Source organism: Mesobacillus selenatarsenatis SF-1, assembly GCF_000813125.1.
In the GTDB taxonomy this organism is placed as follows: Bacteria; Bacillota; Bacilli; order Bacillales; family Cytobacillaceae; genus Mesobacillus; species Mesobacillus selenatarsenatis.
Genome location: NZ_BASE01000019.1, coordinates 57,672 through 115,342, shown reverse-complemented (window position 1 = coordinate 115,342; position 57,671 = coordinate 57,672). Strand labels below are relative to the sequence as shown.

52 protein-coding genes and 1 pseudogene (2 of these 53 cut by a window edge) are annotated in these 57,671 nt (G+C 38.2%); 44 read left to right on the top strand and 9 right to left on the bottom strand.

The window, feature by feature from the left end; translation table 11 throughout:
- The 6 genes from TY49_RS05000 to TY49_RS04975 form a co-directional block, all read left to right on the top strand.
- Positions 1-143: the final stretch of an acyl-CoA thioesterase gene (locus TY49_RS05000; protein WP_041964794.1), read on the top strand. The gene continues 286 nt to the left of window position 1, outside the view; 143 of the gene's 429 nt are visible here — the last part of the coding sequence; its start codon lies off the left edge, out of view; it ends in the stop codon at positions 141-143.
- Between the two features lie 96 nt (positions 144-239).
- On the top strand, positions 240-893 hold the full coding sequence (locus tag TY49_RS04995) for an NAD(P)H-dependent oxidoreductase (RefSeq protein ID WP_041964793.1): 654 nt from the start codon (positions 240-242) through the stop codon (positions 891-893).
- A gap of 69 nt (positions 894-962) precedes the next feature.
- Complete coding sequence (locus TY49_RS04990) at positions 963-1,742, top strand: nitroreductase family protein (protein ID WP_041964792.1); 780 nt, start codon at positions 963-965, stop codon at positions 1,740-1,742.
- Positions 1,743-1,856: 114 nt separating this feature from the next.
- Positions 1,857-2,339, top strand: coding sequence for an AraC family transcriptional regulator (locus tag TY49_RS04985; RefSeq protein ID WP_041964791.1), 483 nt, complete (start codon positions 1,857-1,859; stop codon positions 2,337-2,339).
- Between the two features lie 149 nt (positions 2,340-2,488).
- Positions 2,489-2,971, top strand: a complete 483-nt coding sequence (locus tag TY49_RS04980) for an NUDIX hydrolase (protein ID WP_041964790.1) — start codon at positions 2,489-2,491, stop codon at positions 2,969-2,971.
- A 178-nt stretch (positions 2,972-3,149) separates the two neighbouring features.
- The gene (locus TY49_RS04975) at positions 3,150-3,707 is read left to right on the top strand and encodes a thioredoxin family protein (RefSeq protein ID WP_041964789.1); all 558 of its coding nucleotides are present in this window, start codon (positions 3,150-3,152) and stop codon (positions 3,705-3,707) included.
- Positions 3,708-4,106: 399 nt separating this feature from the next.
- Here TY49_RS04975 and TY49_RS04965 read toward each other — a convergent pair.
- Positions 4,107-5,382: pseudogene (locus TY49_RS04965) on the bottom strand (MFS transporter).
- Between the two features lie 442 nt (positions 5,383-5,824).
- Between TY49_RS04965 and TY49_RS04960 the strand changes: the two are divergent.
- On the top strand, positions 5,825-6,463 hold the full coding sequence (locus tag TY49_RS04960; RefSeq protein ID WP_198135585.1) for an SGNH/GDSL hydrolase family protein: 639 nt from the start codon (positions 5,825-5,827) through the stop codon (positions 6,461-6,463).
- 542 nt (positions 6,464-7,005) lie between these two features.
- Entirely contained in the window at positions 7,006-10,221 is a 3,216-nt protein-coding gene (locus TY49_RS04955) for a M36 family metallopeptidase (protein ID WP_041964786.1), read from the top strand.
- A gap of 335 nt (positions 10,222-10,556) precedes the next feature.
- Here TY49_RS04955 and TY49_RS04950 read toward each other — a convergent pair whose 3' ends face one another.
- A complete protein-coding gene (locus TY49_RS04950; RefSeq protein WP_052442091.1) occupies positions 10,557-11,378 on the bottom strand; it encodes an STAS domain-containing protein in 822 nt (273 codons plus the stop codon).
- A 410-nt stretch (positions 11,379-11,788) separates the two neighbouring features.
- On the opposite strand from TY49_RS04950, the gene TY49_RS04945 reads away from it, so the two are divergent.
- Positions 11,789-12,619, top strand: a complete 831-nt coding sequence (locus TY49_RS04945; RefSeq protein WP_041964785.1) for an MBL fold metallo-hydrolase — start codon at positions 11,789-11,791, stop codon at positions 12,617-12,619.
- 161 nt (positions 12,620-12,780) lie between these two features.
- Here TY49_RS04945 and TY49_RS04940 read toward each other — a convergent pair whose 3' ends face one another.
- The gene (locus TY49_RS04940) at positions 12,781-13,293 is read right to left on the bottom strand and encodes a GNAT family N-acetyltransferase (RefSeq protein WP_041964784.1); all 513 of its coding nucleotides are present in this window, start codon (positions 13,291-13,293) and stop codon (positions 12,781-12,783) included.
- A 527-nt stretch (positions 13,294-13,820) separates the two neighbouring features.
- On the opposite strand from TY49_RS04940, the gene TY49_RS23840 reads away from it, so the two are divergent.
- Genes TY49_RS23840 through TY49_RS04925 form a run of 3 tightly spaced genes read left to right on the top strand, consistent with a single transcriptional unit; the run spans position 13,821 to position 16,437 of the window.
- Positions 13,821-15,113 (top strand): hypothetical protein, encoded by a 1,293-nt coding sequence (locus TY49_RS23840; protein ID WP_052442090.1) that lies wholly within the window; start codon positions 13,821-13,823, stop codon positions 15,111-15,113.
- A gap of 9 nt (positions 15,114-15,122) precedes the next feature.
- Positions 15,123-15,914 carry a YfjC family protein gene (locus tag TY49_RS04930; protein WP_041964783.1) on the top strand — a complete coding sequence of 264 codons (792 nt, stop codon included), beginning with the start codon at positions 15,123-15,125 and terminating at the stop codon, positions 15,912-15,914.
- A complete protein-coding gene (locus TY49_RS04925; RefSeq protein WP_041964782.1) occupies positions 15,904-16,437 on the top strand; it encodes a DUF5381 family protein in 534 nt (177 codons plus the stop codon). The genes TY49_RS04930 and TY49_RS04925 overlap by 11 nt, the downstream gene beginning before the upstream one ends.
- Before the next feature lie 279 nt (positions 16,438-16,716).
- On the opposite strand, the gene TY49_RS04920 is transcribed toward TY49_RS04925, so the two are convergent.
- Positions 16,717-17,337 carry an NAD(P)-dependent oxidoreductase gene (locus TY49_RS04920; protein ID WP_041964781.1) on the bottom strand — a complete coding sequence of 207 codons (621 nt, stop codon included), beginning with the start codon at positions 17,335-17,337 and terminating at the stop codon, positions 16,717-16,719.
- A gap of 697 nt (positions 17,338-18,034) precedes the next feature.
- Here TY49_RS04920 and TY49_RS04915 point away from each other — a divergent pair.
- From TY49_RS04915 to TY49_RS04875, 9 genes are all read left to right on the top strand, one after another.
- Positions 18,035-19,210, top strand: a complete 1,176-nt coding sequence (locus TY49_RS04915; RefSeq protein ID WP_041964780.1) for a molybdopterin-dependent oxidoreductase — start codon at positions 18,035-18,037, stop codon at positions 19,208-19,210.
- Between the two features lie 343 nt (positions 19,211-19,553).
- Positions 19,554-20,537, top strand: a complete 984-nt coding sequence (locus TY49_RS04910) for a LacI family DNA-binding transcriptional regulator (RefSeq protein WP_084135381.1) — start codon at positions 19,554-19,556, stop codon at positions 20,535-20,537.
- 118 nt (positions 20,538-20,655) lie between these two features.
- Positions 20,656-22,107, top strand: a complete 1,452-nt coding sequence (locus TY49_RS04905; RefSeq protein WP_041964779.1) for a sucrose-specific PTS transporter subunit IIBC — start codon at positions 20,656-20,658, stop codon at positions 22,105-22,107.
- Between the two features lie 141 nt (positions 22,108-22,248).
- Positions 22,249-23,769 carry a glycoside hydrolase family 32 protein gene (locus tag TY49_RS04900; protein ID WP_041964778.1) on the top strand — a complete coding sequence of 507 codons (1,521 nt, stop codon included), beginning with the start codon at positions 22,249-22,251 and terminating at the stop codon, positions 23,767-23,769.
- Positions 23,744-24,724, top strand: a complete 981-nt coding sequence (locus tag TY49_RS04895; protein ID WP_041964777.1) for a carbohydrate kinase family protein — start codon at positions 23,744-23,746, stop codon at positions 24,722-24,724. The genes TY49_RS04900 and TY49_RS04895 overlap by 26 nt, the downstream gene beginning before the upstream one ends.
- Positions 24,725-24,993: 269 nt before the next feature.
- Entirely contained in the window at positions 24,994-25,470 is a 477-nt protein-coding gene (locus tag TY49_RS04890; RefSeq protein ID WP_041964776.1) for a CarD family transcriptional regulator, read from the top strand.
- A 943-nt stretch (positions 25,471-26,413) separates the two neighbouring features.
- Positions 26,414-26,614 (top strand): cold-shock protein, encoded by a 201-nt coding sequence (locus TY49_RS04885; RefSeq protein WP_026694123.1) that lies wholly within the window; start codon positions 26,414-26,416, stop codon positions 26,612-26,614.
- Positions 26,615-26,849: 235 nt separating this feature from the next.
- Positions 26,850-27,173, top strand: coding sequence for a ribonuclease E inhibitor RraB (locus tag TY49_RS04880; protein ID WP_232310375.1), 324 nt, complete (start codon positions 26,850-26,852; stop codon positions 27,171-27,173).
- Between the two features lie 15 nt (positions 27,174-27,188).
- Positions 27,189-27,896, top strand: coding sequence for a M48 family metallopeptidase (locus TY49_RS04875; protein ID WP_041964774.1), 708 nt, complete (start codon positions 27,189-27,191; stop codon positions 27,894-27,896).
- 317 nt (positions 27,897-28,213) lie between these two features.
- Here TY49_RS04875 and TY49_RS04870 read toward each other — a convergent pair whose 3' ends face one another.
- Positions 28,214-28,702, bottom strand: coding sequence for a helix-turn-helix domain-containing protein (locus TY49_RS04870; protein WP_041964773.1), 489 nt, complete (start codon positions 28,700-28,702; stop codon positions 28,214-28,216).
- A gap of 146 nt (positions 28,703-28,848) precedes the next feature.
- Here TY49_RS04870 and TY49_RS04865 point away from each other — a divergent pair, with 146 nt between their 5' ends.
- The 6 genes from TY49_RS04865 (at position 28,849) to TY49_RS04840 (ending at position 37,656) form a co-directional block, all read left to right on the top strand.
- The gene (locus TY49_RS04865; protein WP_041964805.1) at positions 28,849-30,147 is read left to right on the top strand and encodes an MFS transporter; all 1,299 of its coding nucleotides are present in this window, start codon (positions 28,849-28,851) and stop codon (positions 30,145-30,147) included.
- A 35-nt stretch (positions 30,148-30,182) separates the two neighbouring features.
- Positions 30,183-31,157: an ornithine cyclodeaminase family protein gene (locus tag TY49_RS04860; protein ID WP_041964772.1), complete on the top strand. Its 975-nt coding sequence runs from the start codon at positions 30,183-30,185 to the stop codon at positions 31,155-31,157.
- 406 nt (positions 31,158-31,563) lie between these two features.
- Positions 31,564-32,331: a hypothetical protein gene (locus TY49_RS04855; RefSeq protein ID WP_041964771.1), complete on the top strand. Its 768-nt coding sequence runs from the start codon at positions 31,564-31,566 to the stop codon at positions 32,329-32,331.
- A gap of 12 nt (positions 32,332-32,343) precedes the next feature.
- Complete coding sequence (locus TY49_RS04850; protein ID WP_041964770.1) at positions 32,344-34,800, top strand: DEAD/DEAH box helicase; 2,457 nt, start codon at positions 32,344-32,346, stop codon at positions 34,798-34,800.
- Between the two features lie 184 nt (positions 34,801-34,984).
- Positions 34,985-35,290 (top strand): nucleotide pyrophosphohydrolase, encoded by a 306-nt coding sequence (locus TY49_RS04845; RefSeq protein ID WP_041964769.1) that lies wholly within the window; start codon positions 34,985-34,987, stop codon positions 35,288-35,290.
- 665 nt (positions 35,291-35,955) lie between these two features.
- On the top strand, positions 35,956-37,656 hold the full coding sequence (locus TY49_RS04840; protein ID WP_041964768.1) for an ATP-binding protein: 1,701 nt from the start codon (positions 35,956-35,958) through the stop codon (positions 37,654-37,656).
- Positions 37,657-37,938: 282 nt separating this feature from the next.
- Here TY49_RS04840 and TY49_RS04835 read toward each other — a convergent pair whose 3' ends face one another.
- Positions 37,939-39,582, bottom strand: a complete 1,644-nt coding sequence (locus TY49_RS04835; protein WP_041964767.1) for a DUF2075 domain-containing protein — start codon at positions 39,580-39,582, stop codon at positions 37,939-37,941.
- A gap of 173 nt (positions 39,583-39,755) precedes the next feature.
- On the opposite strand from TY49_RS04835, the gene TY49_RS04830 reads away from it, so the two are divergent.
- The 8 genes from TY49_RS04830 (at position 39,756) to TY49_RS04800 (ending at position 47,310) form a co-directional block, all read left to right on the top strand.
- Positions 39,756-40,841 carry a hypothetical protein gene (locus TY49_RS04830; protein WP_041964766.1) on the top strand — a complete coding sequence of 362 codons (1,086 nt, stop codon included), beginning with the start codon at positions 39,756-39,758 and terminating at the stop codon, positions 40,839-40,841.
- A gap of 131 nt (positions 40,842-40,972) precedes the next feature.
- The gene (locus tag TY49_RS25375) at positions 40,973-41,095 is read left to right on the top strand and encodes a hypothetical protein (RefSeq protein WP_269745709.1); all 123 of its coding nucleotides are present in this window, start codon (positions 40,973-40,975) and stop codon (positions 41,093-41,095) included.
- Positions 41,096-42,058: 963 nt separating this feature from the next.
- Positions 42,059-42,877, top strand: a complete 819-nt coding sequence (locus TY49_RS04825) for a hypothetical protein (RefSeq protein ID WP_041964765.1) — start codon at positions 42,059-42,061, stop codon at positions 42,875-42,877.
- A gap of 233 nt (positions 42,878-43,110) precedes the next feature.
- Positions 43,111-43,629 (top strand): hypothetical protein, encoded by a 519-nt coding sequence (locus tag TY49_RS04820; RefSeq protein WP_041964764.1) that lies wholly within the window; start codon positions 43,111-43,113, stop codon positions 43,627-43,629.
- An 18-nt stretch (positions 43,630-43,647) separates the two neighbouring features.
- Positions 43,648-44,478, top strand: a complete 831-nt coding sequence (locus TY49_RS04815) for an SEC-C metal-binding domain-containing protein (protein ID WP_041964763.1) — start codon at positions 43,648-43,650, stop codon at positions 44,476-44,478.
- Positions 44,479-44,994: 516 nt separating this feature from the next.
- Positions 44,995-45,627 (top strand): NAD(P)/FAD-dependent oxidoreductase, encoded by a 633-nt coding sequence (locus TY49_RS04810; protein ID WP_084135378.1) that lies wholly within the window; start codon positions 44,995-44,997, stop codon positions 45,625-45,627.
- A 232-nt stretch (positions 45,628-45,859) separates the two neighbouring features.
- Positions 45,860-46,462, top strand: a complete 603-nt coding sequence (locus TY49_RS04805; RefSeq protein WP_041964762.1) for a YcxB family protein — start codon at positions 45,860-45,862, stop codon at positions 46,460-46,462.
- A gap of 53 nt (positions 46,463-46,515) precedes the next feature.
- On the top strand, positions 46,516-47,310 hold the full coding sequence (locus TY49_RS04800; protein ID WP_041964761.1) for a hypothetical protein: 795 nt from the start codon (positions 46,516-46,518) through the stop codon (positions 47,308-47,310).
- Positions 47,311-47,535: 225 nt separating this feature from the next.
- On the opposite strand, the gene TY49_RS04795 is transcribed toward TY49_RS04800, so the two are convergent.
- Entirely contained in the window at positions 47,536-48,216 is a 681-nt protein-coding gene (locus TY49_RS04795) for an EcsC family protein (RefSeq protein ID WP_232310374.1), read from the bottom strand.
- Between the two features lie 512 nt (positions 48,217-48,728).
- On the opposite strand from TY49_RS04795, the gene TY49_RS04785 reads away from it, so the two are divergent.
- The 3 genes from TY49_RS04785 to TY49_RS04780 all read left to right on the top strand — a co-directional run bounded on the left by TY49_RS04785 (position 48,729) and on the right by TY49_RS04780 (position 50,599).
- The gene (locus tag TY49_RS04785; RefSeq protein ID WP_041964759.1) at positions 48,729-49,517 is read left to right on the top strand and encodes a hypothetical protein; all 789 of its coding nucleotides are present in this window, start codon (positions 48,729-48,731) and stop codon (positions 49,515-49,517) included.
- A gap of 259 nt (positions 49,518-49,776) precedes the next feature.
- A complete protein-coding gene (locus tag TY49_RS25185) occupies positions 49,777-50,082 on the top strand; it encodes a hypothetical protein (protein ID WP_232310373.1) in 306 nt (101 codons plus the stop codon).
- Positions 50,048-50,599 (top strand): hypothetical protein, encoded by a 552-nt coding sequence (locus TY49_RS04780; protein WP_232310372.1) that lies wholly within the window; start codon positions 50,048-50,050, stop codon positions 50,597-50,599. The genes TY49_RS25185 and TY49_RS04780 overlap by 35 nt, the downstream gene beginning before the upstream one ends.
- Here TY49_RS04780 and TY49_RS24555 read toward each other — a convergent pair.
- The gene (locus TY49_RS24555; RefSeq protein ID WP_156972606.1) at positions 50,578-50,742 is read right to left on the bottom strand and encodes a hypothetical protein; all 165 of its coding nucleotides are present in this window, start codon (positions 50,740-50,742) and stop codon (positions 50,578-50,580) included. The two genes, TY49_RS04780 and TY49_RS24555, sit on opposite strands and share 22 nt — an antisense overlap.
- 298 nt (positions 50,743-51,040) lie before the next feature.
- Complete coding sequence (locus TY49_RS04775; RefSeq protein WP_041964758.1) at positions 51,041-51,922, bottom strand: helix-turn-helix domain-containing protein; 882 nt, start codon at positions 51,920-51,922, stop codon at positions 51,041-51,043.
- A 174-nt stretch (positions 51,923-52,096) separates the two neighbouring features.
- Here TY49_RS04775 and TY49_RS24550 point away from each other — a divergent pair, with 174 nt between their 5' ends.
- From TY49_RS24550 to TY49_RS04750, 6 genes are all read left to right on the top strand, one after another.
- The gene (locus TY49_RS24550) at positions 52,097-52,237 is read left to right on the top strand and encodes a hypothetical protein (RefSeq protein ID WP_156972605.1); all 141 of its coding nucleotides are present in this window, start codon (positions 52,097-52,099) and stop codon (positions 52,235-52,237) included.
- A 54-nt stretch (positions 52,238-52,291) separates the two neighbouring features.
- Positions 52,292-52,780: a hypothetical protein gene (locus TY49_RS04770; RefSeq protein ID WP_041964757.1), complete on the top strand. Its 489-nt coding sequence runs from the start codon at positions 52,292-52,294 to the stop codon at positions 52,778-52,780.
- Complete coding sequence (locus tag TY49_RS04765; protein WP_041964756.1) at positions 52,777-53,877, top strand: hypothetical protein; 1,101 nt, start codon at positions 52,777-52,779, stop codon at positions 53,875-53,877. Before TY49_RS04770 ends, TY49_RS04765 begins: the two co-directional genes overlap by 4 nt.
- Positions 53,867-54,847 carry a radical SAM protein gene (locus TY49_RS04760; RefSeq protein WP_041964755.1) on the top strand — a complete coding sequence of 327 codons (981 nt, stop codon included), beginning with the start codon at positions 53,867-53,869 and terminating at the stop codon, positions 54,845-54,847. Before TY49_RS04765 ends, TY49_RS04760 begins: the two co-directional genes overlap by 11 nt.
- Positions 54,848-54,942: 95 nt before the next feature.
- On the top strand, positions 54,943-56,793 hold the full coding sequence (locus TY49_RS04755) for a hypothetical protein (RefSeq protein WP_041964754.1): 1,851 nt from the start codon (positions 54,943-54,945) through the stop codon (positions 56,791-56,793).
- Positions 56,790-57,671: the 5' portion of an MFS transporter gene (locus tag TY49_RS04750; RefSeq protein WP_041964753.1), read on the top strand. 339 nt of this gene lie beyond the right edge of the window; 882 of the gene's 1,221 nt are visible here — the first part of the coding sequence; its start codon is at positions 56,790-56,792; the stop codon falls past the right edge of the window. The genes TY49_RS04755 and TY49_RS04750 overlap by 4 nt, the downstream gene beginning before the upstream one ends.

Sequence of the window (57,671 nt, the reverse complement as noted above, 5' to 3'; positions counted from 1 at the left end):
AAGGAATCTATCAAAAAGGAAAGCTTGCTGCAGTGGCAGATACCGTCATCGTGCAAATGGACGACCACACGAGAAAATCTTCACCACTTTCATCTGAAACAAAAGAGCAATTAAAGCAATATTTGGTTGAAATAGAAAAATAGAAACAAAGATCGAAACGCGGGTACGGACGGAACCGTCCCGTTGTATAGAGGGTTTCCTTTATAAACAAAAGAGAAAATAAGTAAGGGGATTAGAAAATGAATGTTCTCATCGTATTTGCCCATCCGGACGGACAATCTTTGAATGGGGCACTAAAAGATGTAACGGTTGAAATCCTGGAACAGAATGGCCATAAGGTAGAAGTATCTGACCTATATGAAAAGAAGTTTAAAGCAATTGCAGATAAAGACGATTTCCTTGTGCTTAAAAATCCGAATCGTTTAAATTATATTTCTGAACAATACCATGCACTGAAAAATAATACCTTTGCAGCTGACATTGTCGAAGAGCAAAGATTAGTAACCCGGGCGGATTTAATCATTTTTCAATATCCGATGTGGTGGACGGATGCCCCTGCGATATTGAAAGGATGGTTTGATCGAGTTTTCTCGTACAGCTTTGCCTACGGTCCAGGCCGTTATGAAGAAGGGAACTTGAAAGGGAAAATGGCCATTGTATCTGTGACTCATGGCGCAGAGAATCTGTCGGAGTATGGAGAAAATGGAATAAAAGGCAAAGTCGAAGAGCGTTTGTTCAATATTCAGCACGAGAAGCTTTACTTTTGTGGGATGACCGTCTTAGAACCTTTCCTGTTCCCGGCCGGTGCAGATGAGGAGACGAGACTGAAGCATATCCAAGATTGGAAGGAACGGCTGGCGGGCTTAAAGGACGAAATATTGGTAGATATTTAATTCCTGATGAATAGGTGTGTAATCGAAAGTCATCTCTTTGTCTATAACCGATAATTAGGAGTGATTCTTTTGGAATTGAATGATGTAATCCACGGACACCGATCGATTCGAGAATATGAAGATAGGGAAGTTAGTCAAGATCTGCTCGACAAAATTTTAGAGGCGGGTATTCGTGCTTCATCAAGCGGCAATATGCAGACGTATTCGATCATCGTCACGAAAGACAAAGAGCTTAAGAATAAATTATACAATGCCCATATGGAGCAATCGATGGTTGTTGATGCGCCGATCCTTTTAACATTTTGTGCTGATTTTAATAGAATGAGAAAATGGCTTGAACTCAACGATGCACCTGTTCATTTTGATAATTATATGAGCTTTATGATCGGGGCCATTGATGCAGCTTTGGCATCACAAAACTGCGCTTTAGCAGCTGAAAATGAGGGACTTGGCATTTGCTATATGGGCTCTACGCTTGCGAATTGCGATCAAATTGGAGAACTGCTGAACTTACCGCCAAATGTCGTCCCCGTGGTTGGCTATTCATTAGGGTATCCAGCAGAAAACCCTGCCCCACGTGACCGGCTGCCCAAACATGGACTAGTTCACTACGACCAGTATAATGATTATTCAGATGAAGATATTCTGGAAATCTACAAAGATCGAAACGAAAAAGGATGGAACCGCTACATGGCCGTCCCAAAACTGAAAGAAATGACAGAACAATTAGGATTAAAAAATCTTGCTCAAATTTATACGAAAGCCAAGTATACAAAGGAATCGCATCAGGAATTTTCACAAACAGTGCTGAAGTATCTAGAGAGACAGAACTTTATGAATAATGAATGAGGGAATTATGTTGCCCAGGACTAATAAGGAAAAGTCATTTTCGGGGACAGCAAAACCATTGCTGGTTTGTTGAAATGTTTAGCGACCTAATCTTTCCAAACGAGGGATAGAAAAATGAATATCTTAATAAAGAACTTACCTGAAAAAGAAATAGCGTATATCAGACGGATGGGGAGTTACTTTGAGCCCCAAGAACACTGGGGAAAGCTTATCCATTGGGCGACTAGCAATGGACTATACCCTCCCCAACAGTCATTTATCGGTATATCATTAGATAATCCGGATCAAGTTGAAAGCAAGGATTGCCGTCACGATGCCTGCGTTTCATTACCTGACGGATTTGAAAAAGAAAACCATAATGATATGAAATTCAGGAAGTTGGAAGGTGGGCAATACGCTTTGTATTCCTTTTATGAAAAACCTGAAAAGCTGAATTTTGCTTATCAATACATGTTTGGCGAATGGCTGCCAAATAGCGATTATGCACCCGATTACCAAAGATATAACCTGGAATTCAATATGAATAACCCTTCCGAAGATCCTGAAGGGAAATGTAGAGTTGATTTATTGATACCCGTTAAAAAGAGGAAATCTTAGGGCAAAGTGTCACCAATCAACGGTGACATTTTTGTTATTTTACTGAAGTGCAGATTAGTGAAAGACTTTAAAGAATAGTGTTTTTGAGCATCTCTTTAATGTTAAAAGTAAGGCGGCATTATATTTAGAAGCTAAAGGGTGGAGCTAAAATGATGATCAAATTCTCAATAGATAATGATAGAAGCTTTCATTTGAGATCTGCTGCCATTATCAAACATAATGGAAAGGTCTTATTTCAAAGGCCAGTTAATAGTGAAAAGTGGTTTTTACCAGGAGGAAGGGTTGAGCATTTTGAATCGACGGAGGAGACATTAAAAAGAGAGTTAATGGAAGAGTTTAGCTTACAAGTAGACCATATGAAACTTTGCTGGGTAGTGGAGTATTTTTTAGAGGCAGAGGATAAAAAAATTCAGGAATTAGGTATGCATTACTTTGTGGAAATTCCTGAACAACATAGATTAGTTAACTATAAAGATGAGTTCAAAGGAGAAGAAGACGGATATACTCACAAATGGATTGAAATCGATGAACTTGATAAGTACAAAATAGTACCCGAATTCGTTGTTCCTCAGTTACAAAAGTTGGGGGACTGCAGCAATATTGAACATACAGTTTTAACGGTAGTAAGGTAGTTCCGTTTAGAACTTTATTATAATTATACTGGTGGGCTGATCCATGGATGGACAATACTCTCGCCAATAGACGTTTATCATTAGATAATCCGGATCAAGGTGAAAGCACGGGTTACCGTCAGGATGCCAGGGTTACATTACCAGACAAATTTTACATAAAAGTGAGTGAGGAATTTAAATGAAAACAGATCAACAGTATTATGAAGAGGGAAAATCCATTCAAACTTATATGAATGAAATGGGCATGTTAAAAGAGGAAAGTTTTGCTGTTTATGAACAATTTCAACTCCCGGCAGATGGCTTTGCTGAAGAGTTAAAACAATATCAACTTCATTTCCTAACGATTACCGAAGATTGGTGTGGAGATGCCATGATGATTAATCCCGTTATTCGCAAATTAGCGGAAGCTGCAGATATTGAAATGCGCGTCGCATTACGAGATGCTGATACAGATTTAATTGATCGCCACTTAACAAACGGTGGACGTGCAATTCCAATGATTTTAATCTTTAATAATCAAGGACATCTACTTGGAAAGTGGGGACCGCGTTCACCCAAAGCTCAGCAAATCGTCGATGAAGTTCGTGCTGCCTTGCCGCCAAAAGAGGATCCTTCCTTTGCAGAGAAACAAAAAGTAGCCTTTGGTTCTTTAAGGAAAAGGTATACAGAGGAACCGGCTCTTTGGTCAGATGTTTATGATAGTTTTAAAGAGACGATATTAGATATTTTAAAGTGAATAAAGGGTCAGGATAGTGAAACAACGAAATGTATCTTTATGAAAATCCACTAAACCTAAGTAAAGGTGACTTTTATGATAACGAAAAATAAATACCTATTACCCTGCTTTGTTTTGTTTATTATTTGCTTAATAACTTGGCAGGTAACAGGGGCTTTGGCGGAAAAAACAAGTGATATGGACATGGTCACTTCATTTGCGATATTTAGCTTTCTAGGAACAGTCCTTTTTCTTCTGCTTACTTTAGTTCTATTGTTGATAACAATTGTATCTAAGTATAAAAATAATAAACAAAATCTGTAAAAAAACTGATTATTGCTCTAATGAAAGAATGGCGTTTTAAAGCTGGCATGGACATGTCCAGGTGGCCATGCCCTTAAAATTCAGCCCATCCTTATTTTAGACGGAGGATTCTGGTTCTGCCGATTCAGGCTGACGTATTTCCTTAATAGTACTCACTCCAAACAAGCCGATTAGAGAAAAGATGACTGGAATGATGAAGCCATAAGAATAGCCTTCAGTCATACTGCCTGAAACAGACTGAAAATGATCCAATACTTTTCCGAAAATTCCTGGCAGTAAAACAGCACTGAGAAATCCACCGGTATTCGCAAAACCGGATACAAGGCCAGATTCCTTAATAGGAAAGGATTGGCGAACGACAGCAAAAGTTAAGGCACTTGCTCCAAATCCAAAGCCGATGATAAAGAAGAGCAAAATGAGCATGAAAAGTGGAGGATTCCCTTTAAATAAAAGGAAAGCAGACCAGCTTGTTAAAATAATGAAATGAACAATTACATAAGGACGCTTAATTGTTCCAAGCCGACTTGCAATCCAACTGGTCAGCGGAGCCCCTATTAGTGCCCCTATAAGACCAACCATTACAAGTTGACTGGCATCTGAGCGAGTCAGATCATACATATTCATCCCATAGGGCACTGCCCATGAACTAATAAAGCCCACATAGCCGCCAACAACTCCAAAATGACAGAAGAATAAAGCCCAGGCTTGCCGATTCAAAACGATTCTTTTCAGTATCAACGAAATGTTTTCACGTTGAGTTTCATCTTTTACAGTTACCGATTCATTGTGAAAGAGTTGTCTTGGTTTCTTTACAAGAACAATATATAGAAGAATTCCGGATAAACACAAAGCGATGCCCGCAGAAAAAAATGCTGCCCTCCAGCCAAGTAAGTCAATCCACGCCGAGAAAGGAACGGTCGCGAGAAGGAATCCAAGACTCCCCGTCATTCCCGCGAGACCAATTAATCTAACGAACTCCTGTACTTTAAACCATTGGCTTAATATCAATACCAAATTGACCCAAATAGTCGCATCTCCAATTCCCGTAAGTATTCTGGCAAAAAAACAAGACAAACTCATGGGTCCCAAGACTATAAATGATGGTGCCTAACCCAGTAACAATTGCACCTAAAATGAGGAAAAAATTGGGCCCGAACCGATCAGCCAAAATCCCCATTGGAATTTGCAAACTAGTATAAACAAAGAATTGCATACTCGTTAGTAATCCAATCGTTGTTGCTGTTACATGAAAATCCTTCATCACCTGCTCTGTAATCAATCCCGGAGCTGTTCGCTGGCTCGACATTAATAAGTAAGTTAACAATACGGAAACAAATACAACCCACCGAAACTTGCTATTTTGTTTGTCCAATAATTTCTACTCCCGTTAGCTTTTACACTATATATATGGATCTCCAGCACGGGTAATGATAACTTACTGAAGCAACGAGCTTCTTCACGTTCTCTTTTTATCTGCAATGGCGACTTTAACTAATAAGAAGGCCAAGTATACGATAGAATCGCATCAGGAATTTTCATAAACATTGCTGGAATGCTTAGAGATACAAAACTTTAATAATAATGAATAAGGGGAAGGTCATGATGCCGATGATTGAAAGGGAGTAGTTATGGGGACAGGAGAACCATTCCTGTGTCCTTAAAAATCCAGTGAAAGGATCGTTAAAAAAAATATGAGATTATTATACTTTTTCGGCAGTATCATCATTGTTCCTTTTTTGCCATTTTTATATTTTCAAGGAAAGAGGGTTAGAGCAAGTACACCCCGGTTACCAGAAGCGGAAGGAAATAAAGGCATGGTGAAGCTTGAAGGTGATCAAGAGTTTCGAGTTATTTTTCTCGGGGAGAGTTCAATTGCCGGTGTGGGGGTCAATCATCATGAGGAAGGGTTCGCAGGTGTGTTCGCAAAAGAATTAGCAGAAAAAACGAAAGCGACGATCCATTGGGAAGTGTATGCAAAAAGCGGCTATACCCTAAAAAAGATTAGAGAAAGCATTGTTCCGGTGATTCCTGACAACAAAGTGGATTTGATAGTAATAGGCCTTGGGGCCAATGATGCCTTTACACTAAATAACCCATGGTCCTGGCAAAAGCAATCAGAGTACCTAGTTACAGATTTGAGATCGAAATTTGAGGATGTGCCCATCGTGTTTGCCAATATGCCGCCGATCAAAGACTTTCCGGCATTTCCATTTCTAATCAGAGTGTTCATCGGAAATTTGGTGGATATATTGGGAAATGAACTGTTGACTACTGCCTCAAAGTTCAATGGAGTCCATTACAATGATAAAAAAATCCGGCTAAGAGATTGGCGAACAAGAATGAACCTGAATGCAGAGGATTTTTTCAGTGATGGGGTTCATCCCTCAAAGCTGACATACGGCTTATGGGCTAGTGAACTTTCTTCTTTTGCATGGGAGAAGTTGAGGGATTGAGTAACCGTTCGGATCACCCAGGAAAAGTAAGTGTTATTTAGGTTAGGGCCTGGGACGGTTGAAGTGTACAGAAGCAAAGGGTACGTCCCTTAGAGTGTAAGTTTTAATTAAACACCATCATATACGAAAGCCAACTATACGAAGGAATCGCACATCCGTTTTTAAAAAAAGTACTGAAATACTTAGAGAGACAAAACTTTATGAAAAATTAATAAGGATAGGGTAAGGGAAGGTTATAGTGCCCAATGTTAATAGGGAAACGTAACTTATTGGGGCGGCAGAACCACGTCTGTGTCTTGCTTTAAGGGGTGCACATCACATTCCTCGGGCTCTTTGTCTCTCATTAATACATCTTAACTTTCATTTTCAAAGCTCACGGGAACCGCCGCACCGCTCCCATCCACAAGTCCTATCCTCCATAGTGTCTTAGTAGTATTTTAATGACCTATAGGATGTATTTTGCCCTTGCGGCAGAGGTAAAACGAATGAGGCTAACGTATTCTTTCCTTGAATCAAGATTTTTCGAGGAGGGTTTTGCGTAGATGAAAAAGCGAAAGCTCGTGACGGCTGTATGTTCGACGCTGCTGGCTGGCCAGGTTTTGTTAACAAGCGGAATAAATGCTGATCAGGTAAAAGGCCCGGTGACCGCAGAGGGAATCCATGAGGATCATGAGTCCCATCTGTATGATGTCCGAAATGTGGTAAACAGTGTTCTGCCGACCCAGAAACAGCTTGATGCGGCTAACACACTAGTACAATCAGTGGGGGCAGGCACGAAGATTAAGTGGGACACCCATTTTGGCACCCCATCGACCATCATCAAGGATCAGGGTTATTTATCAGCTCCTTCTAATGAAAGCGCTGAGAATATTGCGCGCAACTGGTTGAAGCAAAATGCGGAGCTATTTGGACTTCAGTCCTCAGACATTGACTCATTTATTGTAAGCAAAAATTTTGAAATGCCGGGAACAGGGCTTCGTCCAGTCACTCTTCAGCAAACCTTTGATGGCATTGAGTCAGCTTACGGAGGACGAGTGATCATCGCGGTAAACAAAGATGGCCAGATCCTGTCAGCAGCAGGAAATCTAAGCCGTGCAACAGGTTTAATTGCAGATTTTCAGCTTTCAGAAGCAGATGCCTTAAACAAGGCTGTTGAGCTAGAATTGCCAGACGTAAGCTTTGTTCCCAAGCTATTAAGTAAGGAAAAAGGCTGGTCAGTTTTTGCCGGAGGAGATGTACTGCCGTCTGAGCAGCGTGTAAAGAAAGCAACTTTTATTACGAAGGACGGTGTCCGGCCAGCTTACCGAGTACTTTTTATCAAGGAGCTGAACGAGGGCTTTGAGATGGTGATCGATGCAGCGAATGGCAAGCTTTTATACCAGCGTTCCCTCGTTGACACTCTATTAGAAACAGAGGGGCTCATTTTTGAGAACTACCCTGGTGCACCGGCTGGCGGAACTCAAGTTGTGAAGTCGTTTAAAGGGGATCCAAAGGCGTCACCAAAAGGCTGGCTCATTCCTGGCACAAGCTTGGGATTGACGACATTTGGAAACAACGCCAACTCGTATGCGAACTGGAGCAATTTTTTAGTCCCGGCCGATCAGGCTGTTCGTCCGCTTGCGTTAGACGGCGATTTTAGCTACTTATTTAAAAACGCGTGGCAAAAAACAAACGGGCAAACGACACCGCCATCCTATGCAGAGGATTTAAACAGTGCTGCGACGAACTTGTTCTATCATCATAATCTATTCCACGACTATTTCTACAACCTTGGATGGACAGAAGCAGCCGGGAACCTTCAGCTTTCAAACTACGGAAAAGGCGGATTGGACGGCGATGCCATCTTAGGTCTTGTCCAGGCAGGAGCACTGTCAGGCGGTGCGCCAACGTATACAGGACGAGATAACGCCTACATGCTGACGCTGCCTGACGGGATTCCTGCGTGGAGTGGAATGTTCCTTTGGGAACCGATACCAGGCGCATTTGAAGGACAATATGCAGATGGTGATTTTGATGCTGGGATTATTTATCATGAATATGCCCATGCATTGACGAATCGTTTCGTAGCAGGCGGAGAAGCACTCGGCAGCCATCAGTCGGGTTCGATGGGCGAAGGCTGGGGAGACTTCTTTGGAATGCACTATCTGGCGAAAAAAGGCCTTCAGGAAAAGCCAGTTGTGGGAGCCTATGTGACAGGGAATGTTGAACGAGGCATCCGCAGTTATTCACTTGATGAAGCGCCTTACAACTATGGAGATGTTGGCTATGATGTTGGAGGGCCAGAGGTTCACTCTGACGGCGACATTTGGGCAGCTATTTTATGGCATGTAAGAGATGCATTAATTGATCAACTTGGAAAAACGGAAGCAGAATCAGTCATCGAGCATCTTGTCATGGATGCCATGCCAATCTCCGTTCCGAACCCATCGATGGAAGACATGAGAACGGCGATACTTGCCGCCGATTTTGAACGCTTCGATGGAAAGCACTATGATGCTTTATGGACTGCATTCGCACAGCGCGGGTTAGGAGCAAATGCATTATCCAAAGGCGGAGACGATACAGACCCGGTTCCAGGATTCAACCATCCAGTTGGACAGCGAAATGGCCAGCTGATTGGAAAAGTGGTTAACGCTGCTACAAATAAACCGATCCAGGATGCACGAATCATCATTGGTGAATTCGAAGCAAGAACAAGTCCACTTGCCGTATCGGGCCAAAAGGGCGACTTCGGGGCATATATTGTAGAAGGAACTTATGACATTACGATCCAGGCAAAAGGTTTTGGATCAAGGACCATTCGTGATGTTGCCATCAAGGCAGGGGAGAAGAACCGCTTGACGTTTACCATTGGACCAAACGTTGCATCATCCTTTAACGGAGCATCGATTTCCAGCGTATCCGGATCATCGGACAGCAACCCGGTTAAGTTTGCGATTGACGACACAGAAGCAAGTGTGTTCGCCTCAAATACGCAAGAAAATGGCTTCCTTGGCGCGGACTTCATCGTAGACCTTGCAGGAGATGAACCAGTGGAAATTTCCCATGTTCAAGTAAGTGCCATGAAGGACATTTCCGGTTCACGATTTGCCACACTGAAAAACTTCAGTCTGCAAACGTCAATGGACGGAGAAAACTTCACGACTGTCTGGAAAGGGAAATTTGAAGCCGGGAAGCCAAGGCCAACGATAGCTGACCTTCATTACCAGGGAATCGATCTTCCGCAAACTGTAGAAGCAAAATATCTAAAATTTATCGCGCATGATGCACAAGACAATACAAAAGGCTTTGTTCAAGTGGCTGAGGTTCAAGCCTTCTCTGAGCAAAAATCAAAGATTGAACCGTTAGAACTAGAACCAGAAGAACCGTTTGTTGCGGAAGGTACCGTGCAGGCAGGGAATGCAGGAACAGGAATCGGAAGCCTGGCAGGTGTGCCAGCGACACTAGCCGTCACAGAGAACGAGTTCGTGACGACGCAAAATCCAGAGCCGGCATCCCAGGGTGTAGATGGATATGTTGTTACCCTTCCAGAGCAATATGGCGATGGGATTCATAACTTCACACTAAAAGGAAGCAATGACGGATCGTATGACTACGATGTCTACTTCTATAATAAGAACTTTGAACTGATTGGGAGTGTCGCGACTTCTGGGGCGAACGAAGCAGGAGTCATCCCGGGCGGCACACGCTATGTATATGTTGGATTATATTCAGGAGCAAATGTACCGTTAACCTTTACAGCGACAAGTCCTTATTAGTCTTACAAAAGATAAAGTGGTCTAAGGCATAATGTCTCTATGTGGAAAAGAGGATAGACTTTTGTCTATCCTCTTTTAATATGATTGAGAAGGCTTTGCGACAAGGGGACGGTTCTCACGTCGCAGAAATTGAAATGAACTTACAGTTGACGGAATACTTACCTTCTAACTTTATAATTTTCCTGCAAACATCGTAATCTCACAATTAAATCAGGGAGTAGGGATATCTTTAAGAAGTTAAAATATGTAAATGTATGAGACAGCAGAACCGTCCCTGTGTCTCTTATAATGTCAAAATAAAAGAAAAAGACCAACGAATGGTCTTTTTCCTGCAATTAAAGGTAATCTTTTAATGTCTCTTTAAGAGTCCCTCTTGTTTGTGTATCTTTTTCAAAAAGAATACCTCCATGGACCATTTTTCTTACAAGGTCCGGTCGGAGTCCGGTTAGAATAGCTTTGCAGCCCATCATGGCCACTCCAGTCAGGATCTTTTGGAAGTAGTCAATAACATCCTTATCCATCATGGCTACACCGGATAGGTCGATAACTAAATTTTGGAACCTTGTGTTAGCTATTTCGTTTAAAACTTTCTCTTCAATTATCACAATTCTAAAGGAGTCAATTGTGCCAATTAGAGGTAAAACAGAAACGGTCTCACTTACTGGAATAATTGGGACAGACAAATGTTCGACCATTTCTCTTTGCTTGTGGAGCATTTGATCTTTATATTTTGAGTAACTGAGAAAGAAACTGTTAAGGAATTGGTCTATTTGTTCGTTTATGAATTCTTCCATTTCATAAAAATCCTTTTTTCCATCAGTTAGGTTCTTGTCTTCATCAATTTTACCAATAATCTGCCACAAAGTTCTTCTGATTGCTTGAATCCATTCTAATTTTAAAGACAGAGTTAGAGAATGTCCTGCCCAGGCAATTCCCTCCTCTTCTGCAAAAGCGATTAGATCCTTATCATTTTGATTAATTATGAAGAAAATTAATTTCCTGGCATTTCTTAAAAGGTCAATGTTTCCTTTTTCTAAAATCTCAGTGATTTTCCCCGAAACATTAACTGCTTGAGAGAGTAAAGTCTCATCAAATATTCCACCATTATCTTTAAAGTAGTTTTTGATTTCTTCTCTTAAATCATTGATGTTATTCAATTTTTTTACCCCCGAATTAATAACTTTACAACTGATATTACATACCTTATTAGACATTTTTATAAACCTATTTACCTAAAATTCACGAAAAAATTTTTTGAATTCTCAAAAGTTAGGAATAATGAACTAAATGACGTTCTGCTACAAGGGGATGGTCCGACGTCTTTGGAGACTTAGGGACGGTTCTCTTGTCCCATTCGGGAGTCGAAATAAAGTCTGTGGAAGCTTATAAGTGCTAGCTTAATAAAGGGAGGTTAGTTAATGCCTCTTTTAAATTTGGATAGAGCAAAATCCGATAAAGAAAAAAATCTCAGCCAAAAGTTGTAGATAGGTTACACCATTCTTCCGAAGAGATCGCTTAATGGCTTTCTTATAATAAAGATAAGAAAAATCATAGGAAGGTGTTCAAAATGAACCATTATATATGTAATACTTGCGGTGTCCAATATTCCAATTCTGCTCATGCTCCTGAAACCTGCTTGATTTGCGCTGACGAAAGACAGTACATCCATCCGGATGGACAGTCGTGGACAACGCTTCAACAGCTCGCAGATTCAGGGAAATATAAAAATACCATTATCAAAGAAGAAGAAGGACTGTACAGCCTTACTACTACTCCTTCGTTTGCTATTGGGCAGACAGCTTATTTAGTTCGGAATGATGGGTTCAACTTGTTATGGGACTGCATCACCTACCTGGACGAAAAAACAGAAAAGGATATTTATTCTCTAGGAGGAATTGATGCCATCGCATTATCCCATCCGCATTATTATTCGACACAGGTGGAATGGGCTGAACGATTCGGAGCAAGCATTTATATCCACGAAGCTGATCGCCAGTGGGTCACTAGGCCGAGTGACAGGATCATATTCTGGTCTGGTGATTCTCTGGAGCTTGATGCGGGTATAACATTGTATCGTTTGGGTGGTCATTTTAGTGGGGGAAGTGTATTACACTGGGAAAATGATGTGAGCAAGCAAGGGGTCCTTCTTACTGGTGATATTATTCAAATAGTGGCCGATCGACAATGGGTAAGTTTCATGTATAGTTATCCTAACCTTATTCCATTGCCAGCTAACAAGGTTCAGGAGATGGCAGCTAAAGTCAGCGTTCTAAAGTTTGACAGAATATATAATGCATTTCATCGTGTCATCATGGAAGATGCCCATCAGTCTGTTCAAAATTCCGCTAAGAGGTATATTGAGGCTTTGGAGGGGAAGTTAGTTAGTATAAACAATTAAATAATTATCTGAAAATAACGCCTGGTTGGTAAAACCAGGTGTTTAACTTTTAAAAGACTATTCTCCGAACGGAGCATGGGGACGTACCTGATGCTTCTGTTAAGTAACTCAATTCATTTCCAATGAGCCAAAAAAGAGCAAAGGGTACCTCCCCAAATCTATTATTTTGTTTCATTTATAGCATAGAGCTTAAGCTCCTCATCGTCTTTAGGAAGAGTCACGTATCCTTCAAAAGACATACCAAGCTTTTCAAGGAGTTTGGAGGAGGAAGCATTGTCTTTGGTTGTAATGGCAACGATCCGATTCAAATCTAATTTACGGGCATATTCCAATGTTCCTTTTGCTGATTCAAAGGCATATCCTCTTGATTGGTATTCGGCAAGAAAGGCATATCCAATATCGACATCCTCTAGCCCATCCCTTTTAATCAAGCCGCATAAACCAACCGGCAGTTGACTCTCTTTTAGTTCAACCACAAAAAGCCCGAACCCAAACCGTTCGTACATCTTTATTGGCCCGGTTAAAATATAATTTTTAGCATCCTCAAGCGACCGAATGCCTTTATCTCCAATATATTTTAGCCATCCTGGTTCATTCAGTAATTTAAAAATAAACTCTTGGTCACTGACTTCTAGCCAGCGGACTTTCAAACGTTCCGTTTCAAATACAAGCAAAAGCCACACCTCATTTCAACAAAATAGTTCAGTGTAGCACCATCTTATCATTATAGAAAGTTTTCGAGTAGATTTTTAGATAAGGGGGCAATTCTAGAGTTTCATTCGATTTATTCGGCAGCAATACGGTCAGAAATTAACGGGTAAGTGTTTTTGTTGAAAAATTCCCACTTCCAGAAAGCTGCTGGAATGATGGTGGCAACTTTGCAGAAGAAGGGGGATAGACAAAATTACGCTATCTTCTTTAATTGACCAATCTAAACGTTAGTTACGATGTTAAGCTTGCCGTTTTTCTTAATTATTTTGGTTCCCGAATGCGACGTGAGAATCGTCCCTGATCTCTTTGTGTCACAAGTTAAACTGGTTTAAAACATAACGGGAATGGGTGATAAGACCTGAATGACAGCCGGAAAAACACACCTTTACACCTATTTATAGGAAAATGTAGTTATTTAATTAAGATTATTTCTCATTTATAATTAGTGTAAAGTGGAAAAGTTCACCAAATTTTCAGAGGAGTGATTAATTTGTATTCTAAAATTGTTTTTAATCCCAAACAGGTAAACTCCTCCCTACAGGGTTTGAGTCAAAATATTTCCAGGCTGATCAGTGTTGAGAGTGGTATTTCCAGTGTGAAATCCAGTATGGATCCAAGAATTATAAATAGAAGAGGAATAGGCGGAAGTTTGTCCAGGGCAACAGCGTCCATAGATCGCATTGAACAAAAGATGGTTCAGCTGAAAACCTACACCGCCAATACAATAAACCAATATTCAGTAGCGGAAAAGCGTGTAAATGGCCAGGCAGAGGAAGTCAAAGAAGCATTTGCATTAGCTCTTGATAAAATGATAAACGATCGGTATGCGAGCGGACTATATGACAAATACCATTCTATAGCCGGGCATCTGGAACATATATTACATGGAGCCCAATATTCGGCAGGAGCAGGCTTGATGCATCTGCTCGGATTCAGGTTCACCGATGTTGATGATGTCTTTAAGAAGTTCCATGTAGCAGAGTACATAAAGGCGGGGAAATTTAATATCCCACTCGCAAGCACGATTCAGCGAATCGAAAACTCACGCCCGCTGAACTTCATGGCGAGGATGATGGTGAACCCATTATATTTAGTCTATAATCGGAAAAAGCCGTTAGCGGATCTGCTATATAAAAAGATGGCGAGTTATTATCCTAAGGATATGGTGAATCTAAGCAATAGCGTTTCTACATTAAAGCAAGTGCTCAGAGATTCAAGCACTTTTAAAAGCGGATTCGAGGCTGTAAAAAGCCAGGCAGGCAGTATCCTGAAAAACAGCGGTAAGCTTATCAGAGCCAATGCCCTTCTGGCAACAGTTATTACAGCAGGTGTGGAGTCAGTAGGAGCAGGCATTAAAATCACCGAAAACTATGGCATGTACAGTGGAGAAAAATTAAAAGAGGAAAATGCTAAGGTGGTAGGAAGGGCTGTTGTCAAGACCGGTACAGTAACAGCTGGTTCAGTTGGTGGAGCGGTAATTGGCGGTATTATTGGAAGCTTGGGCGGTCCTTTAGGTACAGTAGCGGGCGCCACTGTTGGGGGTTATCTCGGCAGTATGCTTGGAGATAAAGTGGCCTCAATGACCTCTGCCTGGACCGACAAACAATCAGTGCGGTTTAAGGACACTATTCACAAAGGTACAGAGGCAGTTGCTTCAGGCGTAAGGAATGTCAAGGAGGGCTTCAACAATGCGAAAGAAGCCATTAGTGATGTAAAATCACATGCAGCAAACCTATTGGATAGTTCGAAATCCTTTTTCGGAAAACTATCATTTGGAAATTAGGAGGAGAGTATGGATAAAATTTCGCTTTCGATTGAGGAATTAATCTATTGCTTTTACAGCGAAGGTTTTTTTGAACAGGGAAACGCATTGAAGCAAGTTTACTTCGGTGATCTGGATGATGAAAAAATGGATCTCTTGCTGCAAATCTCAACCCGTTCATTGTTGTCTAAAAGCTTAGTAAGCTATAAAAATCATAAATTTACACTTGTGGAAGAACTGGCTGACATAATTGCCACCCTCAATTACTCAGATCAATCAATAAAGGTTTCCAGGCATGATGGGGAGGGGGGAGAAAAAGCTGTATCCTACCATTTGACAGGAAACGGTTTTATCCAGCATTCTCTCTTTTATGATGAGCAAATCCATGTGTTCTCTATTGTTACGCTTAATGAAGTAAGCGAGCTGGTTTCAGATTTTTATTATATACAAAATGATAGGGAAACAGGAACAAATGGTTTTTCATTGAGCCAGCAAGAATTTGAAGTCATGATCGATTCGTTGGAGGACAATTCTGCGCTATTTGAGCTCCCAAAATACGAAGGAACAAAGAATAATTTCTACGAATCATTGAAAGAGTCAAACGGATTATTGAATACAATGCTGTTTTTCGAATTCAATGAAGTAAAAGAGCCAGAAGCCACAAATCTTGTCTTGTTTACGAATAATCAGGCAAACAACTGGATGATTGAAAAAAGGGAAGAGGGCTTTTATGTAAAACCGTGCAACCGGGAAATGGTCAAAACTCTCATTGAGAACAGTATCGAGGTTAAAGTAAAGGAAACGGTGAGTGATGGAAAATAAAATCGAGCATAACACGGAAGAACATAATATTATCGTTTCAGACGATAAAGTAGAGGTCGTTTATACAAACGTCGGGGCTGGTTGTATGATTACTGGCATAGGCCTGATGACGCTTGCTTCACTATTAATTTTCTTTATCGTTCCAGACGTAAGTTTTGTAAAAGGATTTTTCGGAGTCCTCATCGGTGTGTTTGGATTGCTGGTTTTTGGTTCGATGCTCATCAGGATGCTGTCCATGCTGTTATCCGGCAGAGCTGTCATAACCGTACAGGATGGCTATTTAAAAGGCAGGAAAAAAAGTGTCCGGATCAGCGATATCAAGGATATCAAGTGGGGTGGCAACGGTTTTAAATACATTGCAATCACGACCATGAATAACAAAAAAGTCAAACTCTCTACTTATAATCTAGTCAACGAACAAAAAGTCCATAAGGTCCTTGATACATACGTTGTCCCAAACGGCACCCCTGAATTAAAGGAGAACTGGGCGAAAAGGTATGGCGGTCAGGGATATAAAGGGTGAAACTTAAAATAACGCCTGGGAGCAAGGGGACGGACCTTTTGCTCCTCTTTTTGTAATTGTTTTTGGAAGCAAAAGGTACGTCCCTATGCTTCTGTCTATGAATTAGCAAACCAAATCGCAAACTATTTAGCAATAAAGAAGGAGCTAGATCTGAAAAATCCTAGCTCCTTTCTTTTGTATTCTTTGTGTTAAAGTAAAGTCCCCTTTAGTTTACGCACAATTTTTCTCAAAACCATAAATTTCACCTTGGACAGCAAGCAATAATGTAAGAGAATATTATTAGTAGGCGATTCCTACACGTGTATGGAAATAATCGCTACTTTCTATCTGACGATAAGTAAATTCTGCTGTATCCGGAACTGATATTTTCATACCACCTTCTGGCAAAAAATTACGTTCAATTCGATATTGACCTTCTCTTTCTCCATCTGGCAAATATGTAGGACATACAATCGTCCAATCGAGTGTTGATTGTTTCAGCATATCGTAAACTTTATGATGTTCTTCTGCTGCACGGGTTGATTTACGTTTTGAATCACTTGACTGATAACGAATTACGGTTGGCGTAGTTCTACTTTGTAAGATCCCTGCGGTTCCTATCTTGATAATTCGTTGTATACCTTCATTTTCCATTGCATTGATAACTAGTGGCATACTTTCTGAAAGAGTGGTTGTGCCATCAGTATTTAGTGCACTAATAACTACATCAATCCCATGCATTGCACGTACTATATCATTGTTATTTAAAACATTCCCTTGAATAATGGTTAAATTTCCACTATTTATTTGAATCTTCTCTGGAGTGCGAACTAATACAGTAACATGATGTCTATCCTGAAGGGCATAAGTTAGTATTTGACTTCCAACTCGTCCAGTTGCACCTAAAATTAAAATATTCAAAAGTATAATCCTCCTTTTTACGAATCCCAATATTAAAATACACTATAAATGCTATTATTTCGTCTCTTACAGCACTCTTCCATTAACCCCTGCTTCGTTCAATAAGGAATTCAACAAAAAAGTGCATCAATCCTTCCTGAATCAACGCACCGTATAAGTGATTTCTTTACCAAATAGCAAACTCTAAATGGGTCTAATTCTTTTTTTGTTTTATCATAAGAATAACACTGTAAATAGCACACTGATAAGGAGCATGAAAATGGGATTTTTGTGTTCCCTTTTTCGCGTTTTGCATTGCAAAAGAGACTGAATTATGTCCATTGGCAGGGAAGGCCTTTATTTTGTTTTTCATCATTCTTGAATTGTCCATATGTCTTCCATCGGTACATTCCAGCCCATTGAAATTAGAATATATTAAAGTTAGTAGTCTATAATTATAGATTATTGGAATATGAATCATGTGAGATGTTGGTGTGATTTATCTTTATGCCCGTCCTGTTTGAATGGTATTTTAAATGGTCTTGTTGTTCAAAGACTTAAGCAGGTATAAACAAAATACTCATAATAATATTGGTTCCACACAAGGAAACCGTCCCTGTGCCTCTTGTTCAGTTCCAAGGAGGGGCAATCGGTCTAGAAAGTATTGAAGACGCTTCAGGTTCAGGCTTCTGAATAAGCGAGAGGTGGGTACAGCGAAATGTGGAAAAGATTAAAAAGACTTCACCATCTGAATGGATATGCTACCTTATTTTTATTCATAAGCGGGATTTTGCTTTTCATTCCTTCTTTAAGGGGGCCGTTGGCTTCATACCGTGTCATGTTGAAGGATGCCCATATTTGGGTCGGTTTTGCAACTGTTGCATTCCTTCTGCTTTATTTCCGCTATTTTGCTTTCCATTACAAAGTCATAGAAAAACAACAAGGGAAGAAACGGAATCTTGCGATGGTTATTGGATTGATCATCGGCTGGATTATTAGCGGTACGGTTCTAACTTTTCAAAGGAATCTTCCAGAAGAACTCGTTCAAGCTTCATTGATCGTACATGATGTATTCACCTGGATTGGTCTGCCGGTTCTCCTTTTCCACTCTGTGACTAGGTCAGGCTGGTTTCGGAAAAGATCAGTTCAACTGCCAGAAAAAAAGAAAGAACTATATGCCTTCAGCCGCAGAGGGTTTTTCAAATACGGCATTGTCTCTTTGCTTGCGATCTTTTTGGGTCCATCCATTTTTAAATGGCTGAAACAAGTGACGGATGATGGGGGATCGACACTAAAGGAAGTGGCGCTGAACAGCACAAATGAGCTTTCGCCCCTGCCAATACCCGCTACGCAATCCTCCCCTCCCATTGGTGGAGGGTATGAAGGCAAATTCCGTGTTTATACAGTAACGGAGACACCGGTTTTTAACAATGAAAATTGGAATTTTACGATTGATGGACTGGTTGATGAACCAGTGTCGTTGTCATGGGAAGAATTCGTCAAATTGAAGAGGACAGTCCAGGTCAGTGATTTTCACTGCGTTACGGGATGGTCCGTGCTTCATGTCACGTATGAAGGCATCCTGCTGAAAGATCTCATGAAGAAGGTAAAGCTGAAAGAGAACGCCTCCCATCTAAAATTTTACTCGGACGACGGTGTCTATACGGACTCATTATCCCTTGAGCAGGCAGCCTTGGATGATGTCATGGTCGCTGTGCTCATGGATGGAGAGCTGATCCCGTCAGACTATGGTGGTCCCGTCCGGCTGATTGTTCCCAAAATGTATGCCTATAAATCCGTGAAATGGCTTGTCAGAATCGAAGCCATTGATCATGTTCACGAAGGCTACTGGCAAGTTAGGGGATATGATACCGATGCATGGGTAAGAACTTAAGAGACGACTTGAGCTAATCTTGTCCAGAAAGATGGAGCGTGTACAAAAAAAGAAAGCAAACAGGGAGCAAGGGGGACGGACCTTTTGCTTCCTTTTTTTTGTTCAGAGTACCGTCTCTGTGTCTCTGTGGAGTTTGACAAGCCCTTTTGCATTTAGAGGGACTTGGGCAAACTAGCATTTCTTAAATTGCGCAACCCAAATGAGATGCGAGGGACAGAAATGCAGGGGCACCGTTCCCGTGTTCTGGGGGTTATTATGTAAATCAGAAGAAGCGTCCCCGTGTTATAATGAAAAAAACATTGTCTGGACAAGTGGTGCCGGGCTTTTTGGAGTGAATGTAAGTATGACGACGATTGCGGATATTGCTCGTTTGGCAGGTGTGGCGAAGAGTACGGTTTCCCGATATTTGAATGGGGGATCTGTCGGCGAGCAGACGATGAGGAAGATTGAGCGAGTGATTGGGGAGACGGGTTATTCTCCGAATACTTTTGCTCAGAGTCTAAAGGCGAAGAAGACGAATATCATTGGTACGGTCGTTCCTCGTCTTGATTCTTATGCTACTTCAAAGACATTGATTGGGATTGATGAGAAGCTGCGGGAACTGAATTATCAAATGTTCGTATCCAATACAAGCCAGGATTTGGACCGGGAAATTGAGAGTCTGTACAGTTTGGCGAAGCAAAAAGTTGCGGGAATCATTTTGCTCGCGACAAAGGTGACCGAGCGGCACCTGGAAACGATTCAGGAAATCGGCATTCCTGTTCTGCTTGTCGGGCAGCAGCATGAACAAATCTACAGCCTGATTCACGATGATTTTGAGGCGGGGAAGGCAATTGGCAGGTTCATGGCAAAAAAAGGGCATAAGCAGATCGCTTATCTAGGTGTCTCGGAAGAAGATATTGCGGTAGGGGTCAAAAGGAAGCAAGGCTTTGCCGGGGCGATAAAAGAAGCTGAAGAGGTTAAGGTCCGTTATTACGAGACGAGCTTTAAAATCGGTGACGCGTTAGAAAAAGTTCCTTCTATTTTAGAGGAATTTCGTCCTACTGCAATTGTTTGTGCCACCGATAATATAGCGATCGGCGCCTTGAAAGCTGCCTATTCGAAGGGGCTGAAGATTCCAGAGGATCTCTCGATAACTGGATTTGGCGGGTATGAGATCACTGAGATGCTGAATCCTGGACTGACCACGGTGCAATTCTTTTACAAGGAAGCCGGGGGAATGGCTGCAGATAAAATCGTCCAACTCGTGAATGAAGAGGAAATTCAGATGTTGAGTGTTTCCGATTTTAAAATAATTGAGCGAGAAAGCGTTGACATTTTGAGTTAGCTTGCTATAATAAAATTAAATTAATGGAACCGGTTCCGCGAATGAACCGGTTTTAAATTACCGTAGTTTGGAACCGGTTCCAAACGGACCGGTAAGACCAAATAAGGGAGGATTTACAATGAACTACCATGAAGTAGCCAAAGAAATACTGACTGCCCTCGGTGGAAAAGAAAATGTGTCAGCAGCAGCGCATTGTGCAACCCGCTTGCGCCTGGTATTAAATGATGAGTCCATCGTGGATCAGAAAAAACTCGATGAAATGGAAGCGGTTAAAGGAACCTTTTCGACTGGGGGCCAATTTCAGGTCATCCTCGGTTCCGGGATTGTGAATAAGGTATATAAAGAACTGACGGAGCTGACTGGATTATCGGAAATGTCCACTAAGGATGTGAAGGATGCGAGTGCGAAGAAACTCAATCCAATCCAGCGTTTTGTGAAGATGTTATCAGATATTTTCGTGCCAATCATCCCGGCGATCGTGGCCGGCGGTTTGCTGATGGGAATCAATAATCTACTGACAGCAAAGGATTTATTCATCTCAGGAATGTCGCTTATTGAGGCTTATCCGGAAATGGCTGACTTGGCGGCCCTGATCAATACATTTGCAAATGCTGCATTCGTGTTCCTGCCCGTTTTGATTGGTTTCTCGGCAGCACAGCGCTTTGGGGGAAATGCTTATCTTGGAGCGGCACTTGGAATGCTTATGGTCCATCCAGATCTATTGAATGGCTGGGGCTATGGTGGCGCACTGGTCAATGGCGAGATTCCGGTGTGGAAGTTTTTTGGATTTGAGATTGAAAAAATTGGCTATCAAGGGACCGTTCTTCCTGTATTAGTTGCTTCTTTTATCCTGGCAAAAACAGAGAATTTTTTACGAAGAGTGGTACCATCTGCTCTGGATAATCTTCTAACACCATTATTGACAATTTTTATCACGGGCATTTTAACATTCACGGCGGTTGGACCGATTACCCGTGCAGCGGGGAATCTGCTTTCTGACGGCATGATCTGGCTGTATGATACGACGGGCTTCATCGGCGGTGCACTATTTGGCCTCGCTTATGCGCCAATCGTTATTACGGGTATGCACCATAGCTTCATTGCGGTGGAGACACAATTATTGGCCGATATGGCTAAAACGGGCGGTTCTTTCATATTTGTCATCGCTGCTATGTCCAATGTGGCGCAGGGAGCAGCGACTTTGGGAGTTTTAACCGTTACACGTGATAAAAAGCTTAAAGGAACAGCTTCTGCAGCAGGAATCTCTGCTTTACTCGGAATTACGGAACCTGCGATGTTCGGTATTAACCTGAAGCTAAGATATCCATTTATCGGGGCGATAACTGGAGCAGCGATCGGGTCGGCATTTGTCACCTTTTTCAAGGTAAAAGCGGTCGCTCTTGGTGCAGCTGGTTTGCCAGGGGTCATTTCCATCAGCCCAGCTTCCATCCTTCCATATATCATTGGCATGGGGATTGCGTTTGCAGTGGCATTCGTGGTCACGATCGTGCTTGCCAAAAGGGATGCAAAGAAGATGACTAACAGTGGGGCGAAAGACGCCGCAGCATAAAAAATGTAATCAAAGCTATTCGAATAACGTTTTAACATAAAAGGATGACCAACGGTGATTTGAAACGCTACAGTATAAAAAACTGATGAGGGGGAATCGGATGATTCTCCTTTATCGTTTTCATTCAGGAGGAAGAACATCATGGAATGGACGAGAGAAAGCAGATATACCAAGATGGAAGATGTAAGCCAGGAAGATCTGGAAATATTGAAAAATAAAGTGGATGCAAGTCCGTGGCGTCAAAGCTACCATATCCAGCCGGAAACGGGGCTATTAAATGACCCTAATGGATTTTCTTATTTTAATGGGGAATATCATTTATTTTATCAATGGTTTCCGCTCGGTCCCGTACATGGCTTGAAATATTGGTATCATACAAAGTCTGAAGACCTTGTCCATTGGGAGAATGTCGGAGTTGGCATCACGCCTGGAGACTATTTTGACAGCCATGGAGCTTATTCCGGCAGTGCAATCGAACATGACGACAAGCTGTATTTAATGTATACAGGGAATACTCGCGATGAAAACTGGGTCCGTCATCCTTATCAGTGCCTGGCCGTGATGGGCAAGGATGGCTCGATTCTTAAAGCCAGCCCAGCCATTGACGAAGTTCCCGAAGGATATACCGATCATTTCCGTGATCCGAAGGTCTGGAAGGAAGATGACCGCTTCTGGTCAGTCATCGGCGCGCAAAGGACAGATGAAACAGGCTGTGTCGTTTTATACAGTTCAACTGATCTCATCCATTGGCAGTTTGAAGGAGAGTTAAAAACGAAGCTAGATTCGTTCGGGTATATGTGGGAATGCCCGGATTATTTTGAGCAGGATGGACACGGAGTACTTATTTTTTCCCCGCAAGGAATCGAACCGCAGGATGATTCCTATCAAAATATTTATCAATCAGGCTATCTCCTGGGCAAGCCGTTGAATCTGGATGATAGACTTTTCGAGCATAAAGAATTTAACGAACTTGATTGTGGCTTTGACTTTTATGCCCCTCAAACAATGGAAGATCCTTCAGGCAGAAGGATTCTCGTCGGCTGGATGGGTTTGCCGGAGATTGAGTATCCAACGGATGAACATGGCTGGGCTCATTGCTTGACGATTCCGCGCGAGCTGACGGTCAAAGGAAATAAACTGATCCAGCAGCCGATTCACGAGCTTGCGATTTTGCGGGGAAAGGAAGAAAAGGCAACGGGTATCCTCAGGGATGAGACACGGACGTTTGAGGGATTTAATGGAGTTACCTATGAAATGATTAGTGAGTTTGATAATGTCGATGCTTCTGAGTTCGGGGTTGAGATCAGGACGGGTGAGACGGAGAGAACAGTGATTTCCTATGATGACGCAGCGCGAAAAGTAGTGGTGGATCGAAGTGAATCTGGTGAAGCTTTTGCAGAGAAATATGGTACGACTCGAAAATGCAAGGTGGAGTCAGGCAAGATCAAGTTCCATCTATTTGTAGATGTCTCCTCTGTCGAGCTGTTTGTGAATGACGGCGAAGAAGTTTTTACCTGCCGCATTTTTCCTGGAGAGGGCAGCGATGGGATCCGCTTTTTCGCAAAAGAGGGAACTGCCCGTTTCGAGGCGGTAAAATGGGATTTTCAAGCTGAGATGGGAAAAGGAAGTGAAGCCAATGGGCATGCTGTATTCAATCGGTGAAGTTTTAATTGATTTCATACCACAGCAAAAAGGAAAGGCACTGAAGGATGTTGTGACCTTTGAGCGGATGCCTGGAGGTGCACCGGCGAATGTGTCGGCAGCGGTAGCCAGGTATGGCCAGGCAGCTTCGATGATCACGAAGGTAGGTGAGGATGCTTTTGGCGACTTTTTGATCGAACAATTGGAGGAGGCTGGCGTCAGGACGGACATGATCGTCAGGACGAAGCAAGCCAATACCGGGCTGGCCTTCGTTTCCCTTAGAGAAGATGGAGAACGCGATTTCTCCTTTTACCGCAAGCCATCTGCAGACTTACTGCTGGAAGAAATAGAACTTGATGCCTCTTCATTTGGAAGAGGCGATATCCTACATTTTTGCTCAGTCGATCTAGTAGAAAGTCCGATGAAGCAAACACACCGGAAAGCAGTTAACAGCATGAAGGAGCAGGGCGGAATCATCAGCTTTGATCCAAATGTAAGGCTGCCGCTCTGGGACAGCGCAGAAGATTGCCGCAGTGCGATTCTTGAGTTCCTGCCAAGTGCCCATATCGTGAAGATTTCCGATGAAGAGCTTGAGTTCATAACAGGCATCCAAGATGAACAAGAAGCAATCCAATCCTTATTCCAGGGCGATGTCCAGGCGGTCGTTTTCACCAAAGGAGCCAAAGGAGCCGACCTGTATGTCGGAAAAGAAAAATATGGATCTAATGGATTTACGGTTAAAGTTGAAGACACCACCGGCGCAGGAGACGCCTTCATAGGAGGCTTCCTGTATAAACTGCTTGAACTCGGGGCGACATCCGAAAACCTGATCGAGTTATTGCATGACCAACACGCAGACATTCTGCGGTTTGCCAATGCAAGTGGAGCACTGACGACCACCAAGAGAGGTGCTATTTCCGCATTGCCGACTAGGGATAAAGTTGATAGGCTGATAAAAACATTTCGCATCCAATAGGATGGGTAAGGAAGCTTTAGGAAGCATGGGGACGTTTTTGCCCTGTGCTTTTTTTGGATAAGAGGGGACGGTTCTTCCGTTTCAGCAAATGGCATATTTTAACAATTTATGAAACGCCAGAACCGTCCCTGTGTTTCTGCTTGAATCTAATTGTTTTTACTTTTTCTAATTTTAAAGAAAAAGTAGTTGACACTAAAAATAAATTTATGATATTATTAAAAATTTGATAAAAAATAAAATGAATGTTAAGGTTAAGAAGGTTACCAAATATGGAGGTGGATTATTTGTTCCAAGTTGACGATAACATTGTTTATCCAATGCACGGAGTAGGTATAATAAAAGCTATAGAAGAAAAGGAAATCTCAGGGGAAAAACAACAGTATTATGTCATAAAAATGTTAATCGGTAATATGCAGGTCATGATTCCTGCGGGTAAAATATTGAGTTCAAATATACGACCTGTTACTGACATAAGTGCATTAAAACACATCATTAACATTTTTCATCATGGAGAATCTGATCGATTACTGCCGTGGAAACAAAGGTATAAAGTGAACACGGACAAAATAAAAACAGGTAAAATACAAGAATGTACTGAAGTTGTACGTGATTTAATGCGTATGAAGAAAGAAAAAGTACTTAATACAAGCGAAAAGAAAATGTTAGATAACGCACATAAATTTTTGATTAGTGAACTGGGATTAATTAAAGGGATTACTGAAAATCAAATAAAAAGTTTCTGTTAAGTTTTCTTTAATAAATTTCCCGCAAATAACCTGCATTTTTTATTGAAAAATATCTTTTCCAAGACATTCAACTTCTCCAACTCACCTTTAGAACATTTACCACTTTTGTTTTTTCTACAATCTAATCCATTTCTATTACTTGAATTTCCTATACGAATGTTTGAAGTTTCATTTAATAACCCGATAAAATAGTTACTTGATTTTTGCAATCCTGATTCACACTGGCACGGACTAGGAGCCGTAAGGATGAAAGAGAGGTAGGGCTTTCATTGTTTTAGGTATACACTCTATTATTTAAGTCATTATTTTAAGAAGAAAAAACAATCAATCTCACCTCTATCTTTAAGGATTTTTTGCATCTACTGAGACAGTGAATATCAATTGTTTTGCTTCCTTGCGTAAAAGAGAAAAACGAATGGGTATCACCATATGGTCCACTACAAAAAGGGAGTGAAGCATCAATTCGAATAGATCAGTCAGAAGAGAGAATTCATTTTAATGAATAGCTGTTTCTGAAAAATTGTTGTTATAATCCTAAAGCCGATTTTAACGTGGTAAAACGCTATATTGTAGGTCGGTATCAAGTGTGCAATCTCTTTTCTCATAATAAGCTTTCATTTTGTGAGGAAACATAGGTCATTCCATCCTATTTTTGTAGTCAATAGCAACAAAGTTTGAGAAAAGAGCCCAATAAATAGTGATATCAACCTAAAAGCAGAGGGATTCAGTTTTTGAATCCACTGCTTCTTTTATTGCGATCGACTTTCATCGCAGTTGAACCGTAACGTTCTCATCCTACTAAAGTCCCTTGCAATTTTTCCTAAATCTTGTTATTCTTAGGTAGAATTATTTTTGTTCGGTGTAAAGTTCGACTCTTCGTTCTAATGATCACTTTGGGCAAGGATAGTAATACAATGTGCATTAGCACTAGGAGGCAACAAACATGGAACAAGGTACAGTTAAATGGTTTAACGCAGAAAAAGGTTTCGGATTCATCGAGCGCGAAGGTGGAGAAGATGTATTCGTTCATTTCTCTGCAATCCAATCTGAAGGCTTCAAATCATTAGACGAAGGTCAAAAAGTTACTTTCGACGTTGAGCAAGGTGCACGTGGACCTCAAGCTGCTAACGTTCAAAAAGCTTAATTTTGATATAGCATACCGAAACAGACTCCAAAAGGGTCTGTTTTTTTATTTTCAAAAATAAAGCAATAAAAAACCCTGCTCAACGAACGAGCAGGGGCATGGTACCGGTAAGTAAAAAATTTAAAGCAAAAGGTTATTTACATTATAACACAACAATCTCATAATCAAATGATTAGCAGAAATTTAGCAAGTGCATGATAATGACAACATAGAAGGCACACAAATGGAGGAATGGATGATGAAATTTCCAAACGACGCGGATGGAGAAGCATTGCGCAGTTTGTTTAATGAAGGTGTCAGTTTTAAAAAGCCGCAGCCAGTCGAGTTTTTTATAGCTGTGCCGGATAAGGCAACTGGGGAGAAGCTTCTGCCCGTATTGAAGGAAGAAGGCTTTCATGGCTTACTCGATCAGGATGATGAGACAGATGAGTGGGCTTGCAGTTGCTCGAAAAAGATGCTCCTTAACCATAGCGAATTAAAAAAAGTGCAGGAAAAGCTGGATAAAATAAGCAAGCCTTACGGCGGCCATTCTGATGGCTGGGGCGTATTTATAGATTAAAATGCAGGTGATGACATGCTTCATACATTCTTAGGTGAAACAATCGGGTATGATTTGATTTATAAAAATCGGACAACAATCGGCATTTATATGGATTTTTACGGCCATGTCGAAGTCCACGCTCCTAAGGGGACCTCAGATGCAAGTGTGCTTCAAATCCTAGAAGGCAGATGGGACTTGATCCTGCAAAGGGCGAAGGAAATGAAAGAGCGGGCCTCAGCCGGTAGGGAAAAAGAGTACGGACCAGGCGGACAATTTCTATATTTGGGGCGGCTCTATCACATTCTGATTTCCCAGGATGCAGATATCGAAAAAGACAATGCCGTGTTCGAGGCTGACAAGCTCCACGTCTATGTGAAAGAGCAAAATGAAGAGAGCATTAAACAGGCTTTGAAGCGATTTTACTATCAGCAGTGCAAGGCATTAGTCGAAAAACGGGTTAAATTTTATCAAAGCGAATTCAAAATAAAGCCGCGCTCGATTCGAATCACGGACAGTAGGGCGAACTGGGGAACGTGTGATTCCATGAGGAATTTGACATTCAATTGGAAGCTGTCCATGGCACCAATGGAAGTGATTGATTATGTTGTCGTCCATGAAATGTGCCATATGGTCCATATGAATCACGACCGTTCATTTTGGCGGCTTGTCGGAAAAATCATGCCTGAATATGAACGGTATGAGCGCTGGCTCGCGGTGTCGGGGTGGAGGATGGAGGTTTAGTGTAGCGGGGGTGACAGATCCTCTCAGCGGAGCAAAAAACTTCAAAAATATTATCCTTATACTAAAAAGGGATAGATGAGTATTCTTTTCTGTTGGAATCGGTAAGTTACATCATCCCCTTCCTCATGTTTATATTCATACTGGCATTTAGAAAGAAGCTTGCTTCCAACAAAGTATTCCCGGAGCAAAATCAGATACATTCTATGTAATGTTCCACCTTGGAAACGTGGGGACGGTTCTTCCATTTCAGTGGATAGCATATTGTAACAATTTATGAAACGCCAGAACCGTCCCTGTGTTTCTCACCGTCCGTGTGTTTATCTGGATGAGACGACGAGGAATCTGATCGTTTGATCTGTATGGTTGTACCAATAATGCGTTTCGCTGGAGGAAAAGAACCAGGATTCTCCTTGTTGCAGTTCAATCATCTTTGTTCCTATTTGCAGTGTTAAGGTTCCTTCTATTACATAGACAAATTCATGTCCGCTGTGTGAAAAGGGTTGTCCGTCACTTTGGTTTGCGGGGAGAGTGACGAGTATTGGATGAAAGTCCGGGTTTGGGACTTGTTGTGTCAGGTCTTGATAATGGAATGAAGGTTCACTCATAGGTTCATTATTACTTGGAAAAAAGGTACTTGGATTGACGCCAAGAACTTCGGATATTTTTCGAAGCGACTCTAGTGTTACGCTGGACTTCCCGCGCTCTACTTGTGATAGAAAGCTGATGGAAACACCGGCCCCTTCTGCAAGTTCCTTTAAGGTCATTTTCTTCTCTTTACGGATTTCCTTCAGTCGTACACCGATCATAAAACTCCCACCTTCCTAATTACCATTTTTATCTATAAAAGAAGTTTGTGTCAATTTGAACAAAGTTGACAGAATATTAACCATTATCTAAAATTTAATTGAAGTACTACTTCAATTTTAAAAAGGAGGAAGGGAAAATGCAACAATTGGATAAGAAAACGACTTATCGTGTATTGATTGCCAGCCTTGTTGGCAGTTCCATTGAATGGTTTGACTATTTCTTGTATGGAACAATGGCCGCACTTGTATTTAACCAATTATTCTTTGTCAACGAAGATCCAACGGTAGGATTGCTACTCGCGTATGCATCGTTCGCACTTTCGTTTTTCATCCGGCCATTTGGAGGAATTATTTTTAGTCATATCGGTGATCGAATCGGCCGGAAAAAGACACTCGTTTTAACATTGAGCTTGATGGGTGCTGCAACATTCGCAATGGGGATCTTGCCTACATATCAAGCAATTGGTGTAGCTGCACCAATCATTTTGATAACCCTTCGTCTGATTCAGGGACTTGGAATCGGCGGGGAATGGGGAGGAGCTCTGCTGCTTGCAACTGAGTATGCTCCGCCAGAACGCAGAGGATTCTTTGGTTCTATTCCACAAATGGGTGTAACGATCGGAATGGTGATGGGTACACTCGCTCTTTGGCTCATGAGCTTATTGCCGGAGCAGCAATTCATGACATGGGGCTGGCGCGTGCCATTCATCTTTAGTGCATTGCTCGTTGTCTTTGGTTTATGGATCCGAAAAGGAATCGATGAGACACCAGAATTCAAGGATGTTCAGCAAAAAGGTGAAATTCCAAAGCTGCCAATCGTCGATACACTTCGATATTACTGGAAAGAAGTGCTGATCACCATCGGTGCGAAAGTGGTGGAGACCGCTCCATTCTATATTTTCAGTACGTTCATTGTTTCCTATGCGACAAGTACTCTAGGATTCAGCCGCTCTGCAGTGTTAGGTTCCGTCATGATTTCAACCGTCATTACGACCATCCTTATTCCAATCATGGGAAGTCTGTCAGACCGAGTGGGCCGTAAGAAAATGTATATCGCTGGAACATTAGCGATGATGGCTTTCGCTTTCCCATACTTCTGGATGATTCATCAAGGCAGTGTACTCATGCTGGTTTTGGCGACGATTATCGGCCTGGGGATTATTTGGGCTCCGATTACGGCAGTACTTGGAACAATGTTCTCCGAAATCTTTGATGCCAAGGTTCGCTACACTGGGGTCTCACTAGGATATCAAATCGGGGCCGCAGTCGCTGGTGGTACAGCGCCGCTGGTTGCCACTGCGTTGCTCGCATCATTCGATAATTCCTACATCCCAGTTGCACTCTACATCATGTTCACTGCAGTGGTGTCACTGATTGCCATCTGGGCAGTGAAAAGCCGCGTGGAACCAACTGTAGTTACTGGAAAAATTAGCTCGGCCAAATAATTGGCCGAGTTTTTTCTTAAAAGGAGAGATTCTATATGCTTATACTGAACGAACAACTAATCCAATCCATCTATAAAATCGAAGATGCCATTCGAGATGTCGAAAACATGTTGGTGGCCATTCATGAAGGACGTGTCGAAAACCCTCATCGGACAGTACTGAATGTCCCGGAACGCAACGGATCGGTTCTCTATATGCCAAGTTCGGATGGAACATCAATGGCAGCAACCAAAATTGTCTCGATTTTTCCTGATAACAGCTCAGCTAATCTTCCGACCACACAAGGAGCCATCTTACTCACAGAACTCGAAACAGGAAAACATATGAGTTTACTGTCCGCTTCCTATCTGACACGATTGAGAACCGGAGCATTAAGTGCTATTTCAGCCCGCCATCTCGCCAGGCCCGACAGCCAAGTGCTGACCGTCATTGGCACAGGCGGAATGGCGTTCGAGCAAGTACTAGGAATCGTGAACGTGCTGCCAATTCAAGACATCTATTTAATTAACCGTACGGTTGAAAAGACATATGCATTCGGAGAAAAGCTAAGAGAGGCAGGTGTGACAGCGACTATACATACTGGAGTCGACCGGAACGAAGCCGTCGCCCAGTCCGATGTTATTTGCTGTGCGACCCGGTCAACAGAAGAAGTATTTGATGCCAATTATGTAAAAGCAGGCACACATATCATCGGCGTAGGCAGTTACTTACCCGACATGCGTGAAATCCCATTAGGTGCGATTGAAAAAGCAGCATTGATCTATGCAGATGATTATGAGGGGATGAAAGCAGAAGCGGGAGAATTTATTGACGCCGTACAACAAGGGAAATGGTCATTTGAGCAGCTTTCTGGGACATTAGCTGAACTTCATGGGAATCCGGTTGAGCGTGGAGTTGAGGATATTACTATTTTTAAATCTGTTGGGGCGGCTCATTTTGATTTGGCTGTGGCTAAGGGGGTTTTTGAGAAGGCAGAGGAAATGGATGAGGGGGAGGAGATTATTTTGTAATTGGTTGGACATAAGGAGGAAACCCAAGTTCTTGCATTTTATGGTGCTCTTTAAGAGATATGGCTGACCAATATACTGAATGGAATTCTAGAGTAGATAACAAAGCTCAATTAAAGATAAATTTCTAAAGAAGTATTGAACAAGCAGAATTTTTATAAAAGTATTGAAAACTCATCACGGTTTGTAAGCACCTATCTGTTAAAAGTGGGTGCTTTTATTTTTGGGGATGTTATGAGTTGAAGTAAATCCCTATGAATTAAAACCAAAAGTTGTTTAAGGATAATATAAGAAAGGACATTTTAATTAGTTGGAAAATGGATATATGTAAGTGGATAAAAATGGTTTTATGGTATTATTAAGATAATAGATAATTCGGAAAAAATTAATAATAAGGCGAAGTGATACTATGGAAGCAACAGTTGGCATATTTAATGCTGAATTCTTCAAAAAAGAAAAATTTGAAATTCATATAATTGATGTTGAAGATTATACAGGGGAATTCCTAGAGTATATTAATAGTCACTTTGTAACAATATGCGAAGGTGATAGTGGAAATGAAATAGAGACTGTAAAGCAGAGAGCTAGGCAGTTTTTTGAGAGTAAATCTGAAAATACAAAAATGGGTGGAGTCGCTGAGTTCTTTGTTCATCTATATCTAATGCATCAAGGGTTTAAACAAGAATGTACTTTTTTTAACCTAGAGGAAGGGTCGATTAAAAAAGGGTTTGATGGTTATTATTCTAAGGACCAGACAGAGTGGATTATGGAGAGTAAATCTGGTAAGAAAGATAGCCAAAGTAGCACACATTGGAACAAAGTAAAGGTAGCTTATGATGACCTAACTAATAAATTCAGTGGGAATGTAAAGAATAACCCTTGGCAAAATGCATATAACCATGCCTCAAATATCGATGTTGGGACAAACAGGAATATAAGAAATAATATTAAACAATTATCAAATAACTTTACTAATAAAATATTTTCTTCTATTAACGAATATAACATTATACCTGAATCTACCATTTTCCTTAACGATCAATGGGAGAATTATAATGTTCATGAACTTAAAACAAATATAGAAGAGGTTGTTTCTAAATTTGAATACAAGGATATTATTGTAATTTGTGTTACGAAAAAATCAATCGAATTATTTTTGGATTTTTTAGAATCCTAAAGGAGGATAGTTATGAATAGTACTGAGAAAACAACTTTAACAAATATAAATAAGATAGAGGAATTTAGAGAGATTATCAAAAAGCTTACAATAAATGAGCAACTAACTAGTGAAGAGAAGAGTTATATTCTAGGTTGCGCAATCTTATTCATGAAGCATTATGAATTAGATCGACGTTACAAGAGCTACTTGGATATTGCATATTATATCATATTAAAATATTCAATTACCTATGAAGACTATTTACCTTTATATGATTTTTCTATAAATTTTGGTTATTATCCTATTGCAAAAGATATTATTAATTATAATTTACTTGAAGAAAAATTAAGTCTAAATGATAGTTTAATGGAAGTGAAGATTGATAAGTACAAAAAACAAAACTATATTGAGACATTACAACAGAAAAAGGCCAGAAACAGTCTGCTAAATGATAATTCTCAAGAAGTTAGTTATATTGCCCCAACATCATTTGGGAAAAGTTCTCTCATTATTGACCATATAATTCAAAATAACTCCAGAAATAATATTGGAATAATAGTTCCAACTAAATCTCTATTAGTACAAACATATAGAAATATACGACAATCCAACCTTAATAGAAGAATAATTATTCATGATGAAATGTATCAAGGTGATGAAAAATTTATAGCTATTTTCACTCAGGAAAGAGCTTTAAGATTATTAGACAAACATGATATAAGTTTCGATTTATTGTATATTGATGAAGCACATAACTTATTCGGCAAAGACCCAAGAAGTATTTTATTATCTAGATTAATAAGGCGAAACAGAAATCTTAATCCTAATCAAAAGATAGTTTATTTATCTCCTCTAATTTCTGAAAGTGATAATTTAAAGCTAGACAAGCAACAAGAGATTAGTGAACAAAAGATTTCAAATAATCTAAAAGAACCTGAAATATTCGAATATAGATCTTGGAATGAAATTTTCAAATACAACCGGTTTGTAAATGCGTTTTATAAACTTGATTTTAATGGAGATATGTTTTCATATATTACCTCCCAGAAAGGGCAAAAGAATTTTATATATATTAGGTCTCCAAAAAAAATTGAAATGTTTGTCAAAGAATTTATTAATAGAGTAGATATAGTCGATGATCCTGATTCGAGCATTCAAAACCTTAAAGAAGAATTGAGCGATCTTGTACATAAAGACTTTTATATGATTAATTTGCTTACAAAGGGTATGGTTTATCTCCATGGGAAAATGCCTGATATTGTTAAAGAATATCTAGAGTTTAAATTCAAGGAGATCAATAATTTAAAATACGTAGTTGCAAACTCAGTTATTTTAGAAGGGATAAATTTACCTATTGATACATTATTCATTCTAAATACACATAGTTTGACCGGAAAAAACCTTACAAATTTAATTGGAAGAGTTAACAGACTTAATAATATTTTTAATGGTTATTCAAACCAATTGCATAAGTTACTTCCACAAGTTCACTTTGTAAACAATGATATTTATAACCGGGCCAATGGGAAAATGGAAAATAAGATAAAAGCTCTCAGAAGTAATATATTTGATGATAGAATTGAAAATCCGACTTTGGATTCTTTTAACTTAGAAAATTTAAAAATTGAAAAACAAAGTAAGCAGGCAGCGGAGGAAAGGTTTAGGTTAATAAAAGAGAATGAAGACTTAATAATGACATCTGGAAATGACAAAAATGGTGAATTGAAAAGATATTTAATTAATTCTGGTTTAGAGAATGTTTATGATACTACAAATTCACAATTTTTAACAAGATTACATGATCAGATACAAACAGCTGCCAACGGAAATATAGAAAATTGGCCGGAGTTAACTATTATAGATAAAATATATACTGTGTTTGTAAAGGATGTTAGTAACTATATAAAAGATTATGCGTTTTTACGCCTAACTAACGAACATGCAAGAAAATACTATAAGATGTACCTTCAAGTTAATAGGACCAACTCATTAAAGGAGAATATAACATTAACCTTTAATTACTTTAAAAAAAGAGTGAGGGAAGGTAATAGTCTTTTTTACATGGGTGCTTCTTATGGAGAAGTAAGAAGGCAAACTGGGAATTACGATGAGAATAGTAAGGAAGTCTATGTTGATTTATCTCGGAAATCTGATTCAGAAATAATTAATCTAGCGATTGTTAAACTAAAAATTGAGGATGATTTTGTTAATTATCATCTAAATAAACTAGTTGTTGCACTGTATGATTTCTCACTAATAACTCAAGATGAATATAACCTTGCTGTTTACGGGACTAACGATGAAAATAAAATAAATTTGATTAAAACTGGGTTGTCTTTGAGTCTTATTACAAAGCTTCAAAAAGATAATCAGCTTAATAATATCTCATTAGATAGCAATAACAACTTAAAAACTAATCCAGCTTTTGAAATCTATAAGAAATCGATGCAAGGTTTTTATAGATTTGAGCTCGATAAATTCCTATAAGAAATAGGGAGGCACCTGAACGTTTCTAGCGTCTCAGGAAGATATTTGTTGAGTGGTCAAATCCAATATAGGGCTTTGGCTCTTTTTCTATTCGAAATTTTTAACAATACTCTTCTCAACATTAAGAATGATAGAATCAAATTAGAAACTTACAAATTAAGTAAACCACTGGAGGGACCTGGCTATGGATAAGATCCGCGAAATAATCCTAAACTTCCGTGACGAACGCAGCTGGAAGCCTTATCACAATGAAAAAGATCTTGCGATTTCAATTTCTCTGGAAGCAAACGAATTGCTTGAAAACTTCCAATGGAAAAGTAGCGAGGAAGCGGTCCAGGATTCAAAGCAGAATATAAAAGAGGAAATGGCTGATATTTTGATTTATCTTGTTCAGTTGGCTGATAAGTTGGATATTGATCTTGAAGAGGAGGTTTTGGAGAAGATGAAGAAAAATGCGCTTAAGTATCCCGTGCAGAAGGGGGGAGGGTAGTTGATCGTTTATGAGGCTACGACGGATGAGTTCTTGAAGGATGGTTTTGATGATGAGCTGGTGAATAATAATGTCAGCAATTATAACAGCAAGATTGGCTGGATTAATGAGCGGTAAGTTCAGTCTTGGGAAAACTCTAAGCAATATATGTATAGGGTGTTGAGTGACAGCGAGATTCCTAAGGATGCTTGTGTTGCGATTGAGTTCAAGATTCTTCATACTTCGAAGCGGGTGGTTTTTCTCATTTCTGGTTCGAATCAGAATGCACGACTGCTTAGTTTAAAGTGTGGACAAGAGGTAGAGCGGCATCTTTATAACCAGATTATGGTTATTCAGTAGGAATGAATAAGGAGAGAGATCCGAGGGTGATGGAGGAGAAAGAGAATTAAGATAACTTATATTCTCCATAATCGCTAGCTAGTTGAAATATAGCAAACTGTCCCCTTGTTTACCGCAACCTTTATGACTAACTGTTTGATTAAATAGAAGGGATATAAATAATTACATATTGAATGAGTGCAAAAGTACTTCTGAACATAAATACTTAATCGTATAAAATTGCTTTAATTCTAAACAAAAACTCAAGAAATTATTATATAACAAGGTGAAAATGAATTTTGGATGAAGTTGCATTTTAATACTTAACAATTTTTAAGGAGATTCGCATGAAAATAAAATCAATTAATTTAGAAAAACATCCAATCTTAGGAGACTTCAATCTAAATTTTTGTGATGCCAATGGTCTTCCATTTGATACAATTCTACTGGCTGGGGAAAATGGAACGGGGAAATCAACTCTATTAAATATTATTTATAATTTCCTAAATTTACCAATCCCCAATAAAGTATCCCATGAAAAACAAACTTTCGTTTTTGAAATAAATAAAGAAGAATTAGATACCCTCTATACTTCTGAAGATTTCAAAAAAAGAATGCAAGGCTTTAGCCTTACAAATGAACTAACAGTTACAATTGATCACTCCAATGTTAATAATTGGAATTCAATAAAACCGAGTATTTCTCGTGAAGGAGGTACTCCAATTGAATTTTCTGGTTTTATTTTTTCTCAAGGAAGTGCCAAAACCATATTTAAGAGTGTTTTTTCAGATGTAGAAGTTAACTATACACCTGGCCAAATAAGAACTACTTCTTCCTTAGATGTTGATGTTGCAACCCAATTAAATGTTAAATCATCTTCAAATTTAGCAACTGAAATTACCCAATTGTTAATTGATATTGAAGCTCTTGATAGTAGTGAGTTTGCAGAATGGGCCGGAGATAATCTAGATAAAGTAGTTTCTGAAGGTATTAGAGACAAACGTATGAGTAGATTTAAGAATGCTTTTAACTACATGTTCTCTAACAAAAGGTTTAAAAAAGTATTAAATACACCTGAAGGAAAGATGGTATTATTCGAAGAGCATGGAAATGAAATTTCATTAAATAATCTAAGTTCAGGTGAAAAACAAATAGTGTTTCGTGGCAGCTTTCTTCTAAAGGATAAATTTTCTACTCAAGGAGCCGTTGTTTTTATAGATGAGCCCGAAATAAGCTTACATCCTAATTGGCAATTAAAAATACTAGATTTTTATAAAACACTTTTCTTAAATGAGGATAATATTCAAACTTCACAATTAATTGTAGCCACCCATTCACCATTTGTGATTCACAATAAAAATCAAGAAAAAGATAAAATTATCATTTTAGGAAAAAATGAATCTGGAGTTTATGTACAGCAAGAACCCACTTTCTATGGATGGACCCCAGAACAAGCTATTACTCAAGCCTTCGATATCCAGTTAGATTATGAAAGAGATAAATTAGTGGTGTTTGTTGAAGGACCTACAGATGAAAAATATATTAACAAAGCATTAGAAGTGTTTGAGAAATCGGATCTACCTGTTATTGTTCAATGGGTGGGTAGAAAAGATGTTGCTGGAGATAAGTTTACAGGGGATTCAGCATTGAATCATACAAAAGAATATGTATTATCTAATGCCAATATTTTTAATAATAAATTTTTACTTTTATATGATTCAGATACCAACACGAAAGATATGGATTTTGAAGAGGCGAATCTCTATGTACGTAAATCACCTAAAAATGAAGAAAATGAACTCTTTAAAATTGGAGTAGAGAACTTATTGACACTGCCTTCTGATTTTCCAAGTAACGACTTTTATATATCGAATGAAAAAATTGATGAATATGGTGGAAGTACATTTACTAGAAAACTGAATAAAGTTGCATTATGTGAATGGGTTTGTAATCAATTGGATAAAGATCAACAAATAATATATTTAAGTAAAATAGAAAGTGAAATTATAACCATAATTGAAGAGGTTAATAATAAAAAACTCAATTAAACCAAATTAATTTGAAATTGTTATCGACATTTTTCTGTTTTATTTTTTCAATGATAGACCCATATTCTTAAGAATCCTTTGTAATAAGTGGAAAGCTTTATAGGGAAATGAGCATATCTTGGGGGGATAAGTGACAGGTTCAATCAAGAGGCTGCTTTGTTGGTTTTACGATAAGAAGTTCTTTAGGGAGATGACGATAGGGTCGGAGGATATAAGCAAGTATAATAAATAAGAAGGAAGGCTCTATTTTAAATAAGCCTTCCTTTTTAAAATTGAATGTGACTAATGCCTTTTCCCTTCCGATTCTAACTCAAAAAGTCTTTCTCGTAGCTTTGGGTCAGTAGCATAAATATATAAACCATGTATGCCGCGCTTCATAAGAATATTAATAGAATTCAAAACGATTTCTTCTTTTACTTTTAGGTTTTCCTCATCTGTTAAATCCTTTCTGGTACGAAAGGCCTCGGTATCTTTATATTTTGCAACATCAATCTTCAATCGATCGTTTTCCTCATCATAACCAATAGATGGTCCTAAAACGACTCCTACATAGTTTAAATCAAATCCTTGAACAGTATAAATGGAGCCAACTTCTCTAATAGTATGGGCTTCTTCTGCCCAAGTTGTATTGTCTTTAGTAATATTCCAAGGCATATTTAACCCGTCTTCATCAACATAATATATTTCTCCATCTTTCTTATGAAGATAATCAAAAGTTGAAACGATACGAGAGAGTCCGTGTTCCTTATTTTTATCCAGGATTGCCTGTTTAAATTCTTTACTGTTTTGAGCTATTTTAATTTTATATTTATCGTCTTTATTAGGAATCGGTAATAACTCCTTTGAAACAAAATGATCAATCCAGTTTATTACCTCAGGACCAGCGTTTATTCTAAACTGGTTTGTCAATTTGAAGGTTTCTGCATTATGCATTTGAGTGATTTCTTCTAACAAATTATTATTCCAATAACTTTTAATCTTCAACACTTGTTTAGGGTCGAAAATGACGACGGATATTTTACTGCGTTTAATAATTTCTTCAAGTTGATTATCGTATCTGAAATTATTATAGGAATCTTCTTTGCTTAGAAGTAGGTGTGCCTCGTCAACTAAAACAATATCAGCGCTGCTGGATGTTTTGTCCATTGTGTTAATGAAGGGTGTAGGCTTTGAAAAGTTTTTCTTTTTTAAATTTGGTAAGCTAAACGCAATGCTTTGATATGTTTTTATCATTTCCGTATGGTTGACCAATAAGAAGTTTTTAGTACTAGCTAACTTGGAACTAGCATCATTAGAGAAATCTTGAATAGTGTTAAATAGTGAGCTTAGCAAGACGCTTTTACCTGTCCCAGCATCTCCTTCAATTAATAAAACATGATGGCCTGGCTGATCAATGTTCCTCTTGCAAAAATCAATAATCTTGTTCTTAATCTCAAGTTGTTGTTCGGAAAGAGCTTTGTATGGGGACAACTTGAAAATGTCTTTATTCCTAAGGTGTTCGATTGTTTCAAATGCGATTTTCTCTTCTCGAAGTTTCTCCCAAACTTTTTCGAATAAGACTTCATTGTAGTATTCCTTTTGATAATAGTTATGCATTTGAGTTCTAACAGTTTGACTGACGTTTTGTAATTTGTAGTGATTATCTGCAATAAAATAATTGATGAGATTAGTTTCAATATTATAAGTAGCAGATTGATTAAATTCTTCATGGCCAATCAGTATCGTGTTGTCAAACACTGAACGCTCTGGATTGCTTAAATGATCTTTCATGCGCCGTGAAGCATGGACTGTTTGCCCAATATATGCTGTTGGACGTTTTTTATTATAAAGTATATAAACAATGGGATAATTGTTTATATACACTGATCTAATCTCATTTAAATTACTACCACTAAACATCCTCTTTTCAAAAACAAGCTCCTTCATACTTTTTCTCCCATAATATCCAGTTTTTTTATATAATATCATAAAGGATGAGAAGGTTTGCTAAATAAGCATTGATTTTCTTAAATAACTATCCAATGGAATCTTTCTCGAACAGGATTCAAAAGTTGTAATACAGCAGTGCAAAAAATAGATTGGCGGGTGAAGTTACACTTATGAATGACCAACGAGAGCTAGATCAATTGTTCGGTAAAATAGCGGTAAATTATAAAAGTGTTACTGATAAGGAGTTAACTAGATTAGTGCAATTAATTAACTATAAATATTCAGGTAACGATTTAATACTGAACCTTTTACAAAAGAGCCAATTAATTAAATCTACTGATCACATTACTAGAGCTACGTATGAATTAACTAAGAGGAAGGGAATTGTTGATACGTCTTCAAAGCATTATATTCTTACAAACCTATACAAAGCGAGGATTGGTTTAGAATCAACTTCTCGCAAGGAATTATTCATTGAACATAATTTAGTGGTAGAAGATGAGATTCATTTTAGAGGTACATATATAAGATTTAAATTTTGTGTTTTTGAAGGAGAGACAACATTGCTTCTTAAACATATATATGGATTCAGAAGTATTACTAATTTTATCGAACAAATACTAAAAGAAATTGAACTTAGTTATTTGAATGATGTTGGATTCAGCATAATCCGTGATAACATCTCAATTTTTTATAGAGATATTATTATTGATGGTGTGCCAATAGAATACTGTAAAGTTACTTTGAAAGAAGGATTAAAAAATCCGGAATGGACATTGATTGATAGCAGTTGGTATGAAGATATTTGGGACTCTATAGGAGAGAATGAAAGTTATATTGAAGAACCAGTTTTTTTAGAGAAGAACCAACAATATACTGGTTATAAAAAAGTTAAGGAGATTTTTAAGACGGCAAAAAAGAGTATTCTATTAATTGACCCTTATATTGATAACACTTTGTTTACCCTAAGTGAAGAAATAGACACTAAGATTAAAATTAATGTTATAACGGAAAAGTTTCAAGGTGACTCTAAACTTGTATATGATAAGTATAAAAAAGAACATAATAATATAGAAATACATGCAACAAAAGGTAATCATGATAGATTCGTTATTGTTGATGATAAGTGGGTTTATTTATTTGGCTCTTCCATAAATTCCTTAGGGAACAAAGCTACAACCATTATTCCAATAGAAAGTGAGCTTATTAGGAATAATATTATGAGCTATTATAATGAGGCCTGGCAACGCATATGAAGAATCTAGTTGGAAAAATCTTAGCAGGAAAAGGGAGAAGATACTAGTTCCATTTTTGCTCACTTGATATAATAGAATGTGTGTTCGAGGTTGTTGAGGACACAAAATTACTCTTTATAGGAGGGAGCTTAATGGCAAAGCATTCCGGTGGGAAAGTTGGAAAAGCAGCTAAAACACTAGCTACTTCAAAATCTAAAAAAGAAAAGAGTAAAGCAGCCAAGATCTTAAATAAACATAAAGAAAAGATGCATTAATTTAGTAATATTTAGCCTGATTTATCTTTACCAAAAAGTTTAATACTTGAATACCAGGCAATTTGCAGGCAAGAGAGATTTTGAATCGACTCTTGCTTTTTTTTATTTCCTTAGAATGAAATATGGGAAGGTTCTTAAGTCTAGTAAAAAGTGAAGATATAAAAATTCACCAGACAACGGAACCGTCCCGCTATCTCCCTTGATATTTAAGACGGGAATTTTTAATGGTTCCTATTCTTATGTTCTTCTATTTCCGAATATAAATATAAATACCCCAAGCTAGTGCACCTAATGAAATTGAATCGTTGATGCGTTGTCCGATTCCTGACATGGAAAGATCAAATGTAGCACCGCATCCGCCCGTGAAAAAACCTGGAGCTATTTCCTGGATGCAACTTTCAGGGTTAACACCCTTTAAAAATGCATCTAGGTCTGAGTTTAAATTTAATAGACCGCCGACGCCAGCAAGTTGTGTAATCCAATAATGTATCCCCCTTAATCATTAAAAACATACTCTACTATTTTAACCGAATATGGGTATGGTTTCCATTAGTGATTGGATAAAGGATAAACAGAAGCAAGAAATAGTAAAAAATAAGTTTAGTCTATATAAACTAATACAAACTAATACAAACATATTGAGAGACCTAGGGAAGGCTACAGCGTCTCATTCAGAAGTCGAAATGAAATGTTAAGTTGTCAAACGGGTCTGAAGTTGAACTAGCCCTTGGCTATTATAAGTTAGTAATTAGCAACTTCCAAAGTTTAAGTGAATCATCAAATATCCAAAGGAGAACGATAGGCAGTTCACCTGATTATAGTATTTTTTTTGCCCGAACCATCCAACTTTCCTCAAAAAGTTCGCATCTAACTGTTCACAAAACCGCCACAATACTCCGCGTACCACCCTGTCCTTTCCACCCTCTCATCCATATATAAAGGGTGAAAGGGTGGTGCATTAGCATGACAATTAAATCGGCGGTTATTGAGAGTTTTGCGGAGTATTCGCAGTTTGGTTCTTTGAAGGAGTTTAACAATCATTTTGAGATGTGGATGGCGGATAAGAAGCGTTTTTTCAGTAAGAGTGAGTTGATTGGGTTGAAGCGGCTGGCTCGTTTTGCTGCGAAGGTTCCTGGGGTGGCTAATGCCAAGATCGGGACGGTTTTGAAGGCGATTTATGAGGAGTATGGGGAGATGGGAATTTCCCGTTCTACTTTTAAAAGGATGATCCTGAAGGCTAGTGAGATTGGTATTTTCACTGTACATGAAACTGCGCGCAAGAACGGCTCACAGTCTAGCAATCTGTATGTATTCAATCGTTTTCCGATGAATGAACTACCGGATGGCGATCAATTGAGCCACCAATATAAAACTATCATTCCTTCTGAAACTAACATTAAAAAGAATAATAAACGTGAAGAAAAGGCTGCTGATGAAAAATCATCCGAAATCACAGAGGTAAAACCCGTTGCTGAAATAGCACCTGAAGACCATCTTTTTGTCAGTGACCGGGTTCCTAGCGATTTCGTCAATCTTGTAAAATACTTCTACCCAACTGCAAAATCAATCGAAGAATTCTGGAGGATGAGCATGGTCGCTGCCTACCGTAACAACTATGAAAAAGAAACAGATCTCCTGTTATCACTGTCCCTTGACTCCTTCAAGCAGCTCGTCCGGAAGCTGAAGTCGAAGGTGGAAGTGAAGAATCCGATCGCTTATTTTACCGGGATTCTGAATAAGAAGTTCCAGGAGCGTTACTTTGAAGAGCTTTATGATCTGTAGGTTTGTTGAATTAATACAAAGTTTTCTCAATGGATATGAGGGCGGTATGTCAATTAAAGATTCTATCACTGCGTTTTCAAGACAAACAGCAAAATAGTACATCATTTGTTATTCCTCAGTTGCAAAAGTTGAATGAAGCAGCAATATTGAACATACAGAAATTGTATTTATTTGAAACCTTATTATAAACCAATCGTATAGTCTAGTATTAAAATTTCTAGGAGGATTCTAATATGTTACATGAAAGCCATAAAACAAAAGAATTAAAAGTTAATGATGTCAATTTATCCTTTTCAGAGATATATCGAAAGCCTTATTTTCCCCATGAGCACGAGGAGAGCATTAAAAAAGCCAATTTATTATTATTACCTTTTGAAGGTATGAGGGGATTTGAAAAACCAGTTTTTCCAGAAGAGACAATGTCATTCTATAATTATATTAGGGAGTATGAAAATAATGAACTGATTCCTGATATTTGTATTTCCGATCAAGATTACCATGAGCTTGAATTGCATGCCGACTTAATTACTCTACCCTTATTACTATTAGATAAGGTAGTATTACCAATTGCTATAGGTTTAATTACTCATTACTTAACCCAAAAACAGGTTGCGCGGAAAAGAGATTTAAAAGTTAAGGTAAATGTAACTGTTGTCGATGGAGATAAATCAAAAAGCCTGTCTTACGAGGGCGATGTTGATCAATTCGAAGAGACTGTAAAGGCAGCTAGTGATAATCTATTTAATTCATGAATTAAAGGGGACAGTAGAATGAATTTTGAAGAGATTAATAATTATTTGCAAAACTTTACTGGAACAGAATTGCGGAAAGATATTCCGGATCTTCTTTCGCATCTAAAGAAAGAGGCACTAGATAATTCTGACCAAGATTTAGCAAAAAATATTTGGTGCCTAGAACAAGTTTATATAGTAATAGCTCATTACTTAAATGCATTCCGACATCTACATGAGAAAGACTTTTTCGAAGCATGGTGTCAGCTTGATAGGGCTGAAATTGAGTTATCTTTTTTGAGGAGACACTTTGATTATTCCGGAAACAAATATAATTTGGGGATAATTGAAAATCACGTTCTCCAATTACAAAAAATGTTTCCTTATCAATATTTTTTCAGTAGAGAATCGGTAGTAAAAAAATGGTATTGCTCTATTTGTAATGAAGAAATTTCTTTAAGAAAGTCATGTGGACATAAAGTGGGGGAAATATACAACGGTGAACAATGCTGTAGAGTTGCAGGCGATATTGAATTTTTAGGGATTGCTTTGGTCACAGATCCATTTGATAAATACACAGTTATTTTCCCAAAAGGTTTGGATTATAATTATTCTATGTTAGAGAGTTTGATGGTCAATTTCAAAGACCCTTTTCAAATTTGGGAATTATCGATCACAAAAAAATTAAAGGTGGAGTATGAAGGGGCAGGAAAAAATCGTCCCTGTATTTGTAACTCAGGTAAAAAGTACAAAATGTGCTGTTTGAAGTCGGGTAACGATTTATATGATCATTACCATATAAATTTTTTTGTAGATGCCCCAACTACCATAATTCCTGTATCTGAACAATTTGTTCATACTTGGAAGTAGAAAATAGTTATTCATAATATAAAGCGGCTAAGGCCGTTTTTTTATTTTGACTATAAAGAAGCGGGTATACTCCTGTATTTATATTTGATTACCTGAAATTAGCTATAACACGATTTTTCATATGATGGCTTTAAAATACTGATACTAGATTAGACAATCCTTTTAATCTTATCTATTGAAGAAAATTTGATTATCATAATTGATATAACCCTTGTTAAATGGGATTCATATCCTTTTGAATCGTGAGAACTTCCATCAACTGAGATGGTTAGCCAAGCTTTTTCGCGGGACAAGGAAGCGGTTTTCATTGTCTCGTAAAATGCTTGGAGACAGTGACGCTGTTTCTGGGTGTCAGGGTTTCTAGAACTCCAATCCGTTACATTGATGCGACGGAGGAGTTATTTCCACGAAAGATAAATAAGGCGTTAATCATCATTTTTCTAAAGTTACCTATATATAGATATAAATGTTTAAAACTCAGCAATAAATGGATACACAAGGAATGGAGGGATGAAGATGAAGATACTTATTATTGGTGGAGATGCAGCAGGTATGAGTGCTGCGATGCAAATGGTACGGAACAGCTCTGGACATGAGATCACTGTGTTGGAAAAGGGTGGCGTGTATTCATACGGACAATGTGGTCTGCCATATGTGATTAGTGGAAAGATTGAGTCCACAGATGAGTTAATCGCACGGACTCCGTCTACTTTTAAAGAGAAGTATGGCATTGATGCACGGGTATTTCATGAAGTACAGAAGGTATACGCAGAAAATAAAATGGTAAATGGAATAAACCATAGTAATGGTGAAACATTTAGCCTTCCATATGACCGTCTTCTGATTGCGACTGGTGTAAGTTCGGTCATTCCAGAGTGGGAAGGTGTGACACTTCCAGGTATTTTCTCATTAAAGACCATCCCTGATGCACAAGCAATCATGGATTATCTAGAAAGAGATAAACATAATGTGACCGTGATTGGTGGCGGATACATTGGGCTTGAGATGGCCGAAAGTTTTGCGGAGCTCGGCAAGAAGGTAACGATCATTGAAAGAAATGAGCAATTAGCCAAAATATTTGATCCAGACATGGCTGAACTGATTCATGAAGAGGGGAGTAGAAACAGAGGGACGGTTCTTGTGTTTTAGTAGTTATTGCTACTTGAAACAGTAGAACCGTCCCTCTGTTTTTTGAAAGAGCACGATAAGCAGTTCACGCTGCTTATCGTATTTTTTACAGGAAACAGCCAACTTTCCTCTAAAAGCTTCATACTTTAGGTAATTGATTTAAAATCGGCTCTATGCCTGGGGAAAGAATTAGTTCAGATTAGGGAAATTATGCCGATAAAAACATAAAATAACTGACTAGGAGAGAGAACAGATGGAAAGGGAATTAAGCCAGGGGAGTGACGCAATTAAGTTTGAAGTGAAGCTGAATCCAAAGGATGTCTACCACTATAATTTATTTTTCTTAAAATCAAAGCTGAGCTTATTTATAGTCATCAGCTTAATGACATTAATCGTTGGTACTATTATCTTCTCTGCTGGAGGTGGGCTTTTACAAAACTTCTTTTTGTTTATTCCGGCATTTTTACTGGCAATCACTCCATTAAGTGTGTATTTATATGCCAAGAAACACGAAAAGGAGTATGGAGAACCCAGAACATATATGGTCGATGAAAAAGGAATCTCATTTGATTCAGAAACAATTCAAACGACCAATAAGTGGTCAAAATTTCAAGAATTCCGGCAGAATAAAAACTATCTTTTCTTATTTTTCTGGGATAAGTCTTCGCTGATTTTTCCAGTGAGATGTTTCGAGGGAGAGCAGGAGATAGAAAAATTCAAAAGTTTTATTCCACCAGTATTAAAGAATAAAAAACCTAAAAGTAAATATCAGGTCTTTTCTTTAGTGGTTCTTTACTTAATGGTCTTTTTAGTACTGGCAGGATTGATCAGTTATTTCAGCGGTTCACCCCAATAAAAAACAGTTGCAGCGCAATATAAGCTGAAGTGGAATACTAAGGAGATGTAAGCATGAAGCAAGCTATTATACTATTATTCTTTTCTTTATTTATTGTATCTGGATGTACAAGCTCAACAAAACCAGCAGAAGAAACTAAAAAAGCTGCAGCTGAAACGAGTGCAAAAACCGAAAAAACACAGGAACAGACAACCGAGCTTCCTGTTTTAGAACTTCTGCAAGAAGGTCTTTCTACAGGAGAAATTATGGAAGTTGGCATGGATCCCCAATCTGCATATAAGGTAATGGAAATAACCAATAAAATGCAAGCTAACCTGCAGGATAAAAGAGAGTGGTTTCTTGAATACGCTGCACAAATTAAGGAAGGTCAGGGGATGCCCTATCATCCGAATTTTGGGATAACAGAAGAGGAATATGAAATTATTCTCAACTCTGATGATTATATGAGGCTGATGAAGAAGGGGGAAACCTCCGTACTGATCACCAATGAGGAGAATGAATTAACTCTTGCTGCCGACCAGTCAGAGGTCATTAAGAACCTAACATTCAATTTGAAAAGCAACACAGTACAAACGGAATACGGAGAGCTCGCTTATAAAGGGAAAGTAGAAGCATCGGATAACCAAAAAGTAACCGGTAAATGGTCCGGAGAGAGTTGGGAGTTATCCGAAGGAGATATTAATAATATAGAGGATATTAAAACAATAGATGAAAACACTCATATGAAACTTGTAAAACTTCATGTGGGTAAACTTGAAGAAACAGGATACACACTTGTTTATTTAGAATATCGCGAAATAAAAGACGGGGAAAACATAGGAGCAGTAGAGTTTTTAATTATTAAATAGGTGGTGTGAGGATAGGTACTATTGTAGGGAAGTGAGACATGGGGCCGGTTCTAATGTCTCGTTTTGTGGGACAGTGGAACCGTTCCGCTGTCTCAATACTTTTGACAAGGAGGAACATGTGGACGTAACTTTTGCTTCTTTTTCGTGATTGTTAATTGGAAACGAAAGGTCCGTCCCTCTGCTTCTTTGGAACCTCTCAGTTATTCGAAATCTTAAAATGTAATGCTATAACATATCAATAATTTCAGGTTCATCCATTTTTTTAGATTTTTGCTCGTGAATAAACAGCTTGTGAGCAACATTTCCTATTGTATTTGTAGCAACTGCATCTACGGTACCGCCAATAATTCCTCCTGCTAAAGGCACCATCTTACCTAAATTGATGATTCCTTTCTCTCCAAACTTTGTTAGTAAACGAAATCCTACAGCTTGGTTAATTTTTTTTATTACTTCAAAAGGGATTTTTTTAATACCGGTTACTGCAAGTTTTTTTCCTATCTGAATTCCTGCATTTTTAAGAATATCTTTAGCTCCATTCCCAGCTAAACAGGCGTAAACGAAAGATTTAACCTGATCATCTTTTAAATTATAACCACCCATATGTGCAATAGCCGCAACCATTCTCATTTGAACTAAAATCACACTGGTTATATTGGCAGGTACAGCCACAGGTAATGTAATAAGTCCACCCAGACCTGTTAAAAATCCACTAGTAGCACTTTTGGTGTTTTGCCAAAGTATTAAATTTTTAACTTTTTCGTCTAAGGTACCACTCTTTTGTAAATAACTATCAGCTAATTCTATAGCGGTGTCCATTCCAGGTACACCACCGTTAATTGCTTTATCATAAGACCAATCTAATGCCTTCATTATTGAGTCGTGTGTTAAAGATTTTGTTTTAGACAATTCAACTCACCTTTCTTCCAAGGGGATATGGTAATATTATACTATAAAGCTAGGTTTGGAATTTAGAGTTTTATGAATAATATCAAGGGATTAAACTACAAAAATAACTAAAAGACAGGTGTCCTATGGAGAGAAGAAGACCAACAATACAAAACAAAGTCGAAATCCCCGTAAATATTTTCAAGGAGAAGAATTAATCGCTGAATGTCCTAGTATTCAGGCGGCGGCAAGATTTTTAAAAAAAGAAACAAATTCTAAACAGTTCAATTGGTCTGCTATTAATAATGAGATTTGGTACGGTGAATCGTATTCTAAAGATGGAGCTACTTATTTTTTTACAACAGATAAAGAAGCTATTAAGAAGAAAACTGGATACGATTTAGTCTAGGTAAGATGATAATACAGATTACTATAAAGTGTATTATGGAAATCAAACTCTTTGAATACAAGAAATGAGTTTGACCAAATCTAAATCTGTTTTATAAGTATTTAAGAATAATGGAGGAAAAATTATGCCTGAATATAGAGTTAATAAGAAGCAATCACCCAAGAATAGAATTGTTATTACCATTATTTTTGCGTTGCTTTGTGCCTCCGTTGGATCAGCAGGAACATATATGATCTTGAAAGGAGATAAAAAAGTAGTTAAACCAACGACAGCAATAGAAGGTGAGGTCATCATAGAAAATATCGCATACGATAAGGTGAGAGAAATCAGCAAACATTTCGGATATGAGGATGTTCAAGACTTCGATTACACCGAAGATGACACTTATGAATTTTTAAAGAATCAAGATGATGATATTTGGCTTGAAACAACAGGCAAAAAATTCGGTAAGTATCTTTTCGGAAAAGAATACAACATTCATTTGTTTGGTTATTTTATGCTTGGTTATGATTTGAAAAATATTGAAAAAGAAGATTTTTATTTTGATGAAGAATCCAAGATTTTACACATTAAAGTACCAGCATTAGAATTAGCTTATATTCCTATGTTTGACAAGAGTTATTTTGATAGTTTTGTAGGAGTATTTAGAAAGGAATACACTGAGGAGTACCGAAAGTTGATTTATGAAGATGCGATAAATCAAGGCGTCCAAGCTATCCTTGATGATAAAAGCAAAGTTCGTGAAGGATATAAATTAACAAATGATTCTCTTAAAGAAACATTATTCGACAAACCAGAGTTAAAAAAACATGTCAAAGATATTGTTTTTGAAAAGTCCAATCAAGAATCAACTATTAGAGTCGAAGAAACTAGAGAAGCTGTTCTTGGTGAAAAAAAAGAAACGGAAAAGTAAAATTCATTCCAAGGTTGAACTGGCCGTTGCTGATTATGAGTTAGTATTTAGTATATTTGTAGAGTACCAATATATCATTAGAAATCCAAAGACAACGATAAGCAGTCACGCTGCTTATCGTATTTTTTTGCTCATCCAGCAAATCCCCCTCAATAATCTTCTCTTAACTGTTCACAAAACCGCCATAATCTTCCGCTCCCCACCCTGTCCTTTCCGCCCTTCCATCCATATATAAAGGGTGAAAGGGTGGTGCATTAGCATGACAATTAAATCGGCTGTTATTGAGAGTTTTGCGGAGTATTCACAGTTTGGTTCGTTGAAGGAGTTTAACAATCATTTTGAGATGTGGATGACGGATAAGAAGCGTTTTTTCAGTAAGGGGGAATTGATTGGTTTGAAGAGGCTGGCTCGTTTTGCTGCGAAGGTTCCTAGGGTGGCTAATGCCAAGATCGGGACGGTCTTGAAGGCCATTTATGAGGAGTATGGGGAGATGGGGATTTCCCGCTCTACTTTTAAAAGGATGATCCTGAATGCTAGTGAAACTGGTATTTTTTACTGTATATGAAACTGCACGCAAGAACGGCTCACAGTCTAGCAACCTGTATGTATTCAATCGTTTCCCGATGAATGAACTACCGGATGGCGATCAATTGAGCCACCAATATAAAACAATCATTCCTTCTGAAACTAACATAAAAAAGAATAATAAACGTGAAGAAAAGGCTGCTGAAGAACAATTATCCGAAATCACAGAGGTAAAACTCTTTGCTGGAAAAGCACCGGAAGATCATCTATTTGTCAGTGACCGGGTTCCGAACGATTTCGTTGTAAAACACTTCTACCCAGCTGCAAAGTCGATCGAAGAATTCTGGCGGATGAGCAAGGTCGCTGCCTACCGTAACAACTATGAAAAAGAAACAGATCCCTTGTTGTCGGTATCACTAGACTCCTTCAAACAGCTCGTCCGGAAGCTGAAATCGAAGGTGGAAGTGAAGAATCCGATCGCTTATTTTACCGGGATTCTGAATAAGAAGTTCCAGGAGCGTTATTTTGAGGAGCTTTATGAGATGCAGGTTTGTTGAATTAAGCCATGTGAGACATTCGGACGGTTCCAGCGTCTCATTCCGGAGTCGAAATAAAATATTGAGTTGTCAAACAGACCTGATGTATTCAGGAAAATGTCATCAGCAAGCTGTTCAGCTTCTTCAGTTTTCTCCTTTAACATTTTCTTCAACCCTTTTAAAAAGTTATCAGTATTAGCTTTGGTTTAACCAATTCTCAATTCTCTATCGCTCCTTATTGACCCGAGGACAGAAGGGATACTTTATTGTACGGATAAGGAGTTAGAGGCCTTCATCGAACGAGTTAGGTAGATTCAGCAGAGTTATGCAGAGAATGAGTATTTTAGGGAGGTGCCTAGGGTGGCGGAGGATAGGGAAGATTATAAAAATAATTTGGAAGGCTTCTTTTTTTGCAAAGTGCCTTCCTTTTTAAAAATGAATTTTATCAGTATTCTCCCCTGCTTATTTGGGAGTAGCCTCTAGTTCTTCTAAGTTTAATTCCACTAAGTTTAATGAACGTTTATTTCCTTCAAGTCTGTATATCATTTCTGCGAGTTTAAAATTATCTATTGATTTTTTATAATCATTTAGTAGTTTGAAGTTTAATCCTATCTGGAAATACAAGTCACCTTTGAGATAAAGGAGGCTATGGGCTTCTGTTAACCCTATACCTTTTTCACATGCCCGGATTGACTCTAGGTATTCTTCATTTTCTCTTAAAGCCCTGGAATAATTATAATAGAGACGAATTGGGACGAATTTATTTACTATATTAGGCAAGTATGTGAGATGATTCAATGCATCCTGATAAACTGCGAGTCCCTCGTGAGTTTGTTTATAGTCCGTTAATATGTTTGCTTTACTTATTAAGATTTCAATTTCCCTCTCAGAAAAAACCTTTTTATCATGTGAAGTTAGATTTAAAGCTTGATCTAATAAGGTAATGGATTTATTAAAATTACCATCCTCAAAAAAATAGCAAATAGCTTCATGCCATAAAAAAAACTGTTGTAGCTTATTATCCGAGAAGAGCTTATTATCTTTTTCCCCATTAATAATTTCTCTCACCGTTCTATAATCTCTTTTGCTTACTGCTTCCCTAATCTGGGAAAATGTCTCTACGATATATTCATGTCTTGGTGTATTCGATGTATCTAATAGATAGGAAATATCAATGCATAATCTATCTGCTAATTTTAATAGAATATCAGCAGAAGGAAAGACGTTACCTTTTTCAATTTTGCTGATAAAAGCCTGTGAGCATATGTTTTTAGAGATATCTTTCTGTGATAATCCATAATTCTCCCTTAACTCTTTTATCCTGTCTCCTAAGAAGTTGACCAAGGTCTTCCCCCCCCCCTTTTTTACTCATATAACTATATTTATATTAAAACGAAGATTTAGACGATTTTGGGCCTTTTTTGCTAGTTGATTACATTATACCAGATAAAATGACAAAATTATTCCAAATAAATATTTGCTAATATACAAATATACTAAGTTTAGGGGGAAATAGAGATGAAAAAAGTACTACTTGGTCTAATTATTATCTTTACAACATTAACAGGTATCGAGATGAACACCGCTAATCCAGTGGTTGAGATGGCGGCTGAGAAAGACCCAGGTTCAATGCATTCAATTGAATTGTCAGATATTTAAAGAATTAGAGAAATTGTAGAAATGAAAAATTAAGAGATATTAGGGGGAAATAAATTGAAGATTTTCTTAGGTACACCAATTACTTGTTTGCTGGATAGGAACAATAAATTCAATAGTGAAAATAAAAGTAATTTGCAATACATCATTAATTCCTTAAGAAAAGATGAACGGTCAGTGTTTTGTGCTATTGAAAGAGAGGCATGGGGAGATGAACTTCTTTCTGGCGAGGAATGTACTTGGCTGGATCATAAAGAGATGCTCGATACTGATGTTTTCATTGCTATTCCAAATCAAAGTTATGGAGTATATGTAGAAATAGGCTGGGCAAGTGCGCTTAATAGAGACATTGTATTGCTAATTAATGAAAAGTTTGGGATTAAATCTCCACTCTTAGAAGGTCTGGACAAATTAACTAATGTAAAAACAATTAAATATTATTGTGAGGAAGACTTCCCAAGCAAGGACGTTTGGGACGAAGTAATCTTTCCACAGTTAAAAGAAGTGATCAATACATCAAATAAAACTCTTATGGTGGAAGTATGAAAGTAGCTTTTATTACAACAAATTTTGGATTTGGCCCAGTTTCCAAAACAAATTACATTATGAAAGCCTTAAGGGAGAAATCCCCCCAAGCAATAATTGACTTTTTTGGATCGGGAGTGGCCAGAGAATTTATTTTGAATAATAGCCCGATAAATAATGTATACACTTGGGAATCTGAGGATGGAATTGCTGCTCTTGATGAAGTCATAAAGAACTATGATTTTGTTGTAAATGTTATGGAAATGGACGTATTACCGATTTGGAAAAAAGAATATCCACCATTAATTTTAGTCGATAGTCTAAATTGGATGTGGGATGAAATTCCAAAAGGTATTGAAAATGCTAGCAAGTATTTTATACAAGACTTTTTACTTGATCACAAGAATATAGATGAAAGTGTTGTTGATACATATATTGTTAATCCAATAACAGTTATTGATAAATCAGTTTATAAAGAAGAAGATTGGATGCTGGTGAACTACTCGGGAATGTGTAATCCATTTACTAGTCCGGATTTCTTTAGTCTTTATACCAGAACTCTCACAAAAATTATTATCGAAAAGTTCAGTGACAAGTTCGGAAAAATAGTCTTTACGACGAATTCGCAATTAATTGATGAGTTGCAAACTGAATTTAGCCAATATTCAAATATCCATTTTGAATATCTGTCTCATGACGAGTTTATAAAAGCAATGAAGAAATCAAGAATTGTTTTAACAACTCCAGGGATTACCGCAACATTAGAAGGAAAAATGCTAGGTAAGAGAATGGGCTATTTGCTGCCATCAAATTATAGTCAAGTGTTATTAAGTGAGAAGTATTATGACATGAACCCTAGCTGCAAGACAATGAAATTCACAGCCTTCGATCAGTCTTTTGCCATCCCGGAAGAATTACCAGAATCGATTGCGGTACCTATGGTAAATGAGGCCGTACAGGAAATACTTAGAAATCATAAGTCGCAAATAGAAGAAATGGTTAAAGACATAGTAAATAACGCTTTGCCATATGAAAAGCAGGAGATTGAAAATTTGGGTCAAGATCAAATAGTTAATGAGATGCTCCAAATGGAAAGGAGATATCAATATGCATATTAAGTACTTATTTATTCGTATATTGGAATCCTGTAATGCAGGTTGCTGGTTTTGCGGATTTGCTAAATCTGGGGACTCTTATAGGCTTGGGCTAAATGAATACCAAAAAATCATTGAAGAGGCAAAGAAGGCCAATGTTGAATATATAAGATTCACCGGAGGAGAAACTCTTCTCCACAGCAATATTGTAGATTTTGTCAGAATAGCAAATGAAAACGGACTGAAAACCTCTTTGATCACCAATGGATTTTTATTAGAGAAGAAGATAGAAGAATTGAGTGAGAATGGTTTAAATCAGGTAATAGTGAGTCTAGATGAAGTCGGTAATAAGCACAATGAAATTCGTAGTTTACCTATGCTATTTGAAAGAGCTTTAAAAGGACTGGAAAAGGCAAGAGAACTTGGTGTGAAGACAAGAGTAAACACGGTATGCGGTCCACATAATTATAAATCCATGCCTGAACTGCAATCGATTTTTACAGATGCAGGAGTAAGCTATTGGGAGCTTTCGGCACTGAAACTGGATGAAAAAATCATTTACGAAGATGGATTAGATGAAGTCAATAATATCGTTGAGCGTGTATATCTGGATGGTAAGAAACAGGGGAAATTAGTTCCGTTCGGGAAATACTGGTGCGGCAATACGGAAGAAGAACAAACGAATTACTTTGACCATTCCTTGCCTCCTCGTGCTGCAGGAAAATGCCAAATGGTTAATCTGGTAAGGTATTACGATGCAAAGAATAGAAACTTATATGTATGCAGTTTGCTTCCGCATCGAGGCTTGGATAAAAAATATTATCGATCCTTTAACTCTATTGAGGAATTCAGCTTGATAGACCAAGAGACACAAGAGGTAGCAGAGTATTTCTACCATAATGGGCCGTCCGTTTGTCACGGTTGTTCTTCAACGGCGTCAGGATGTAGTGACATGCTTTCAATGGGTGAGAAAGAGTTCGAATTTATGTATTAATAGTTCTACTTTAAGAAATTAAAGTCATATTTGGTTAAAGGGGCTGGGCCATAAAGAGGACTTGAATCAGGAAGTACAGAAATGGGGTTTTTATTGTGGAATTACTAAAAACAAAACTAGTCAAAATCTTTGAAGATGATCAACTTTATATGCAAGGAGTAGAAGAGTTTTTAGGAAGTGCGTTTCAACCATCTATTCCGGTATTGGTCAAGGACAGAAAAGATCTGGAAGAAAGCATTCGTATTTCAGAATCCATCTATAAGGAGAAAAAAAATCCTAATAAAGTAGATGTGGGGATTCGTCTGTCTCCTGTTGAGAATATTGGAATTTTTTCTTCCTTTGAGAAAAGCTTTGCTGACGAATGGCATGATTTCCAGGAGATGAAGGATTTAAACCTTGAAAATAAATCTGTGGTAGTAATTGGACTGTATGAGGAATTTAAGTTCGATAGCCTCAAAGAATTTGTATTTAAATGTTACCAAGAGAAGGTGCAAGTATCCTATTTGATTGGAAGAGATGAAAGTTCGCTATCCTGGTTGTGTGCTAAACAATTTTTGAAGGAAGTATCAGGTCTGGATAATGGTTTATTAACTCATAGGAAAATAAACCATAGCATAAAAACGGAAATGGTCGATATAGCTGAAGACTTATTAATTTATGATAAAGCCATTTTAAAGAAACATGATATGCAAGCGGAATTGTTGGAAAATAATTGGAGTAAGCTGATTCTTCATGGACATGGCAAAGAGGACAATATAAATTTTGAGGATTATACGATTTGTGGGAGAAATGATGAGTTAACCAACAAAACCAATATCTTGCCTAGGTGTGGGTATTGTGAGCAATCCTGCTTTAAGGATGATCAAAAACTAGTGCCTTTAAACAGAGTTAAGGCAGCAAACGTCATAATGGCATCCTGTAATAACGGTCCCTTTTCCGACCTGGCGTTGTATGATGATAAATTCAACTTATTGTTGAACGCGATCGATGGTACAGCCCAAAACATTACTGCTGCAGTTACAATTCAGGATTCAGATTTATTGGAACTGAAAAGGTTAGTCAGTTTCACAAACCCGAATTGGAATCCTGCTCGAATCATAAATGATTCTTTAGATTATATGCAGCCGTTCCCTAGCATGATAGAAATAGGATTACCAGTTAATAAGAATACGATCGATATTGAAGTCATTGAACCCAGCAATAGAATTATCAGAACGTTGGAAAGAGCTCAAAAATATTATACAAATGATTTTATAGATGAAAATCATTCACTAAAAAAATTATTGCCAAGTTTCATTACTAAAGGCAATCAATATTTATTGAGGGGACAGTACGGCCTGGATGCTAAAGAGAAACGGAATATCGAGAACAATTGGAAGCAGAAGATTCAAGCTCTAAATGATATCATCGGTAACACTATTATTGAAAATCCAGATGATCCGATCCTGGAGTTTGATGGATATAATGTGTATCGATCAAAAGTAGATGCAGAAACTATTACACCAAACCTTTGCAATTGTGGACATGAAGGATTGTCATATTTGTATAAAGGTCATAGTTCTCATACTTTTGACCTGAAAATGGAATTCTGTTTCCGATGCGGGGATAAAAGTATCGGGATGGCAGGAGGGCCTAAAATTTCAGTTGATGTTACTTCTGACCTTAAGACAGGGGAAAAAATCAAAGGAGTATGCAAAATTACCCCGGAAGAGGATGGGGAAATTTTATTTGGCTGGTTTGTACCTGGATATATTAAAGAATATTTAATCGGAGAACCAAGTTTAAAAAGGTTTAAAAATAAAAATAAAGACGAAATTGAAGTGGAGTTAGATTTTCAATTCAGGGAAGATATCCCTGCCCAAGGATACTATTTTACAGTCTTTACTGTTCAAAACTTAGGAATCACTATTAATCGACACTTCTTTACAATAGAAGGGAAAATATGATGAAATCCCTCGTTTTTAAATACAATTCATATTATTTCTTATCTAATCTAGTCTTTCAAAAGGGTATCTTCATGTTATTCCTTACCACCCAAAGAGGAATTGATAACGCAGAGATTGCTATTTTGCAATTGAGCCTGCTGATGGGGATGTTTTTAAGCGAAGTTCCGACCGGAATACTTGGTGATCGGTTTGGACGAAAGTTCAGTGTTGTAACCGGGCTTATCCTTTTAACATCTTCATCTCTTGGGTTTATTGTCTTTGAGCATTTCTGGGTGTTAGCTATTCTCTTCTTTTTAGAAGGTTTAGGGATGTCCTTTATATCTGGATCAGATCAATCACTTCTTTACGATAATTTAAAGCAAATGAATGAAGAAGAACAATTCTTAAAAACAATGAGTACCTCTTTAGGTTTGTCATATATTTCATTGGCAATAGCTTCTGTTATTGGCGGGTTAATACAAGAAGTATCCTGGAATCTGGTTTATGGGTTAAGCTCTATTGCAATTTTGGGGTCTATCCTCTTTTTCGTATCTATCAAAGAATTGTCCTTTAATCAATCAGAGAGTATCGATTTGTTGACAAAGAAAGTGATTACCCAGAAGAAAAGTATTATTGGTGAAACGGCTGAGTATTTTAAAAGTTATGAGGGGCGTAAAATCCTGCAAGTATTCATACTCCTTGGTGCTTTTGAAGCAACTTGTATGGCCTATTTTATGTTCTCTCAACAGTTCTTCCATATGTTAGGACTAAATGTTTTTGTGATATCAATTGTTTTTATGGCAGGAAGATTACTATCGGGATTCAGTTATTTTATTGCCCCGAAGCTGGCAAAGAAATTTTCATCCAGAAAGGTAATAATTTCTACAATGTTAGGTACA

Bases quoted from the DNA above. Each gene is read 5' to 3' on its own strand.
- TY49_RS04995 (WP_041964793.1), top strand. From the start codon at position 240: ATGAATGTTCTCATCGTATTTGCCCATCCGGACGGACAATCTTTGAAT.
- TY49_RS04985 (WP_041964791.1), top strand. From the start codon at position 1,857: ATGAATATCTTAATAAAGAACTTACCTGAAAAAGAAATAGCGTATATC.
- TY49_RS04980 (WP_041964790.1), top strand. From the start codon at position 2,489: ATGATGATCAAATTCTCAATAGATAATGATAGAAGCTTTCATTTGAGA.
- TY49_RS04975 (WP_041964789.1), top strand. From the start codon at position 3,150: ATGAAAACAGATCAACAGTATTATGAAGAGGGAAAATCCATTCAAACT.
- TY49_RS04960 (WP_198135585.1), top strand. From the start codon at position 5,825: ATGGTGAAGCTTGAAGGTGATCAAGAGTTTCGAGTTATTTTTCTCGGG.
- TY49_RS04955 (WP_041964786.1), top strand. From the start codon at position 7,006: ATGAAAAAGCGAAAGCTCGTGACGGCTGTATGTTCGACGCTGCTGGCT.
- TY49_RS04945 (WP_041964785.1), top strand. From the start codon at position 11,789: ATGAACCATTATATATGTAATACTTGCGGTGTCCAATATTCCAATTCT.
- TY49_RS04930 (WP_041964783.1), top strand. From the start codon at position 15,123: ATGGATAAAATTTCGCTTTCGATTGAGGAATTAATCTATTGCTTTTAC.
- TY49_RS04925 (WP_041964782.1), top strand. From the start codon at position 15,904: ATGGAAAATAAAATCGAGCATAACACGGAAGAACATAATATTATCGTT.
- TY49_RS04915 (WP_041964780.1), top strand. From the start codon at position 18,035: ATGTGGAAAAGATTAAAAAGACTTCACCATCTGAATGGATATGCTACC.
- TY49_RS04910 (WP_084135381.1), top strand. From the start codon at position 19,554: ATGACGACGATTGCGGATATTGCTCGTTTGGCAGGTGTGGCGAAGAGT.
- TY49_RS04905 (WP_041964779.1), top strand. From the start codon at position 20,656: ATGAACTACCATGAAGTAGCCAAAGAAATACTGACTGCCCTCGGTGGA.
- TY49_RS04900 (WP_041964778.1), top strand. From the start codon at position 22,249: ATGGAATGGACGAGAGAAAGCAGATATACCAAGATGGAAGATGTAAGC.
- TY49_RS04895 (WP_041964777.1), top strand. From the start codon at position 23,744: ATGGGCATGCTGTATTCAATCGGTGAAGTTTTAATTGATTTCATACCA.
- TY49_RS04890 (WP_041964776.1), top strand. From the start codon at position 24,994: ATGGAGGTGGATTATTTGTTCCAAGTTGACGATAACATTGTTTATCCA.
- TY49_RS04885 (WP_026694123.1), top strand. From the start codon at position 26,414: ATGGAACAAGGTACAGTTAAATGGTTTAACGCAGAAAAAGGTTTCGGA.
- TY49_RS04880 (WP_232310375.1), top strand. From the start codon at position 26,850: ATGATGAAATTTCCAAACGACGCGGATGGAGAAGCATTGCGCAGTTTG.
- TY49_RS04875 (WP_041964774.1), top strand. From the start codon at position 27,189: ATGCTTCATACATTCTTAGGTGAAACAATCGGGTATGATTTGATTTAT.
- TY49_RS04870 (WP_041964773.1), bottom strand. From the start codon at position 28,702: ATGATCGGTGTACGACTGAAGGAAATCCGTAAAGAGAAGAAAATGACC.
- TY49_RS04860 (WP_041964772.1), top strand. From the start codon at position 30,183: ATGCTTATACTGAACGAACAACTAATCCAATCCATCTATAAAATCGAA.
- TY49_RS04855 (WP_041964771.1), top strand. From the start codon at position 31,564: ATGGAAGCAACAGTTGGCATATTTAATGCTGAATTCTTCAAAAAAGAA.
- TY49_RS04850 (WP_041964770.1), top strand. From the start codon at position 32,344: ATGAATAGTACTGAGAAAACAACTTTAACAAATATAAATAAGATAGAG.
- TY49_RS04845 (WP_041964769.1), top strand. From the start codon at position 34,985: ATGGATAAGATCCGCGAAATAATCCTAAACTTCCGTGACGAACGCAGC.
- TY49_RS04840 (WP_041964768.1), top strand. From the start codon at position 35,956: ATGAAAATAAAATCAATTAATTTAGAAAAACATCCAATCTTAGGAGAC.
- TY49_RS04835 (WP_041964767.1), bottom strand. From the start codon at position 39,582: ATGAAGGAGCTTGTTTTTGAAAAGAGGATGTTTAGTGGTAGTAATTTA.
- TY49_RS04830 (WP_041964766.1), top strand. From the start codon at position 39,756: ATGAATGACCAACGAGAGCTAGATCAATTGTTCGGTAAAATAGCGGTA.
- TY49_RS25375 (WP_269745709.1), top strand. From the start codon at position 40,973: ATGGCAAAGCATTCCGGTGGGAAAGTTGGAAAAGCAGCTAAAACACTA.
- TY49_RS04825 (WP_041964765.1), top strand. From the start codon at position 42,059: ATGACAATTAAATCGGCGGTTATTGAGAGTTTTGCGGAGTATTCGCAG.
- TY49_RS04820 (WP_041964764.1), top strand. From the start codon at position 43,111: ATGTTACATGAAAGCCATAAAACAAAAGAATTAAAAGTTAATGATGTC.
- TY49_RS04815 (WP_041964763.1), top strand. From the start codon at position 43,648: ATGAATTTTGAAGAGATTAATAATTATTTGCAAAACTTTACTGGAACA.
- TY49_RS04810 (WP_084135378.1), top strand. From the start codon at position 44,995: ATGAAGATACTTATTATTGGTGGAGATGCAGCAGGTATGAGTGCTGCG.
- TY49_RS04805 (WP_041964762.1), top strand. From the start codon at position 45,860: ATGGAAAGGGAATTAAGCCAGGGGAGTGACGCAATTAAGTTTGAAGTG.
- TY49_RS04800 (WP_041964761.1), top strand. From the start codon at position 46,516: ATGAAGCAAGCTATTATACTATTATTCTTTTCTTTATTTATTGTATCT.
- TY49_RS04785 (WP_041964759.1), top strand. From the start codon at position 48,729: ATGCCTGAATATAGAGTTAATAAGAAGCAATCACCCAAGAATAGAATT.
- TY49_RS25185 (WP_232310373.1), top strand. From the start codon at position 49,777: ATGACAATTAAATCGGCTGTTATTGAGAGTTTTGCGGAGTATTCACAG.
- TY49_RS04780 (WP_232310372.1), top strand. From the start codon at position 50,048: ATGCTAGTGAAACTGGTATTTTTTACTGTATATGAAACTGCACGCAAG.
- TY49_RS24555 (WP_156972606.1), bottom strand. From the start codon at position 50,742: ATGTTAAAGGAGAAAACTGAAGAAGCTGAACAGCTTGCTGATGACATT.
- TY49_RS24550 (WP_156972605.1), top strand. From the start codon at position 52,097: ATGAAAAAAGTACTACTTGGTCTAATTATTATCTTTACAACATTAACA.
- TY49_RS04765 (WP_041964756.1), top strand. From the start codon at position 52,777: ATGAAAGTAGCTTTTATTACAACAAATTTTGGATTTGGCCCAGTTTCC.
- TY49_RS04760 (WP_041964755.1), top strand. From the start codon at position 53,867: ATGCATATTAAGTACTTATTTATTCGTATATTGGAATCCTGTAATGCA.